General features: G+C 53.9%; 51 protein-coding genes and 1 pseudogene (1 of these 52 only partly in view). 18 read left to right on the forward strand and 34 right to left on the reverse strand.

Going from position 1 to position 57,671, the window contains the following annotated elements; all coding sequences use genetic code 11:
• Window positions 1-7: 7 nt before the first annotated feature.
• Genes ptsN through npr form a run of 3 tightly spaced genes read left to right on the forward strand, consistent with a single transcriptional unit; the run spans window position 8 to window position 1,668 of the window.
• Window positions 8-499, forward strand: coding sequence for a PTS IIA-like nitrogen regulatory protein PtsN (gene ptsN / locus L2097_RS21215; RefSeq protein ID WP_039077448.1), 492 nt, complete (start codon window positions 8-10; stop codon window positions 497-499).
• A gap of 45 nt (window positions 500-544) precedes the next feature.
• Window positions 545-1,399: an RNase adapter RapZ gene (gene rapZ / locus L2097_RS21220; RefSeq protein WP_039077447.1), complete on the forward strand. Its 855-nt coding sequence runs from the start codon at window positions 545-547 to the stop codon at window positions 1,397-1,399.
• Window positions 1,396-1,668, forward strand: coding sequence for a PTS phosphocarrier protein NPr (gene npr, locus L2097_RS21225; RefSeq protein ID WP_039077446.1), 273 nt, complete (start codon window positions 1,396-1,398; stop codon window positions 1,666-1,668). Before rapZ ends, npr begins: the two co-directional genes overlap by 4 nt.
• Window positions 1,669-1,706: 38 nt before the next feature.
• Here the strand turns inward: npr and mtgA are convergent, their stop codons facing one another.
• The 4 genes from mtgA to mnmL all read right to left on the reverse strand — a co-directional run bounded on the left by mtgA (window position 1,707) and on the right by mnmL (window position 6,668).
• A complete protein-coding gene (mtgA, locus tag L2097_RS21230; RefSeq protein ID WP_223883569.1) occupies window positions 1,707-2,411 on the reverse strand; it encodes a monofunctional biosynthetic peptidoglycan transglycosylase in 705 nt (234 codons plus the stop codon).
• Window positions 2,412-2,431: 20 nt separating this feature from the next.
• The gene (elbB, locus tag L2097_RS21235; protein WP_047372936.1) at window positions 2,432-3,085 is read right to left on the reverse strand and encodes an isoprenoid biosynthesis glyoxalase ElbB; all 654 of its coding nucleotides are present in this window, start codon (window positions 3,083-3,085) and stop codon (window positions 2,432-2,434) included.
• A 230-nt stretch (window positions 3,086-3,315) separates the two neighbouring features.
• Window positions 3,316-5,655 (reverse strand): aerobic respiration two-component sensor histidine kinase ArcB, encoded by a 2,340-nt coding sequence (gene arcB / locus L2097_RS21240; protein ID WP_047372935.1) that lies wholly within the window; start codon window positions 5,653-5,655, stop codon window positions 3,316-3,318.
• A gap of 89 nt (window positions 5,656-5,744) precedes the next feature.
• Window positions 5,745-6,668, reverse strand: a complete 924-nt coding sequence (mnmL, locus tag L2097_RS21245) for a tRNA modification radical SAM protein MnmL/YtqA (protein ID WP_250353621.1) — start codon at window positions 6,666-6,668, stop codon at window positions 5,745-5,747.
• 677 nt (window positions 6,669-7,345) lie between these two features.
• Between mnmL and gltB the strand changes: the two genes are divergently transcribed.
• On the forward strand, window positions 7,346-11,806 hold the full coding sequence (gene gltB / locus L2097_RS21250; RefSeq protein WP_139153738.1) for a glutamate synthase large subunit: 4,461 nt from the start codon (window positions 7,346-7,348) through the stop codon (window positions 11,804-11,806).
• Window positions 11,807-11,815: 9 nt separating this feature from the next.
• Entirely contained in the window at window positions 11,816-13,234 is a 1,419-nt protein-coding gene (gene gltD, locus L2097_RS21255; RefSeq protein WP_047372933.1) for a glutamate synthase subunit GltD, read from the forward strand.
• Window positions 13,235-13,285: 51 nt separating this feature from the next.
• Here gltD and nanQ read toward each other — a convergent pair whose 3' ends face one another.
• The 11 genes from nanQ to L2097_RS21310 all read right to left on the reverse strand — a co-directional run bounded on the left by nanQ (window position 13,286) and on the right by L2097_RS21310 (window position 25,067).
• Window positions 13,286-13,753, reverse strand: coding sequence for an N-acetylneuraminate anomerase (nanQ, locus tag L2097_RS21260; RefSeq protein WP_250353622.1), 468 nt, complete (start codon window positions 13,751-13,753; stop codon window positions 13,286-13,288).
• Entirely contained in the window at window positions 13,740-14,624 is an 885-nt protein-coding gene (gene nanK / locus L2097_RS21265) for an N-acetylmannosamine kinase (RefSeq protein WP_250353623.1), read from the reverse strand. The genes nanQ and nanK overlap by 14 nt, the downstream gene beginning before the upstream one ends.
• Window positions 14,605-15,309: an N-acetylmannosamine-6-phosphate 2-epimerase gene (locus L2097_RS21270; RefSeq protein WP_047372929.1), complete on the reverse strand. Its 705-nt coding sequence runs from the start codon at window positions 15,307-15,309 to the stop codon at window positions 14,605-14,607. Before L2097_RS21270 ends, nanK begins: the two co-directional genes overlap by 20 nt.
• A 7-nt stretch (window positions 15,310-15,316) precedes the next feature.
• The gene (locus tag L2097_RS21275) at window positions 15,317-16,807 is read right to left on the reverse strand and encodes an MFS transporter (protein WP_250353624.1); all 1,491 of its coding nucleotides are present in this window, start codon (window positions 16,805-16,807) and stop codon (window positions 15,317-15,319) included.
• Between the two features lie 107 nt (window positions 16,808-16,914).
• The gene (gene nanA / locus L2097_RS21280; protein ID WP_250353625.1) at window positions 16,915-17,814 is read right to left on the reverse strand and encodes an N-acetylneuraminate lyase; all 900 of its coding nucleotides are present in this window, start codon (window positions 17,812-17,814) and stop codon (window positions 16,915-16,917) included.
• 145 nt (window positions 17,815-17,959) lie between these two features.
• A complete protein-coding gene (nanR, locus tag L2097_RS21285; protein ID WP_380081265.1) occupies window positions 17,960-18,742 on the reverse strand; it encodes a transcriptional regulator NanR in 783 nt (260 codons plus the stop codon).
• A gap of 167 nt (window positions 18,743-18,909) precedes the next feature.
• Window positions 18,910-20,976, reverse strand: a complete 2,067-nt coding sequence (locus tag L2097_RS21290) for an FAD-binding protein (protein ID WP_250353626.1) — start codon at window positions 20,974-20,976, stop codon at window positions 18,910-18,912.
• 11 nt (window positions 20,977-20,987) lie between these two features.
• Window positions 20,988-22,211: an MFS transporter gene (locus L2097_RS21295; protein WP_250353627.1), complete on the reverse strand. Its 1,224-nt coding sequence runs from the start codon at window positions 22,209-22,211 to the stop codon at window positions 20,988-20,990.
• A 57-nt stretch (window positions 22,212-22,268) separates the two neighbouring features.
• Window positions 22,269-23,102, reverse strand: a complete 834-nt coding sequence (locus L2097_RS21300) for a sugar phosphate isomerase/epimerase family protein (protein WP_250353628.1) — start codon at window positions 23,100-23,102, stop codon at window positions 22,269-22,271.
• 9 nt (window positions 23,103-23,111) lie between these two features.
• Window positions 23,112-24,263 (reverse strand): Gfo/Idh/MocA family protein, encoded by a 1,152-nt coding sequence (locus L2097_RS21305; protein ID WP_047372922.1) that lies wholly within the window; start codon window positions 24,261-24,263, stop codon window positions 23,112-23,114.
• 15 nt (window positions 24,264-24,278) lie between these two features.
• Entirely contained in the window at window positions 24,279-25,067 is a 789-nt protein-coding gene (locus L2097_RS21310) for a 3-ketoacyl-ACP reductase (protein WP_250353629.1), read from the reverse strand.
• Window positions 25,068-25,232: 165 nt separating this feature from the next.
• Between L2097_RS21310 and L2097_RS21315 the strand changes: the two genes are divergently transcribed.
• Complete coding sequence (locus tag L2097_RS21315) at window positions 25,233-25,883, forward strand: TetR/AcrR family transcriptional regulator (protein WP_047372920.1); 651 nt, start codon at window positions 25,233-25,235, stop codon at window positions 25,881-25,883.
• Between the two features lie 33 nt (window positions 25,884-25,916).
• On the opposite strand, the gene sspB is transcribed toward L2097_RS21315, so the two are convergent.
• The 5 genes from sspB to zapE form a co-directional block, all read right to left on the reverse strand.
• Window positions 25,917-26,414, reverse strand: coding sequence for a ClpXP protease specificity-enhancing factor (gene sspB, locus L2097_RS21320; RefSeq protein WP_085005570.1), 498 nt, complete (start codon window positions 26,412-26,414; stop codon window positions 25,917-25,919).
• 4 nt (window positions 26,415-26,418) lie between these two features.
• A complete protein-coding gene (gene sspA, locus L2097_RS21325) occupies window positions 26,419-27,057 on the reverse strand; it encodes a stringent starvation protein SspA (RefSeq protein WP_039077427.1) in 639 nt (212 codons plus the stop codon).
• A 313-nt stretch (window positions 27,058-27,370) separates the two neighbouring features.
• On the reverse strand, window positions 27,371-27,763 hold the full coding sequence (gene rpsI / locus L2097_RS21330) for a 30S ribosomal protein S9 (RefSeq protein WP_002437466.1): 393 nt from the start codon (window positions 27,761-27,763) through the stop codon (window positions 27,371-27,373).
• A gap of 15 nt (window positions 27,764-27,778) precedes the next feature.
• Complete coding sequence (rplM, locus tag L2097_RS21335; protein ID WP_013364512.1) at window positions 27,779-28,207, reverse strand: 50S ribosomal protein L13; 429 nt, start codon at window positions 28,205-28,207, stop codon at window positions 27,779-27,781.
• Window positions 28,208-28,493: 286 nt separating this feature from the next.
• The gene (gene zapE, locus L2097_RS21340) at window positions 28,494-29,618 is read right to left on the reverse strand and encodes a cell division protein ZapE (RefSeq protein WP_047372918.1); all 1,125 of its coding nucleotides are present in this window, start codon (window positions 29,616-29,618) and stop codon (window positions 28,494-28,496) included.
• A 189-nt stretch (window positions 29,619-29,807) separates the two neighbouring features.
• Between zapE and zapG the strand changes: the two genes are divergently transcribed.
• The 3 genes from zapG (at window position 29,808) to degS (ending at window position 32,905) form a co-directional block, all read left to right on the forward strand.
• Entirely contained in the window at window positions 29,808-30,206 is a 399-nt protein-coding gene (gene zapG, locus L2097_RS21345) for a Z-ring associated protein ZapG (protein WP_047372917.1), read from the forward strand.
• A gap of 170 nt (window positions 30,207-30,376) precedes the next feature.
• Entirely contained in the window at window positions 30,377-31,747 is a 1,371-nt protein-coding gene (degQ, locus tag L2097_RS21350) for a serine endoprotease DegQ (protein WP_047372916.1), read from the forward strand.
• A 90-nt stretch (window positions 31,748-31,837) separates the two neighbouring features.
• Window positions 31,838-32,905 (forward strand): outer membrane-stress sensor serine endopeptidase DegS, encoded by a 1,068-nt coding sequence (gene degS, locus L2097_RS21355; protein ID WP_047373467.1) that lies wholly within the window; start codon window positions 31,838-31,840, stop codon window positions 32,903-32,905.
• An 86-nt stretch (window positions 32,906-32,991) separates the two neighbouring features.
• Here degS and mdh read toward each other — a convergent pair whose 3' ends face one another.
• Complete coding sequence (mdh, locus tag L2097_RS21360; protein ID WP_047372915.1) at window positions 32,992-33,930, reverse strand: malate dehydrogenase; 939 nt, start codon at window positions 33,928-33,930, stop codon at window positions 32,992-32,994.
• Window positions 33,931-34,334: 404 nt separating this feature from the next.
• On the opposite strand from mdh, the gene argR reads away from it, so the two are divergent.
• From argR to yhcN (L2097_RS21375), 3 genes are all read left to right on the forward strand, one after another.
• Entirely contained in the window at window positions 34,335-34,805 is a 471-nt protein-coding gene (gene argR / locus L2097_RS21365; protein ID WP_047372914.1) for a transcriptional regulator ArgR, read from the forward strand.
• A 360-nt stretch (window positions 34,806-35,165) separates the two neighbouring features.
• Entirely contained in the window at window positions 35,166-35,429 is a 264-nt protein-coding gene (gene yhcN / locus L2097_RS21370) for a peroxide/acid stress response protein YhcN (RefSeq protein ID WP_250353630.1), read from the forward strand.
• A 95-nt stretch (window positions 35,430-35,524) separates the two neighbouring features.
• Complete coding sequence (yhcN, locus tag L2097_RS21375) at window positions 35,525-35,788, forward strand: peroxide/acid stress response protein YhcN (protein WP_103278289.1); 264 nt, start codon at window positions 35,525-35,527, stop codon at window positions 35,786-35,788.
• A 60-nt stretch (window positions 35,789-35,848) separates the two neighbouring features.
• Here yhcN (L2097_RS21375) and L2097_RS21380 read toward each other — a convergent pair whose 3' ends face one another.
• The 5 genes from L2097_RS21380 to aaeX all read right to left on the reverse strand — a co-directional run bounded on the left by L2097_RS21380 (window position 35,849) and on the right by aaeX (window position 40,815).
• Entirely contained in the window at window positions 35,849-36,115 is a 267-nt protein-coding gene (locus L2097_RS21380) for a barstar family protein (RefSeq protein ID WP_047372911.1), read from the reverse strand.
• Between the two features lie 45 nt (window positions 36,116-36,160).
• A complete protein-coding gene (locus L2097_RS21385) occupies window positions 36,161-37,615 on the reverse strand; it encodes an NAD-dependent succinate-semialdehyde dehydrogenase (protein WP_047372910.1) in 1,455 nt (484 codons plus the stop codon).
• An 83-nt stretch (window positions 37,616-37,698) separates the two neighbouring features.
• The gene (gene aaeB / locus L2097_RS21390; RefSeq protein WP_047372909.1) at window positions 37,699-39,666 is read right to left on the reverse strand and encodes a p-hydroxybenzoic acid efflux pump subunit AaeB; all 1,968 of its coding nucleotides are present in this window, start codon (window positions 39,664-39,666) and stop codon (window positions 37,699-37,701) included.
• Between the two features lie 5 nt (window positions 39,667-39,671).
• Window positions 39,672-40,604 (reverse strand): p-hydroxybenzoic acid efflux pump subunit AaeA, encoded by a 933-nt coding sequence (gene aaeA, locus L2097_RS21395; protein ID WP_047373466.1) that lies wholly within the window; start codon window positions 40,602-40,604, stop codon window positions 39,672-39,674.
• Between the two features lie 7 nt (window positions 40,605-40,611).
• Complete coding sequence (gene aaeX / locus L2097_RS21400) at window positions 40,612-40,815, reverse strand: p-hydroxybenzoic acid efflux pump operon protein AaeX (protein WP_039077415.1); 204 nt, start codon at window positions 40,813-40,815, stop codon at window positions 40,612-40,614.
• 173 nt (window positions 40,816-40,988) lie between these two features.
• Between aaeX and aaeR the strand changes: the two genes are divergently transcribed.
• A complete protein-coding gene (gene aaeR / locus L2097_RS21405; RefSeq protein ID WP_047372908.1) occupies window positions 40,989-41,912 on the forward strand; it encodes an HTH-type transcriptional activator AaeR in 924 nt (307 codons plus the stop codon).
• Window positions 41,913-41,995: 83 nt separating this feature from the next.
• Here the strand turns inward: aaeR and tldD are convergent, their stop codons facing one another.
• The 8 genes from tldD to csrD all read right to left on the reverse strand — a co-directional run bounded on the left by tldD (window position 41,996) and on the right by csrD (window position 54,290).
• Complete coding sequence (tldD, locus tag L2097_RS21410; protein ID WP_142517375.1) at window positions 41,996-43,441, reverse strand: metalloprotease TldD; 1,446 nt, start codon at window positions 43,439-43,441, stop codon at window positions 41,996-41,998.
• A gap of 86 nt (window positions 43,442-43,527) precedes the next feature.
• Complete coding sequence (yhdP, locus tag L2097_RS21415) at window positions 43,528-47,337, reverse strand: AsmA2 domain-containing protein YhdP (protein WP_250353631.1); 3,810 nt, start codon at window positions 47,335-47,337, stop codon at window positions 43,528-43,530.
• Between the two features lie 41 nt (window positions 47,338-47,378).
• Window positions 47,379-48,848, reverse strand: a complete 1,470-nt coding sequence (rng, locus tag L2097_RS21420) for a ribonuclease G (RefSeq protein WP_047372905.1) — start codon at window positions 48,846-48,848, stop codon at window positions 47,379-47,381.
• Window positions 48,838-49,431: a Maf family protein gene (locus L2097_RS21425; RefSeq protein ID WP_047372904.1), complete on the reverse strand. Its 594-nt coding sequence runs from the start codon at window positions 49,429-49,431 to the stop codon at window positions 48,838-48,840. Before L2097_RS21425 ends, rng begins: the two co-directional genes overlap by 11 nt.
• Window positions 49,432-49,439: 8 nt before the next feature.
• Window positions 49,440-49,928 (reverse strand): rod shape-determining protein MreD, encoded by a 489-nt coding sequence (mreD, locus tag L2097_RS21430; RefSeq protein ID WP_039077409.1) that lies wholly within the window; start codon window positions 49,926-49,928, stop codon window positions 49,440-49,442.
• Window positions 49,928-50,932: a rod shape-determining protein MreC gene (mreC, locus tag L2097_RS21435; protein ID WP_047372903.1), complete on the reverse strand. Its 1,005-nt coding sequence runs from the start codon at window positions 50,930-50,932 to the stop codon at window positions 49,928-49,930. Before mreC ends, mreD begins: the two co-directional genes overlap by 1 nt.
• A 64-nt stretch (window positions 50,933-50,996) precedes the next feature.
• A complete protein-coding gene (mreB, locus tag L2097_RS21440; protein WP_006818047.1) occupies window positions 50,997-52,040 on the reverse strand; it encodes a rod shape-determining protein MreB in 1,044 nt (347 codons plus the stop codon).
• A gap of 309 nt (window positions 52,041-52,349) precedes the next feature.
• Window positions 52,350-54,290, reverse strand: a complete 1,941-nt coding sequence (gene csrD, locus L2097_RS21445; RefSeq protein ID WP_085005565.1) for an RNase E specificity factor CsrD — start codon at window positions 54,288-54,290, stop codon at window positions 52,350-52,352.
• Between the two features lie 280 nt (window positions 54,291-54,570).
• Here csrD and msrP point away from each other — a divergent pair, with 280 nt between their 5' ends.
• The 5 genes and pseudogenes from msrP to accC all read left to right on the forward strand — a co-directional run.
• Entirely contained in the window at window positions 54,571-55,572 is a 1,002-nt protein-coding gene (gene msrP / locus L2097_RS21450) for a protein-methionine-sulfoxide reductase catalytic subunit MsrP (protein WP_047372902.1), read from the forward strand.
• Window positions 55,573-56,172, forward strand: a complete 600-nt coding sequence (gene msrQ / locus L2097_RS21455; protein WP_047372901.1) for a protein-methionine-sulfoxide reductase heme-binding subunit MsrQ — start codon at window positions 55,573-55,575, stop codon at window positions 56,170-56,172.
• A 234-nt stretch (window positions 56,173-56,406) separates the two neighbouring features.
• Window positions 56,407-56,656, forward strand: a pseudogene (locus L2097_RS21460) (type II 3-dehydroquinate dehydratase).
• A gap of 21 nt (window positions 56,657-56,677) precedes the next feature.
• Window positions 56,678-57,154, forward strand: a complete 477-nt coding sequence (gene accB / locus L2097_RS21465) for an acetyl-CoA carboxylase biotin carboxyl carrier protein (protein ID WP_039077404.1) — start codon at window positions 56,678-56,680, stop codon at window positions 57,152-57,154.
• 10 nt (window positions 57,155-57,164) lie between these two features.
• Window positions 57,165-57,671: the beginning of an acetyl-CoA carboxylase biotin carboxylase subunit gene (gene accC, locus L2097_RS21470; RefSeq protein ID WP_039077403.1), read on the forward strand. The gene runs 843 nt beyond the window's last position; 507 of the gene's 1,350 nt are visible here — the first part of the coding sequence; its start codon is at window positions 57,165-57,167; the stop codon falls past the right edge of the window.

A 57,671-nucleotide genomic window follows, 5' to 3' on the forward strand; every position in this document is an offset into this window, starting at 1 on the left:
TGAAATTATGATGAATAACGATTCCGCTCTTCAATTGAGCAATGTCCTTAACCAGGAATGTACCCGTAGTGGTGTTCACTGCCAGAGCAAGAAACGTGCGCTGGAAATTATCAGTGAACTGGCAGCAAAGCAGTTGAGCCTGCCACCACAAGTGGTCTTCGAAGCGATCCTGACGCGTGAGAAAATGGGCAGTACCGGTATTGGTAACGGTATCGCCATCCCTCACGGAAAACTCGAAGAAGATACTCTTCGTGCCGTTGGTGTTTTTGTGCAACTGGAAACACCCATCGCCTTCGATGCTATTGATAACCAGCCAGTCGATCTGCTCTTCGCGCTTCTGGTTCCCGCCGATCAGACCAAAACCCACCTGCATACGCTTTCGTTGGTGGCCAAGCGTCTGGCGGATAAAACCATCTGTCGCCGTCTGCGCTCAGCGCAAAGCGATGAAGAGTTGTACCAGATCATCACGCTGACAGAAGGCGAAAATGACGATGCGTAACGCAACAGCTTCCCTTGTGTCGCTGGTTCTGAGGAGAATTGGCCCATGGTCCTGATGATCGTGAGTGGTCGTTCGGGCTCAGGTAAGTCAGTGGCCCTGCGCGCCCTGGAAGATATGGGATTTTACTGCGTCGATAACCTGCCGGTCGTTCTTTTGCCGGAGCTGGCAAGAACGCTGGCTGACCGTCAGACGTCTGCCGCCGTCAGCATCGATGTGCGTAATATGCCGGAATCGCCGGAAATTTTTGAGCAGGCAATGAGCAGCCTGCCGGATTATTTTTCTCCGCAACTGCTGTTCCTGGATGCCGATCGCAACACGTTGATCCGCCGCTACAGCGACACACGTCGTCTGCACCCTCTTTCCAGCAAAAACCTGTCGCTGGAAAGCGCCATCGATGAAGAGAGTAATCTGCTGGAGCCACTGCGCTCACGCGCCGATCTCATCGTCGACACATCGGAAATGTCCGTTCATGAACTCGCCGAGATGCTCCGTACCCGACTGTTGGGTAAACGCGAGCGCGAACTGACTATGGTGTTCGAGTCCTTTGGCTTTAAGCATGGTATCCCTATTGATGCCGATTACGTGTTTGACGTTCGCTTCTTGCCTAACCCGCACTGGGACCCGAAATTACGCCCGATGACCGGGCTGGATAAACCGGTTGCAGCCTTCCTTGACAGACATACGGAAGTGCACAATTTTATTTACCAGACCCGCAGTTATCTCGAACTGTGGCTACCAATGCTGGAAACCAATAATCGCAGCTATTTAACGGTAGCGATTGGATGTACCGGCGGTAAGCACCGTTCCGTCTATGTTGCTGAACAGCTTGCAGACTATTTCCGCTCACGCGGTAAAAACGTTCAGTCTCGTCATCGTACGCTGGAAAAACGGAAAACATGACCGTAAAACAAACTGTTGAAATCACCAATAAGCTGGGTATGCACGCGCGCCCGGCGATGAAACTGTTTGAACTGGTTCAGGGCTTTGATGCTGAGGTACTGTTGCGTAACGACGAGGGAACCGAAGCCGAGGCTAATAGTGTGATTGCGCTTCTCATGCTGGACTCCGCGAAGGGCCGACAAATTGAGATAGAAGCGACGGGCCCTCAGGAAGAAGAAGCGCTGGCGGCTGTCATTGCGCTCTTTATCGCCGGGTTTGACGAAGACTGACAACGCGCGTTTTCCCTCTCCAGGCGGAGAGGGAATCATCAATGCAGTTTATTGCGCGCCAGGAAATCCTCTCCTCCAAGCTGACGCATCTGGCGCATAATCCACGCCTGTCGGCTGCGCACATACCCTGAAGGCGCATCAGCGCGAAAGCGTACCGGATTCGGCAATACTGCTGCCAGCAATGCCGCCTCAGCCATCGTCAACTTGCTGGCAGGTTTATGAAAATAACGCTGCGAAGCCGCCTCCACGCCAAAGATACCATCGCCAAATTCAGCAATGTTCAAATAGACGGTCAGAATACGCCGCTTTGTCCAGACAGCCTCGGTGACCAGGGTTAAACCCGCTTCAAAGCCTTTTCGCACCCAGCTTTTGCCGTCCCAGAGCAGCAGATTTTTAATGGTCTGCTGGGAAATGGTTGATGCACCGCGAATCCGATTTTCATGCTGCTCATTGTGCGATAAGGCCTTTTCAATCGCGCCAAAATCAAGCCCCCAATGGTCCGGGAAACGCTGATCTTCAGCGGCAATCACTGCCAGCGCCACCCAGGGTGAAATCTCGTCCATACCCACCCAGTCCGAATGAGCAACATAACCGAAATCCCCCGTCAGCCAGGCCCCCACTTGCCGTTCGACCATGACGGCTGAAAACGGTACCGGCATAAAACTGAACAGCAAAATACCACCGCCCCAGAAGATTCCCAGCGCCAGGACCACACGGAGTAATAGCTTTTTGATTTTCGCCATGAGTGGGCCACGCAACCCTCTCATTCAGCGAGCACCAGAACGCGGGAGACCAGTTTTTCGATCCCTGTAGCCGCCTCCGCAATATTCTGCGCCAGCATGTACGCCGGTGTGGTCACCACTTTGTTATCCTCATCGACCACAATATCGTCGACAGGGCAAGGCACGTGTTCAGCACCCATATCTTCAAGCACCTCCGCCGTATCGATATCCGTTCCAATCGTCAGGCGCAACGGAAAATCAAAGATTTTCGGCAGCATCGCAGGCGCAATACAGATAAAACCGAGTGGTTTTCCCGCCTGGTGCATCTCCAGAACCAACCGTTTCAGATCCGGGTCAACCACACATTCACTACCGAGACTGGCAAAGCTGCTCAGATTTTTCGCTGCGCCAAATCCGCCGGGCACAATCAGCGCATCCAGATCGTTTATTGATGCCTGCGCGATCGGAAGGATCGCACCACGAGCAATGCGGGCCGCCTCGATCAGCACGTTTCTACTTTCACTCATCGGTTCACCCGTGAGATGATTAATGACATCGGTCTGACGCTTGTCAGGCGCAAAGCATACTGCCTCAGCGCCTTCACGAGCGATCGCCAGCAGGGTAATGACAGCTTCGTGGATTTCCGATCCGTCATAAACGCCTGATCCGCTGAGAACAACACCGATTTTTTTCATTTTGCTCGTCCTTTATGCAACGTACTCGGGATAATTAAATATTTTGATAAGGGCGCTATGCTTCACACATTTCACTGATTGATGTAACAAATACTTTAAGATTTGCTATCTTATGTGCGTGCAGTTCAAATTTTCCCGACTGCGCCCTTGATAAAAAAATATAACTTTACGGCGCAGCCACGATTTCCCTGGTGTTGGCGCAGTATTCGCGCACCCCGGTTAATCCGGGGTCATTTTTTTCCAGCGGTTGCTACCCACGCTTTCAATACATCCACATCGTGCTGCCACTCTTGCTTCATCTCTTCAACCCATTCACCGACGTTATCCCACCAGGCTGGCAGATCGGGTGACTGAATTTGCTGACCCAGCTGTTGCAGGTGACGAAGGCCGACCGATCCAGCGGCACCCTTGATCTTGTGCCCCTCTTCGACGATCCCTTTTTGATCCCGCGCAGTGAGATTTGACTCCAGAACGCTCAGATAGCCCGGCATCATTTTCTCAAATACCGCCAGCCCATCGGTAATCAGCTTCGGCCCAACCAGATCGATATACTGCTCAAGCATCGGGATATCCAGCAGGTTTTGTGATTTTTGACCATCGGTATGAGACATTGCGCCTTGCTCCTCTTCTTCGTCCGCATCCCAGAATTTCTTAATCATGGCAGTTAATGCCGGGACCGCCAGCGGCTTGCTTAAGACATCGTCCATCCCTGCATCCAGATATTCTTTTTTATCTTTCAGCACGTTGGCGGTAAGCGCCACCAGCGGTGGTAAATCGTCGCGGGCAAACTGGCTGGTGAGAATGCGCGAGATGTCCAACCCGGTCATATCCGGCAACTGAATATCGAGCAGTACCAGATCGTATTCGCCGGGTTTAAACATCTCCAGCGCGGCCTTGCCGGTCATCGCAACGTCCACGCTACTGCCCAGTTTTTCCAGAACGGAACGGGCAACGATCACGTTAAGTTCAATGTCTTCCACCAAAAGCACATGCAGCGCTGGCAGCGGCATATCATCGTCTTCAAAGGCATCTTCCACCTCCTCCGCTACCGCAGGCGCGTGAACGGTCAGCGTGAAGATAGAGCCTTTGCCCGGCTGGCTGGCAACAACAATGTCACCGCCCATGTTTTTCGCCAGACGACGTGATACGGCGAGGCCAATCCCTGTGCCGGTAGCAGGCTTGCCGCCATGGCTGTCTTTCACCTGGTAATACATGGCGAAAATTTTATCCAGCTCATCGCGAGGAATGCCAATCCCGGAATCTTCGACCTCGAAGTGCAGCATATCGCCTTCGTCATAGCGCACACGTACGGTGACTTGTCCCTCACGGGTAAATTTGACGGCGTTGCTGATAAGGTTCCACAGGATCTGTCGCAACCGCGTACCGTCAGTGACCACCTTATGCGGTAACGGCAGCGTAGGCTCCATGACAAAGCGCAGACCTTTCTGGTGTGCCTGCAGGCCGGAAAGGTTCTCCAGGTCGGCAAGGAAGCTGGTGAAATCCACCGGCTGATTATCGAGCTGGACTTTACGGCGTTCCATTTTATCCATGTCGATAATATCGTTGAAGATATTGCCCAGAGTGACGGCAGAAACATGGATAGTTTTCAGGTATTTTTCCTGCTCAGCCGTTAAATCAGTATCCAGAAGAATTCGGCTCAGACCGACGATGCCATTAAGCGGCGTACGCAGTTCGTGGCTGATAGTGGAAATAAAGGTGGTTTTATCGCGGCTGGCACGTTCCAGGGCGTCCTGATAGCGTTTACGCTCGGTAATATCACGCCCGAAACCCATCAAGCCGTGGCGCTTACCTACGCGGTCATAGTAGGGCACCTTACGGATTTCAAAGCAGGCTTTTCGCCCATCCGGATAATCCAGCCACTGTTCATAGGTCAGCGAAACATTGTGGCGAAACACCTTCTCATCGGTCTCGATAACCTTTTCCGCCGCTTCCGGCGCATAGACATCCTGCGGTTTCAGGTTAATCAGTTGCTTCTCGCTTTTGCCCGTCAGCAGTTCCATCGCCCGGTTACAGCCGGAAAACTCTTTGTCTTCGTTGCGATAGAAAACCAGGTCCGGGGAGGCATCGAGGAAAGAGCGTAAAAATGTGGATTGCTGTTCAAGCTGAATCTGCGTCTGCTCGCGCTCCTGCATCTCTACTTTAAGCTGCTCAAATGTCGACTGACGTTCAGCTTCGGCTTTCTCGCGATCGGCCATCTCCTGGTTAAGCCGGGTGATGTTGTCCTTAAGTTGAATATTGAGTTTGAGGTCGCGATCGCGCATTTCTTCCAGTTTGTCCACCAGCCGCGAAAGGCGCTGACGTGACTCTTCAAGTTGCTCAACGACAACCGATAAGAAATAGACCGCCCAGGGGGTAATCAACAAGCCAAAAAATATAGAACGAATGACGTCGATGCTCGCCACCTGCCCCTGCAATACCATCGTCACCGCCATTTGCACGACGATAGCCAGCACCACCAGCGCCAGGGCAAGTAACAGGGAGAAACGAACCAGCCCGAGCTTCATCATCAGGTCGACGTAATACTGCGCCAGTAAACGGATTTGCTTCATAGCGATTTCCTTAAACAATTCCGCTCAATAATACCCAATTCTGAGCAACGCGTTGAAGGTTGTGCGAAAAATGCGGTGTCAGGCAACCGTCACGGCTGGATCCATGGGCGGCCCAATGCGGAACCCTGCACACCATGTTCAGTAAGATAACGATCCAGCTCCACCATTCCCGTCCAGCGATTTTCACACCACAACGGCGCCAGCAGCGTCGGACGGCGAGCGCTGGCGGAGACGCGATGGTAAATCACCTCCGGTGGCGTTGCGCGGATCATCTCCCCGGCAGTGACAGTATAGTCTTCCAGTTCAATGCCCTGCAGACGGCCCGCCTCCCAGGCTTTTGCCATGATGCTGCCCTTCACAATATGCAGGGGATGCAGCTTGATACCGTCTACGCCTGTCTCTACCACACGATGGAGGGTTTGCAGGCATTCCGACTGCCCTTCACCTGGCAAACCAACAATAAGATGACTACATACTTTCAACCCGCGCTCGCGAGCCAGACGGGTGGTCTGCTGATAACAGGCGAAATCATGCCCACGGTTAATACGGTGCAGTGTTTTATCGTGTGCGGTTTGCAATCCCAGTTCGAGCCAGACCTCATAGCCTTGATCGTTATACTCACTCAGTAAATCCAGCACCGCCTCGGGTACGCAATCCGGGCGCGTGCCGACGCACAGGCCAACAATGCTGGCCTGGCTTATCGCCTGTTGATACATAGAACGCAGCACCTGTACTTCGGCCCAGGTACTGGTGTAAGCCTGAAAATAGGCGAGATAACGTTTAGCACGATTCACCAGGTTCGCCTGATGTGCCAGCTGTTCGGCAATGGAGTGATGCTGCTGCGCCTCATCGGCGAAGGAGGCCACATTACAGAACGTGCAACCGCCCCGACCGATAGTGCCATCACGATTCGGGCAGCTAAAACCGCCGTGAAGCGTCAATTTATGAACCTTTTGCCCATAACGACGGGCAAGATCCCCACCAAACATATTGACTAATTTTTGTAACTGCATAATCTGACAGGCCGTGCCTTTGAAAAGGGCCAAGCCTGCCATTTTTAGCTTTCGACGGCGATGATGTGGATCAATCGCCCGGCAAGGCTTTTATTCATTGCATAAACAGTCAAGATTACCGCCATTTCATTCACCTCTCCGGCAATTACTTTTCCTTATGTTCAGGCGATATTTTGCAGAAATACTGTCGCAAGTGAAAAACAGTGTGTTCCTGCGCCTGTAAGAACATTCTCAGAATAATATTCTGAAATCTATATTAGCCTTAGTAGGGTAGCGCATTAACAACGCTTCCCGATAGTGAGTCAGATCACATTACTCTGCCGCTCAGCGTTGGGCTTATTGATTGTAAATAAGGTTAAATTCAATTATATATCAATACATTAAATAAGCTTTAGCACATTATTAGATAAATAAGCCTGGCATTTGACCTGTGTACGGATTCCCGATAAGTTGGGAATCCGCTGGAAGCTTTCTGGATGAGTGGTCTGCTCATCATATTTATGCAGTTATTGAGATTCCCTCTTAAGCAAGTCCTCAACACTTGTGTACCGATGCGAAAAGGAAATTAAAGAGGGCGACATGCGAGGCTTTATTAGCCCCGTCGCCATGCTCTTGCTGTGCCCGTGCGCAATCGGTATCGGATGGGAATCCCGCAGAGCCTGGGGAGGTTCACTGATATGTTGTACGATAAATCCCTTGAGAGGGATAACTGTGGTTTCGGCCTGATCGCCCACATAGAAGGCGAACCTAGCCACAAGGTAGTGCGTACCGCTATTCACGCACTGGCCCGTATGCAGCACCGTGGCGCGATCCTCGCTGATGGTAAAACCGGCGACGGTTGCGGCTTGCTGCTGCAAAAACCCGATCGTTTCTTCCGTATCGTTGCGGAAGAGCGCGGCTGGCGTTTAGCCAAAAACTATGCCGTTGGTATGCTGTTCCTGAATAAGGATCCTGAGAAAGCCAGCGCATCACGCCGTATTGTAGAAGAAGAACTTCAACGTGAAACCCTGTCTATTGTCGGCTGGCGCGACGTGCCAACCAACGAAGGGGTACTCGGTGAAATCGCCCTCTCCTCGCTGCCCCGTATTGAGCAAATTTTTGTTAACGCCCCGGCTGGCTGGCGCCCGCGTGATATGGAGCGCCGTCTGTTTATCGCCCGTCGTCGCATTGAAAAACGTCTGCAGGAAGATAAAGAGTTCTACGTTTGTAGCCTCTCGAACCTGGTAAATATCTATAAAGGTCTGTGTATGCCGGCTGACCTGCCGCGCTTCTACCTGGACCTGGCGGATCTGCGTCTGGAATCGGCCATTTGCCTGTTCCACCAGCGCTTCTCCACCAACACTGTACCGCGCTGGCCGCTGGCACAGCCGTTCCGCTATCTGGCGCATAACGGTGAAATCAACACCATCACCGGTAACCGTCAGTGGGCACGCGCGCGTACCTACAAATTCCAGACCCCGCTGATCCCGGATCTGCATGATGCGGCGCCGTTCGTCAACGAAACCGGTTCTGACTCCAGCTCCATGGATAACATGCTCGAACTGCTGCTGGCAGGCGGGATGGATATCGTGCGCGCCATGCGCCTGCTGGTACCGCCAGCCTGGCAGAACAACCCGGATATGGACCCGGATCTGCGCGCATTCTTCGACTTCAACTCCATGCATATGGAACCGTGGGATGGCCCGGCGGGCATCGTGATGTCCGATGGCCGTTTCGCGGCCTGTAACCTCGACCGTAACGGCCTGCGTCCGGCACGCTATGTCATTACCAAAGACAAGCTGATTACCTGCGCTTCCGAAGTGGGTATCTGGGATTATCAGCCTGACGAAGTGGTCGAAAAAGGTCGCGTCGGTCCGGGTGAATTGATGGTTATCGATACCCGTGGCGGTCGCATTCTGCACTCCGCAGAGACCGATGACGATCTGAAAAGCCGCCACCCTTATAAAGAGTGGATGGAGAAAAACGTCCGCCGTCTGGTGCCGTTTGAAGATCTGTCAGATGATCAGGTTGGCATCCGTGAAATGGACGACGATCTGCTGACAAGCTATCAGAAGCAGTTTAACTACAGCTTCGAAGAGCTGGATTCGGTTATTCGCGTACTCGGTGAAAACGGTCAGGAAGCGGTGGGTTCAATGGGTGACGATACCCCGTTCGCCGTGCTCTCCAGCCAGCCACGTATCATTTACGACTACTTCCGTCAGCAATTTGCGCAGGTGACCAACCCGCCAATCGACCCGCTGCGTGAAGCGCATGTCATGTCGCTGGCCACCAGCATCGGTCGCGAGATGAACGTCTTCTGTGAAGCAGAAGGCCAGGCGCATCGTCTGAGCTTCAAATCGCCGATCCTGCTGTACTCCGATTTCACGCAGCTCACCACCATGAAAGAGGAGCACTATCGCGCAGATGTACTGGACATCACCTTCGATGTGACCGAAACCTCGCTGGAAGAGACGGTGAGAGCGCTGTGCGACAAAGCAGAACAGATGGTGCGTAACGGCACCGTGCTGCTGGTGCTGTCTGACCGTAACATCGCCAAAAACCGTCTGCCGGTACCGGCACCGATGGCTGTTGGCGCGGTGCAGACCCGTCTGGTTGAGAAAAGCCTGCGCTGCGATGCCAACATCATCGTAGAAACCGCAAGCGCCCGCGACCCGCACCACTTCGCTGTGCTGCTGGGCTTCGGCGCCACCGCGATTTATCCGTACCTGGCCTATGAAACACTGGCGAAACTGGTCGACACCAAAGCCATTGAGAAGAATTACCGCACGGTGATGCTGAACTACCGCAACGGCATCAACAAAGGGCTGTACAAGATCATGTCCAAAATGGGCATCTCGACGATTGCCTCTTACCGTTGCTCAAAGCTGTTCGAAGCCGTCGGTCTGCATGAAGAGGTGTCCGAGCTCTGCTTCCAGGGTGTGGTCAGCCGCATCAGTGGCGCAGGTTTTGCGGACTTCCAGCAGGATCTGCTGAACCTCTCCAAACGCGCCTGGCTGGCACGTAAACCGCTCGAAGCGGGTGGTCTGCTGAAGTACGTGCATGGCGGTGAATATCACGCCTATAACCCGGACGTGGTGCGCACGCTGCAACAAGCCGTTCAGAGCGGGGAATACAAAGACTACCAGGAATACGCGAAGCTGGTGAATGAGCGCCCGGCGGCCACCCTGCGTGACCTGCTGGCCATCACGCCGAACGGCGAAACCGTCAGCATCAACGACGTTGAACCGGCAAGCGAACTGTTTAAACGCTTTGATACCGCGGCAATGTCCATCGGCGCATTGAGCCCGGAAGCGCATGAAGCGCTGGCAGAAGCCATGAACAGCCTCGGCGGCTTCTCCAACTCCGGTGAAGGCGGCGAAGACCCGGCACGCTATGGCACCAACAAAGTGTCACGCATCAAACAGGTCGCTTCCGGTCGCTTCGGTGTGACCCCGGCATATCTGGTCAATGCTGACGTGATTCAGATTAAAGTCGCTCAGGGTGCGAAACCGGGTGAAGGCGGTCAGTTACCGGGGGATAAAGTGACCCCGTATATCGCTAAACTGCGCTATTCCGTACCGGGCGTGACGCTGATTTCCCCGCCGCCGCACCACGATATCTACTCTATCGAGGATCTGGCGCAACTGATTTTCGACCTGAAACAGGTCAACCCGAAAGCGATGATCTCCGTGAAGCTGGTTTCCGAACCGGGCGTCGGCACCATTGCGACCGGCGTGGCAAAAGCTTATGCGGATCTCATCACCATCGCTGGTTACGATGGCGGTACCGGCGCAAGCCCGCTGTCATCGGTGAAATACGCGGGTTGTCCGTGGGAACTGGGCCTGGTGGAAACCCAACAGGCGCTGGTGGCCAACGGTCTGCGCCATAAAATTCGTTTACAAACGGATGGCGGTCTGAAAACTGGCCAGGACATCATCAAAGCGGCAATCCTCGGCGCCGAAAGCTTCGGCTTTGGTACTGGCCCGATGGTGGCGCTGGGCTGTAAATACCTGCGTATTTGCCACCTGAACAACTGCGCAACCGGCGTAGCAACTCAGGATGAAAAACTGCGTAAAAACCACTACCACGGTCTGCCGTTCAAAGTGACCAACTACTTTGAATTTATCGCCCGTGAAGTGCGTGAGTTAATGGCGCAACTGGGCGTTAAACGCCTGGTGGATTTGATTGGTCGTACCGACCTGCTCAAAGAGCTGGACGGATTTACCGCCAAACAACAGAAGCTGGATCTGTCGAAACTGCTGGAAACCGCCGAGCCGCATCCAGGCAAAGCGCTGTACTGCACGGAAAACAACCCGCCCTTTGACAACGGCGTACTGAACGCGCAGTTACTGCAGCAGGCCAAACCGTTTGTTGATGAGCGCCAGAGCAAAACTTTCTGGTTTGATATCCGCAACACGGACCGTTCTGTCGGCGCGTCGCTGTCTGGCTACATCGCGCAGACGCATGGCGATCAAGGGCTGGCGGCGGATCCGATTACCGTTCACTTTAGCGGCACAGCAGGCCAGAGCTTTGGCGTCTGGAATGCCGGTGGCGTTGAGCTGTACCTGACTGGCGATGCCAACGACTATGTCGGCAAGGGTATGGCAGGCGGTTTAGTCGCAGTACGTCCACCGGTAGGCTCTGCTTATCGTAGCCACGAGGCCAGCATAATCGGTAACACCTGCCTGTATGGCGCAACGGGTGGTCGTCTGTATGCCGCAGGTCGTGCGGGTGAACGTTTCGGCGTGCGTAACTCCGGCGCGATTACTGTTGTGGAAGGCATTGGCGATAACGGTTGTGAATACATGACCGGTGGTATTGTCTGTATCCTCGGTAAAACAGGCGTGAACTTTGGCGCAGGGATGACCGGCGGCTTCGCCTATGTGCTGGATGAAGACGGCGAGTTCCGCAAACGTGTGAACCCGGAACTGGTGGAAGTGCTGAGCGTCGATGACCTCGCCATCCACGAAGAGCATCTGCGCGGGCTGATTACCGAGCATGTGCACCATACCGGTTCTTCTCGCGGCGAAGAGATTCTGGCGAACTGGCCAGCCTTCGCAGAGAAATTCGCACTGGTTAAACCGAAGTCCAGTGATGTGAAAGCACTGTTGGGTCATCGTAGTCGTAGCGCAGCAGAGCTGCGTGTGCAGGCGCAGTAAGGGGCAGCAATGAGTCAGAACGTATACCAGTTTATCGACTTACAGCGCGTGGATCCGCCAAAGAAACCGCTGAAGATCCGTAAGATTGAATTTATTGAAATCTACGAGCCATTTTCGGAAGGCCAGGCCAAGGCGCAGGCAGATCGCTGCCTCTCCTGTGGTAACCCGTACTGCGAATGGAAATGTCCGGTCCATAACTACATCCCAAACTGGCTGAAACTGGCCAACGAAGGGCGTATTTTTGAGGCCGCAGAGCTGTCTCATCAGACTAACACCTTGCCGGAAGTCTGCGGACGCGTTTGCCCGCAGGACCGCCTGTGTGAAGGTTCCTGTACGCTGAACGATGAGTTCGGCGCGGTCACCATCGGCAACATTGAGCGCTACATCAACGATAAAGCGTTCGAGATGGGCTGGCGTCCGGATATGACCGGCGTGAAGCAGACTGACAAACGTGTGGCAATTATCGGTGCAGGTCCGGCCGGTCTGGCATGCGCCGACGTGCTGACCCGTAATGGCGTCAAAGCCGTGGTGTTTGACCGTCACCCGGAAATCGGCGGTCTGCTGACCTTTGGCATCCCGGCCTTCAAGCTGGAAAAAGAGGTGATGACCCGCCGTCGCGAAATCTTCACCGGCATGGGTATTGAGTTCAGGCTGAATACCGAAGTCGGTCGCGACGTACAACTTGATGACCTGCTCAAAGATTATGACGCTGTGTTCCTTGGCGTGGGGACCTATCAATCCATGCGCGGCGGTCTGGAAAACGAAGATGCAAATGGCGTGTTCGATGCCCTGCCGTTCCTTATCGCGAATACCAAACAACTGATGGGCTTTGGTGAATCGGCTGATGAACCTTTCATCAGCATGGAAGGCAAACGCGTTGTTGTGCTGGGCGGTGGCGATACCGCGATGGACTGTGTACGTACCTCTGTACGTCAGGGTGCCACCAACGTGATTTGTGCTTACCGCCGTGATGAAGAAAACATGCCGGGTTCAAAACGCGAAGTGAAAAACGCGCGTGAAGAGGGTGTGGAATTCCAGTTCAACGTGCAGCCGCTGGGCGTCGAAGTAAACGCCAACGGTAAAGTCTGCGGCGTGAAAATGGCGCGTACCGAAATGGGTGCGCCAGATGCCAAAGGCCGCCGTCGTGCGGAAATCGTTGCGGGTTCCGAACATGTGGTGCCGGCCGATGCGGTCGTGATGGCGTTTGGTTTCCGTCCGCATAGCATGGAATGGCTGGCGAAACACAGCGTCGAGCTGGATTCACAGGGTCGCATTATCGCGCCGGAAGGTAGCGAGAATGCTTTCCAGACCAGCAACCCGAAAATCTTTGCGGGCGGCGATATCGTTCGTGGTTCCGACCTGGTGGTCACCGCCATCGCCGAAGGCCGTAAAGCGGCAGACGGCATTCTGAACTGGCTTGAAGTGTAAGTTTCTTTTGCGTTGACAATAAAAGCCGGATAACTGTTTATCCGGCTTTTTTTATGCCGTCAGGAGGCGGGCGCGCACCTTCACGACGACTTTTTTAATGTCCCTTGATACGGTAACGTTGCAACCCGGCTTATGTGGCTCACCCGGCATAAAAACGATGAACATCCCCGGTAATAACGTCGCTGTCTGCTCATTCGCTATCGCAGAACATAGCTGATAATCGTCCTCCCTATGCCATTCATCGCACTCCCGCGCGGAGCCTGCAACGCCATAGAAAATGCGTTCCTCCCCGGCGAGCAGAAGCTGAATATCAATAAACGCCTCATGCAGTTCAGCCCGTTTTTGCTCTGGCAACCCGGTGGGAAACTGCATGACATTCATATAGATGTCTTCACGCAACAGCGCGTAACGTCCCGGAGCCTTTTCCTGCGGACAGGCGGCCAGGGCCAGCATCAGCGCCTCCGCCAGCACCGGATGCAACTCCGCATGCGCAAGTGATGTCAGTTCACTGATAAACAAAGTGACCTCCCTGCGCCAGCAGAGCTGCGCCCAGCAGCCCAGCATCATGCCGGTAATGTGCTGCGTTCATCGCCACCTGATACACCGCTGGCAATTGCGCCAGAGACGCCTGAACCTGCGCCAGATACCCCGATGCCAGGCCAACACTGCCTCCCAGCACGACACGCTGGCAGTCAGTTGTGGCTTTCACATCGGCAATCAGCCGCGCCAGGGTGTGCGCAGAATGGGTAATCAATGCCTGCGCTTGCGCATGCCCTTCGGCTGCACGGGTAAAAATGCTTTTTGCATCACACCCGGCCAGATCATCTTTCGCGGCAGCGGCTATCCCACGACCGGACGCAATAGCTTCCACACACCCAATTCGTCCGCAGCCGCATCGCGGGCCATGGGGATCGGCCAGCGTGTGGCCGAAATGACCAGCCAGCCCGCCACGCCCGGTGAGTAACGTACCGCCGCTCACCACGCCGCCGCCCACCCCAGTAGAGACGGTGATAAACACCATGTCGCTGGTCTCGTCCTGGCAGGCATGATATTCCGCCCAGGTCGCCGCCTGCGCGTCGTTTACCGCCAGCACAGGCAGACCAGAGAACATTTCAAGTGTTGATACCAGCGGAAAATGCAGCAGGCCGCCCAGGTTTTGCGGGTTAATCGCCAGTAAAGTCCCATCGTGGATAATCCCGGTTGAGGCAATCGCCACCTGCCGCGCGTGAGGAATAAGCGGTGCGACGAGTGTCTGGAGTGCGGATCGTAAAGCATCCGGCGTTTTGCTTGCGGGCGTCGGCAGTTCACGACGTTGATGCATATGCCGTTCGCTGTCAATCAACGCAGCAGCCAGCTTGGTGCCGCCGATATCAATTGCCAGCGTGGTCATTCGCCGCCTCCTGAAGTGCGCTGCAATACCACTGGCATATATGCTCCAGCCGGGTAATGGCAGAGCCAACCGTCACCGCCCATGCGCCGTGGCGTCTCGCCTGCGCGGCCAGCTCAGGCGTGTTATAACGCCCTTCCGCCATTACCCGGCATCCTGCCTGGCTAAGCGTCGTCACCAACGCCAGGTCCGGCGCCAAAGGCGTATGCTCATGGGTGTAGCCAGACAGCGTCGTACCAATCAACTCTGCGCCCGCTTGCTGGCACATCAGACCGTCCTGTTCACAGGAACAGTCCGCCATTGCCACCAGTCCGTGCTCATGGATCCTTGCAAGCAACTCACGGACCGGAACCGGACGAGTGCGTTCCGTACCGTCAATGGCAATAATATCCGCCCCCGCCTGTGCCAGCTTATCGACATCATCCAGATAGGGCGTAATGCGTACCGGAGAGTCCGTTAAGTCGCGTTTAATAATACCGATGACAGGCAGCGTAACAACCTGACGCACGGCGCGCAGATTGTTAATGCCTTCGATACGCAGCGCCACCGCCCCGGCCTGCTGCGCCGCCAGCGCCATCGCAGCCACGATCTCCGGTTTGTCCAGCGGACTGCCCGGAACAGGCTGACAGGAGACCACCAGCCCGCCCAGACGAGCAATGTGTGCATCCATTTTCGCTATCAGAGACATGTCTCAGTTATCCTTTCGTTTTTAATAACCCGTTCTTCGCGCCGTCATGACCCAGCGCGCCGCTGAATGGTTTGCCATCGATCGCATCATGCGTACGCAGCGCTTCCGGACGCAGCCAGCGCTGCACGCGCGAGGGCATATCCAGACCAATCAGCACGATCACCACAAAGGTCAGGCTAAAGGAGAGTGCGCCTAACGCGGTGCCCAGATGCAGACGCTGGGCGATCAGCGCTCCCAGGATTGGAGCCAGCGCGCCGCCCAGCGCCCCGACGTTGTAGGTAAATCCCAGCCCTGCCGCACGCTGATCGGTATCGAAATAGCCCCCGATAAGCTTAGGCAGAATACCGGAGATCCCCTGCCCCAACATTTGCTGAAAGAAGAGTAAAAACCCCAGTACCCAGACGCTGGTACCACCAATGGCAAACACCGGGATGATCAGGATTTGCGAGGCGAGCAGGCTGTAAACGTAGGCTTTGCGCGTCCCCAGCCAGTCACCCAGAAAACCGCCGACACAGCAGCCCACCGCCGCACCAAACCCACTAAAAAAGAGCACCCGGGCGACCGTAGAAGGAGAGTAAGCCAGTTCGGTTTTGAGATACGTTGGCAGCAGCGCCTGGATAGGCCAGGAGTAGAGAAAAGCAAAGAGCACGACCACCATTAACATCACGCCGGTCGGCCAGCGCTTGCCGCTGCTTTGCACCATAAAACTGATAAAAATAAAGGCGCACGCCAAACCCAAAAGCGCCACCAGCGCCGCGTTTTTCATTTCACCGGCAAAGCAGTACCAGAGAGAGAGCGCCGCAATCACCGTCATCGCCACGTTTATCAGGCGAAATTTGCCACGGTAGAGAATATCGACCATCGTACGTACCGGCGCTTTACCCGCATGCCTCTCTTTCCAGTCTTCGGCTTCCGGAATGTTTTTCCTCAGCCACAGGGCAAAGACGATAGGCAAAATGCCAATAAAGAACAGAGCCCGCCAGCCCCAGACCGGCACCACCAGGCTATAAACCTGCGCCGCGATAACCGCCCCGACAGAGAAACCGGAAATCAAAAAACCGCTGGCCTTGTTACGCAGATGCCTGGGCCAGCTTTCAATCACATAGGTCGCGCTGGAGCCATACTCGCCGGCCATCCCCATACCGATCACCAGACGGGCGATAAACATGGTGGTATAACCTGGAGCCAGCCCACAGGCCAGCGTACCGCAAGAAAACAGAAGAATACTGGTAACCATCGCCAGCCGTCGGCCGTAGCGATCGCCCATTGCGCCCAGCATTAGCCCGCCAAACCAACGGGAAATAAAAGCAGCGGAGATGAGGCTTGCCGCCTGCACCGTCGTTAACCCAAACTCGCTTTGAATTTCTGTTAACACCAGCGCGATAAGGACAAAATCAAAACCATCAAGCAGATAGCCCAGCCAGGCGGCGAAGAAAGCCCGCCATTGCGCCCGATTGAGGTGGCGATACCACGGGAAATTTTGCATAGCAGTACTCATGTGATACTCCCGCGACGGGCATTACCCATCACTTTTGTAGACCGACAGAGTTAAGCACGGCTCTGCCTGCCCGGTCAGCGTGGGGCCTCCGGGCAGACAGCCCGGGATCACTGTTGTTCTTGCTCTTGTTGCAGCGCAGCTGCCAGCGCTTTGAGTTCTGGCAAGTATTTTTCCGCAACCGGGGCAAACGGCTTACGGCACAGCGGTACCGCCAGCACATCCATATAGTGCAGCACCGTTTTCAGGCCGCGGAAAACACCGACTTTGATTAGCAGATCGATAACCTCATTGCATTGCTCTTGCAGGCGCTGCGCAGTCGCTATGTCCCCTTTTTGCAACGCGCGGACGATCCCCTGATAACGCCAACCCATAATGTTGTAAGTACTGCCGATACCGCCATCCGCGCCCGCCATCAGCCCGGAAGCAAAAATCTCGTCATAACCGTTATAGAGCACCAGATCGGGATGCGCCCGGCGGATCTGCTCCATCTGGAAGAGATCGCCCGATGTTTGTTTCAACGCCCCCACGCCTGGCAGGGTGACCAGCGTGTCAATTTGATCCAGCGTGAGTTTCACGCCACTCAAAGCCGGAATGTTATAGACCACCATCGGCAGCCCATCGGCAGCGTCGATTACCGCACGATAGTGGTCGCAGTGTTCCTGAAAGCTGAACGGATAGTAGAACGGAGTAACGGCAGATACCGCGTCAAAGCCATAACGACTGGCGGCACGGGCAAGTTGCTGGCTTTCATGGGTACTGACAGTACCGACATGGGCAATAAGCGTTAGCTTTCCTTTCGCCTCTTCGGCGACGATCTCCAGCACCTGTTCGCGTTCAGCGATGCTTTGTACAAACGCTTCCCCGGTAGATCCCCCCACATACAGCCCATCGATCCCCTGATCGATATTAAACCGCACCAGACGGTGCAGGCTTTCGGTATCCAGCTTTTCGCTGGCATCAAACGGAGTCAGCAGCGCGGCCATTACCCCTCTTAACTGAGCACTCATCCTCTTCTCCTGTTGCATAACTGTGGCTTGACTATATACCTTTATACCTTTTATACCAGTACAAATGATCGCCATCGGGATGAGAAAACGCTAAATGGGATCTAACGCACTAAACGATCGTTAGCATGAAAAAGGGATCGGGCGATCAGTTGCGAGATTTTTGCTGTTTATCGAAGGCGTGCCAGGTGGCGAAAACGCTGTTGAGATGGGTATGCAACGCGCGATCGGCGGCATCAGGGTCGCGCTGGCGGATCGCGTTGACGATCTCAATATGCTGCTGGTAGCTCACATTATTGTGCTGATGCAGATCTTTTTCCGGCACCGCAGGGCGCGCGGCTATCAGCCAATCCAGTAGCGCAACATGAATGGTCAGGAAAATCGGATTACCGGGGATTTCGGCTAAAACACGGTGGAATTCTACATCGGAGCGAATAAATAGCGCGTTGTCATCCAGCGCCTGGCTGTTCAGCTCCAGCGCCTTACCGAGACGTTCAATCTGCGCATCCGTGGCGTGTTCCGCCGCATGACGCACAAGGCTGGATTCGAAAAACAGACGAAGCTGCTCAAAATGGGCGATACCACCAGGCCGCGAGAGGAAATCCTTCGCCATACCAGAGAGTTCGCCAATGATGGTATCGGCAGACGGACGGGAAACGCGGGCACGTTCGCCGTTATTGATTTGCACTAACCCTTTACGTTTGAGCGCAGCCAGCGCTTCACGCACCGAAGGGCGCCCCACGTTGAAAAACTCCATTAGCTCACGCTCTGAGGGCAGCGCATCGCCTTCGGCAAACTCCCGACGGCGGATCATCTGCTCAAGTTCTTCTTCTACCATCTCGGACAATTTTTTACGCGCCAGCGGACGGCGACGCAACGTGCGCCCGACATTTTCAGTAGTGTTTTCAGCGTGCGAATCCGATGATTTCATAGCGCTCATGGCAGTGGAGTGTGACGAATGTGACAGCAACTTCATCATATCACAGGAATATCTGACTGGCGAAGTGAGCGCCAGAGGGGGAAGTCGGTGAGCAGGGCTATTTCGGGTGGCGCTTCGCTTACCCAGGCTACGCGCTCTCACGTAGCCTGGGTAAGGTATTAACGCCGGTAGATCTCCTCCGTCAGATAATCCGGCCAGTTCTTCTCAAAGAAGATCGTCGAAAGATCGTCAAGTGCGCGTAATGGCCGCCGATCGACAATAAACTCGCCGTTGCGCCATGTCACCTGTATTTGCTCCTGCCGGTGCTCCGCTTTTTCAGAGATGAAACGAAACTCAGACATTACGCCTTCGCGCGTTTGCGGCGCGACATCTCCCTGCGCCGAGCACAACATCCTCGCGCCGCGACTGCCACCGCCGCGGGCAATATAGTTTTCCAGCGCCACCAGTAAGGCTTCCGATGCCAGCGCCATCTGCCGCCACTGGAGGCTAAACGCCGCCTGGTTTGGATGGGTTATTGCCACCCCGTTTCGCGCAATACGTTGATTGAGTCGACGTGCCGCCTCAACGGCGTCAGGTACCTGCGCGGCATCGCAGACAAACCCGGCACGCTCACTCATGCGCTGCTGGATTTCGTCGCGAATATCATCAATCCGCAGCGCCTGAGGATGGCTGCTGTCATGCAGGATCTGCTGCAGGAGTTCGGCCGTTTCGCGGGCAAAAAGGGAGTCCGATGCGACGCGCGGCGTCGCCGCGATATGCTTCGCACAGCGCAGCCCGAAAACCTGCCCGGCATTCAGCGCCGCGCCGCCGGGGCGTGTCACCCCGTGGGTGCCCGCCGCTTCGCCAATCGCATAGCAGCCGCTTAACGACGAGTGACCCCATATATCCACCGCAATCCCGCCATTCATATGCTGGTGGTTCACATTAAACGGCAGCGGCTTGGTGGTCAGGTCATGCCCGTGATGCTTGTAGAGTTCTATGGCCAGTGGATTCATCCGTTGCAGGCGCGCGATGGGCAGCTCCAGACAGGCATCGTTATTGCGCAGATAGTGGTACACATCCTCATCCAGATTGCCGAGGGCGAACGGTTCATCACCCGGCACCGGCAGCGGATTGCGGTTAAAATCCATGTAGATAGTACGCCCGGCCTGCGACTCATTGTAGATTGCCAAATCCACCAGGCTGGAGCCAAAATCCAGCATCCGCGTGGCATGAATCGGCCATTGATATCCCTTACGGAAGATATTCGAGGCCAGTTCACGCGTGGTGCGGTAGTAGCGGGCAAGGAAGTTATGCTCCTCGCCCTGCTCGTCTACCGAGTAGATATAAGGCATGCTCTGCACATAGGTGCCGGAAAGATTCCAGGGAAACTCATCCCGCCGCGTGCCAATACCAAACTGATGTTCCGTCAGGTTGACCGTCGCAATCCCCGCCTCCAGCGCCAGCCCCAGCGAGCCAAAACACCGTTTCGGGTAGACGCTATCGCGGAACAGTTCACCCGGCCCACCGGCCGCCAGGACCACCGTCGCGCTGCGCATCAGGCACAGCCCCCACGGGTTATCCTCCTGCCGCGCGCCTTTCACAATGGCCAGTACCCCGGCAACCCGGCGCTGCTCCCCTTCCCCTTCGGTGAGCAGACGCACCGCCGTCGCGTGATCGACAAACGGCACACCCAGCAGCGCCGCCTCTTCCGCCAGCACTTTGACCATCAGGCGGGAAGTACGTGGCCCACAGCTGGTTGCGCGACCCACTTCATCGTGATCGGTCTGATAGCGCAACACGGCGCCGTAACGATCCTCCGGCAAGGGAAGCCCCATGCTTTTCAGGCCGATAAAGGCTTCCACCGAACCGACCGCCTCAACGTACGCCGTGTCGGCGTCCATCGCGCCACCGGCGCCAATGGCGTTGGCAAGCGCCGTAAAATTATCACCGCGAAAGCTGGTAGAGGCGGTATGCAGGGTCTGTTTATCAGAACCGGAACAGGCCGACGTCCCCCAGAACAAGGTTTGTGTCGCCACCAGCACGTCCACTTTGCGCCGCCGCAGCTCTACTGCGGCGCGCAGCCCGGCGGCACCGCTGCCGACCACTAACGCCTCGCTGTGGTAAACCGGAATGCGGTACCCCTCCACCTCCAGCGTCTGTTGCGGTTGCGCCATCTTGACGTGACGCGGCATGGAGACATTCGTAAGCGCTTCCAGGATCGATTGCGGGATCGCTGTGCTCATGTATTACCTCGTTAAACGCGTGATGACAGGCCGGATATTTCCATCTCTGTCACTGGCCTGGGCGCTTTACGCACTCCCAGCAGCAGTACCGAACTGACAACCATCACGCAGGCCGCGACGAACCAGACGGCAGACATGGAATATTTATCCGCGAAATAGCCCGCCAGGACGGGTGAAATCCCACCGGCCGTCATGCCGACATTCATCACAAAACCAATGGCTGAGCCGCGAAGCTGTGGCGGCACCAGTTCGGCGGTAAAGGAGAGGACCAGCGGTGTTATCGGATAACCAAGCAGTCCCAGGAACAGCACCAGAATCACCACCGCAAAGACCGGCAGTTGCAGCACCATCGCCGCCATCAGCAGGCTGCTGGCCAGAGTAATACCAATCAGCACCGCACGTTTACGCGAGAAGTCACCACGGTCACACAAACGCCCAAGCAGGAAGCCTCCCAGTGCGCCGGTCAGACCCAGCAGGCTGGCAATCGTCCCTGCGGTACTGATTGGCAACTGTTTCACATTCATCAGGAAGGTCGGCGCCCACAGCAGCACAATCCACCAGCCGCTCAGCAGCAGGAAGTAATAGAACGCCATCAGCATCACGGACTGGTTACGGAACAGCTGTTTTAACGGCACTTTCTCTTTTGTCGTAGCGACAACCACTTTTTTCGGCGCGTTTTTCACCATCACGGCGTACGCCAGCGCCACCAGCAAGCCAAGCGCCCCGGCCACATAAAACACGACACGCCAGCCGTATACCGGGCCGAGCATCGCGCCGAGCCAGGTACCGAAGAAGCCGCCAATCGGGTATCCCATCCAGTAAAGTGACATCACCGTCGTGCGTTGTTTTTCGGTGGTAACGTTGGCCACTTCCAGCGATGCGGCGGGCCAGAAGACCCCTTCGCCGATACCGGTCATTACGCGGTAAAAGATAAGCGACGTCAGGCTACCCGCCACCCCGGTCAGGATCGTCGCAAGCGAGAACATCACTAAGCCAAGAATGAGTACCGGCTTGCCGCTGAGTTTGTCGGCAATGATCCCGGAGATAAACAAGAAGCCAATAAAGCCATAGAAGAATGAACTCATCAGGATACCGGACTGGGCTCTACCGAGCCCAAAATCCGTCGCGATAAGTCCAATGGCGGAGGAGACAGTCATACGGTCGACGGAGTACATCATGTAGCCCAGGCCACACAGCACCGACACCAGTATCATCTTTTTTGTATCTGTATTCATAATTCCCTCGACTAACCTGGTAAGACTGACGAGACATCAGATACAGCCAAAATCTGATTAACAATGCGTTAAATGACGCGCTTTGCAGGTAGCGAGCACCGAATCCGGGTCACGTTGCCACCAGTTATGTTCGGAGAAAATCTCCACTTCATGCGCCCCCTGATACCCCAGCGCCTCCACCGCCTGACGGGCTGCGCGAATGTCGATCACCCCATCGCCCATCATGCCGCGATCGAGCAGCAGATGCTGTGTCGGCACCAGCCAGTCGCAGATATGGAAACCCAGGATACGTTTCCGTCCGGCACGTTCGATCTGCTGGAAAAACTTCGGATCCCACCAGGTGTGATAAAGATCGACGGCCATCCCTAACCCGTCGTCACCCAGTTCATCGCACACGTCGTTGGCCTGCTCCAGGGTGTTTATGCAGGCGCGGTCCGCTGCATACATGGGGTGCAGCGGCTCAATCGCCAGCGGCATTCCCACCTTGCGCGAATACTCCAGCAGGCGGCCCAGACCATCCCGTACCTGGCTACGTGCGCCGGCAATATCTTTCGAATCACCCGGCAAGCCGCCCACCACCAGCACCAGACAGGCGGCATTCACTGCCAGCGCTTCATCTACCGCCCGGCGGTTATCGTCATCCGCCGCACGGCGTGCCGCCTCATCAATACCGGGGAACATCCCGCCGCGGCAATAGCCGCTGACGGTCAGTTCGTTACTGCGAATCATCTGCGCGGTACGTTCCAGACCCAGTGCCTGAACCTGATCGCGCCACGGCGAGATGCCGCGAATTTCATGACGGGCGCAGCCGTCGATGATCTTATCCAGTGACCACTGCTTACGGACGGTGGCGGTATTCAGCGATAAACGACGTGGATCGGGCTGTTGCATATGGCCTCCTTAGCGCACCAGTGACGGAACATCGACCCAGCGGCGTTCTTTCCAGCTTTGCAGCGCCAGTTCAACCAGTTGTACCCCTTTTGCCCCTTCCAGCAGGTTCCAGCGGAAGTCGATTTCACCGTGAACATGGCGCAGGAAGAGTTCCCATTGCACTTTGAAAGCGTTGTCATAAGTCGTGGTATCAGGTACTGGAGCCCAGTCTTCGAAGAAGTCATGTGTCTGGCGAACATCCGGGTTCCAGACCGGTTTCGGGGTGTTCACACGTGATTGCGTCAGACAGTCGGTCAGCCCCGCGACCGCAGAACCGTTCACGCCATCCACCTGGAAAGTCACCAAATCATCGCGGCGCACCCGGACACACCAGGAGCTGTTGATCTGCACGATGGTGCCATTATGCAGCTCGAAGGTGGCGTAGGCGGCGTCATCAGCGGTGGCTTTGTAGGCGTTCCCCTGCTCATCAAAACGTTGCGGAATATGGGTCGCACCCAGGCAACTGATGCTTTTGATTTCGCCAAACAGGTTGTCGACGACATAACGCCAGTGGCAGATCATATCGAGAATAATGCCGCCGCCATCTTCCTGTCGGTAGTTCCATGATGGGCGCTGGGTCGGCTGCAAGTCGCCCTCAAACACCCAGTAGCCAAACTCACCGCGCACCGACAACACCTGACCAAAGAAGCCCGCCTGATTGAGCATCTGCAGTTTACGCAGCCCCGGCAACCACAGTTTGTCCTGTACCACGCCGTGGCAAACGCCCTGCTGCTCTGCATAATGATAAAGCTCGACGGCCTCTGACAGGCTGACCGCTACCGGTTTCTCGCAATAGATGTGCTTACCGGCAGCGATGGCTTTTTTCAGCAAGCCGGGGCGCGCCTGCGTCGTGGCGGCATCAAAGAAGATAGTATCGTTTGGGTTAGCCAGCGCCGCATCCAGATCCGTGCCCCAACGGCTGATACCGGTTTGTTTCGCCAGTGCGGCAATTTTTTCTTCATTACGACCAATCAGGATCGGGTCCGGCATGAGTCTGTCGCCGTTCGCCAGCTCAACACCGCCCTGCTCACGAATTGCCACGATGGAGCGGATCAGATGCTGATTTTTGCCCATCCGCCCGGTTACGCCATGCATAATGATGCCAACGGATATTATCGCCATTGCTGTGCCTCGCAATTAAAAGTGGGATTTGTTCAGGCCGCCGTCGACATCAATAATTTGACCGACAGTGAAAGGTAAGTTGCCGTTTGCCAGCGCATCGACGACCACGGCAATGTCCGTCGGCTGGCCCCAGCGTTTCATCGGCACCAGACCGCCGCCGATCAACTGGTCATACTTCGGTTTCACACCGCTGGTCATGTCAGTTTCGATGATACCAGGGCGAATTTCATAAACACCGATGCCTTCTTCCGCCAGGCGCAGCGCAAAAAGTTGCGTCACCATGCTGGCGGCTGCTTTCGATACGCAATATTCCCCGCGAGAAATCGATAAGCTGTGGGCGCTACAGGAAGTGATGTTGATAATAGAGCGGTGCTGATTATTAAGCTCACCCTGCGAAAGCATGGCGCGCGCCGCTTTTTGGCAAAAGAAGAACATTGCCCTGGTGTTGACGTCCTGACAGTACTGGTAATTATCCGGCGTGACCTCAAGCAGATCGCCACGCTGCTTTGCCGCCGTCCCGGCGTTGTTGACAAGGCAGTCCAGTCGCCCCCAGCGTTGCAAAACGGTGTCCAGCATCCCTTGCTGAATAATTAAATCTGAAACATCACCCGGTAACGCCAGAGCTTCGATGCCAAATTGTTCTAATTCCGCTACCATGGCTTGTTGTCGGGCGCGACCTTCTTCGTTATCGCGTCCGTTGATTGCGACGTGAAACCCGGCTCTGGCAAGCGCCAACGCGCACGCTTTACCAATTCCCCGTGTCGAGCCTGTCACTAATGCTACCGGACGTTGCGAATGGATCATGAGCATACTCCCTGATGAGTGCCAAACATTTCAACTAAACAGTTGAAATGGTAAAAGCAGTATAGAAAGAGAGAAAAATTAAATTCATGATCGACTTCTCAAAATCAACCAACTGGTTGATTTATTTAAAACTACAATTAAAACAATAAATTGAATGGAGGATCTATGAAAGGGGAAGCCAGAACAAAGCGTAGGCATGATCCAGATCTCACAAAAAGCCTGATCCTTGATGCGGCCAAAAAGGAGTTCGCTGAGAAGGGTTTTGACGGGGCAAGGATTGATCAGATCGCCGCGACGGCAAATGTGAACAAGCAGCTGATTTATTATTATTTTGAGAACAAGGATACGCTGTTTACCCATGTCTTACAGGTCGCGTACCAGGATATCCGCACCAAAGAGGCCGCGCTGGAGCTGGATCATCTGCCTGCCCGCGACGCGGTACTTGAACTGATGGATTTCACCTGGCACTACTATCTTGAGAACCCGGAGTTTATCCAGTTGCTTAACAGTGAGAACCAGCTCAAAGCTCGCCATCTCAAGGAAGTGGATACGATTGTCCCCATCAACAGCAGTTGGCTTTCAATAACCCAACGCATTCTGGACCGCGGCCAGCAGGATGGAACGATCCGCCCCGGTATCGATGCGATGCAGCTCAACATCACCATGTCAGCGCTGGGATTTTTCTATCTGATTAACCAGTCGACGCTGTCGATCATCTATCAGCAGGATCTTAAGCGTCCGGAAGCACTGGCCACAAGGCGGAAGGTCATGCGCGAAACGATCGCCTGTTGGCTGGCACCGGGGTTGCTGACGTAAAAAAAAGCAGGGTCGATTGACCCTGCTTTTATGTTACTTCACGACACGCAGCGATGGACGCCCGCCACGTGGTGGAGGATCATCATCCGGATCGTTATCGTCCGCATGATCGGGTTTGTCGCCATCAATAACCGACATCACCGTCTCACTGTCCGGCTGAGCGGTTTCGTCGTCGTCATTCACCGTGGCCACATCTTCATCGTAAGCCGTTTCAGGCTCAAACATCGTGCCCGCACCGTTTTCACGGGCGTAGATGGCAAGCACAGCGGCCAGCGGCACAGCAACCTGACGCGGGACGCCGCCAAAGCGCGCGTTAAAACGCACTTCATCATTCGCCAGTTCAAGATTACCCACGGCTCGCGGCGCGATATTCAACACGATTTGTCCGTCGCGCGCATACTCCATGGGCACACGCACACCCGGCAACGTTACGTCAACGACCAGATGCGGGGTGAGCTGGTTATCGAGCAACCACTCATAAAAGGCCCGCAACAGGTAAGGACGGCGCGGTGTCAGTTGCGACAAGTCCATTCGCTTAGCCCCGGCCCAGGCGCATTTCGCGCTCGGCTTCTGTCAGAGACGCGAGGAATGAATCGCGTTCGAAAACACGTGTCATGTAGCCTTTCAGCTCTTTCGAGCCTGCGCCGCTGAGTTCAATACCCAGAATCGGCAAACGCCACAGCAACGGCGCCAGGTAGCAATCCACCAGGCTGAATTCATCACTCAGGAAGTACGGCTTCTGGCCGAACACCGGAGCAATCTGCATCAGTTCTTCACGCAGTTGACGGCGGGCGTTATCGGCCTGCGCGCCGCTGCTGGACATGATCACTTCCATCAGCGAATACCAGTCTTTCTCAATGCGATGCATGTAAAGACGGCTTTCACCACGCGCAACCGGATAAACCGGCATCAGCGGCGGATGAGGAAAACGCTCATCCAGGTATTCCATGATAATGCGTGATTCCCACAGAGTGAGTTCACGATCGACAAGAGTCGGTACGCTTTGATTCGGGTTGAGGTCAATCAGATCCTGAGGAGGATTATCCTTTTCCACGTGCTCAATTTCGAAGCTGACACCTTTTTCTGCCAGCACGATACGGACCTGATGGCTATAGATGTCAACAGGACCAGAAAACAGCGTCATTACCGAACGTTTGTTGGCAGCGACAGCCATGAAAACCTCCAGGTATATTCAGTATTTTTACTGCAACCAGTCTTACTTTGACCGGCGAGATGTTGGTAACCCACCCACGCGCACAGTCACTCTCGTTTAAAAATCAAACAAAAAATGAACAATCCCAGGCATTTGGGCAGAAAATTGGATGATAGTTTACCAGATTTTGCGGGCTTTGTGGTGAGGGGATTCTGGAAATGCTGAAAAAGAAGCGCGAATCAACTCGTTACTGTGGATAACGTGATTTTTATCCATAAAAAAACCCGGTATAAACCGGGTTTTTCGCCAATCGTTCTGCTTTCGCAGAAAGCAATTAACGTTTGGAGTACTGCGGACGGCGACGTGCTTTACGCAGGCCGACTTTCTTACGTTCAACCTGACGAGCGTCACGAGTGACGAAGCCAGCTTTACGCAGTTCAGAACGCAGGGACTCGTCGTACTCCATCAGAGCGCGGGTGATACCGTGACGGATCGCACCAGCCTGACCAGAGATACCACCACCTTTAACAGTGATGTACAGATCCAGTTTCTCAACCATGTCGACCAGTTCCAGCGGCTGACGAACTACCATGCGGGCAGTTTCACGACCGAAGTACTGTTCCAGAGAACGCTGGTTGATTACGATTTTACCGTTGCCCGGTTTGATGAACACGCGAGCGGCGGAGCTTTTGCGGCGACCAGTGCCGTAGTATTGATTTTCAGCCATTGCCTATAATCCCGATTAGATGTCAAGAACTTGCGGTTGCTGTGCCGCGTGGTTGTGCTCGTTGCCAGCGTAAACTTTCAGTTTACGGTACATAGCACGACCCAGCGGGCCTTTTGGCAGCATGCCTTTAACCGCGATTTCAATCACACGCTCAGGACGGCGGGCAATCATCTCTTCAAAGGTCGCTTCTTTGATACCACCGATGTGGCCGGTGTGGTGGTAGTACATTTTGTCTTCGCGCTTGTTGCCGGTTACAGCAACTTTTTCTGCGTTCAGAACGATGATGTAGTCACCTGTATCAACGTGCGGAGTGTATTCCGCTTTATGCTTACCGCGCAGGCGACGTGCCAGTTCAGTAGCCAGACGGCCCAGAGTTTTACCTGTCGCGTCAACAACATACCAGTCGCGTTGTACGGTTTCTGGTTTAGCTGTAAAAGTTTTCATTAAAAGCTTACCCAAATAATAAGTTACACGTTGGTGAACACCCAAACGTTTAGTCAGTTGAGGTTCACACGACATTGTCCAGCAAACCTACCCCTTCGAATAGCCTATGCCGGCGCAGAGAAAGTTTTGGGAAAAAAACCTTCTTGTAACGTGGGGTCGCAGGATTATAGAGAAGTCGGGGTCAAAGATCGACCCCTATTTGTGATTTGAAGAGGGTTTTTCGGTAGGGGGTTATGCCATTTAGCGTCTTCCCACCAGCCCATCGCCCACAGTGAGAGGGTATCATTTATGGCATATGCTGCCGCTTGAGGTACTCTTCGCTCTGCATCTCCTGTAGACGTGACAGGCAACGCTGGAATTCGAATTTCAGTCGCTCGCCCTGGTAAATCTCGTACAGCGGAACCGCCGCGCTCACCACCAGTTTCACATGGCGCTCATAGAATTCATCCACCAGCGCGATAAAACGCCGCGCCTCATTCTCCATCAGCGACGTCATGACGGGAACATCAAACAGCATGACGGTGTGATACAGACGAGAGAGCGCAATATAGTCATGTTGACTGCGGGCATCCACACACAGCGTGGCGAACGATACGGCCAGCGTCTGATTTTCCACGCCCAGCGTCGCCAGCGGGCGATGATTGACTTCTAATTCCGGGGAATGAGTACGTTTTGCCCCTGCCAGCGCTTGCCAGAGTTTATCCATCTGCTGCTGCGTCTCTTCGGTTAAGGGCGAAAGCCACAGATGGGCCTGGGTCAGTGTACGCAGACGATAATCCACACCGGCATCGACATTCATCACATCACAGTGCTGTTTGATGGCATCAATGGCCGGTAAAAAACGCGCCCGTTGCAACCCGTTACGATAAAGTTCGTCCGGTGGAATATTCGAGGTGGCGACCAGGGTAATCCCTCTGGCGAAGAGTGCCTTCATTAATCCGCCGAGCAACATGGCGTCGGTGATATCCGACACGAAAAATTCATCAAAGCAGAGCACATCAGTTTCGGCTTTGAAATGGTCGGCGACAATCTCCAGGGGGTCACTATGCCCCTGTAGTTGCGTTAATTCCTCATGCACACGCAGCATAAAACGGTGGAAGTGCAGACGCTGTTTCCGCTCCCCTGGCAGGCTTTGATAAAAGAGGTCCATCAGCCAGGTTTTACCCCGCCCGACGCCCCCCCACATATAAAGGCCGCGTACGGGGGTCTGCGTGGTGGGCTCACGCTTACCCAACAATTTGCCAAATTTCGCCATCAACCCGCCGCTTTGCGGGGCCGATTGTTCTTTAGTCACAATCTGCTGGTAAATGAGATCAAGACGGCTAACAGCTTCTTTTTGCACATCATCCGGCTGATGGCTACCCTCGTTGAGGGCATTGAGGTAACGCGATGTCGGGGTAAGGCTCTGCATGGTGTTATCGTTATTCCTTGAAAATCGATCCTGCCCACAGGGTTGGCGAAAAAAAGGTCGTTCTACCCTACGCGATGCCGCGTCGGGATTCCACTTCTGCGCGAATAGCGGTTATAGTGGCATAATCAGGCGCAGGCAAGGAGCTTGCAGCTATTACCCTACGGAACCATAAGACAATGGGAGAAGTACATGACCTGGGAATACGCGCTAATTGGGTTAGTCGTCGGCGTCATCATTGGTGCTGTGGCCATGCGTTTTGGAAACCGGAAATTACGCCAGCAACAGGCAATGCAGTACGAGCTGGAAAAAAATAAAGCAGAACTTGAAGAGTACCGTGAAGAGCTGGTCAATCACTTCGCTCGCAGCGCAGAGCTTCTCGACAATATGGCGCATGATTACCGCCAGCTTTATCAGCACATGGCGAAAAGCTCCAGCAGCTTACTGCCGGAAATGTCTGCTGAGGATAACCCTTTCCGTAACCGTCTGGCGGAGTCCGAAGCGGGCAACGATCAGGCGCCGGTGCAGATTCCTCGCGATTATTCCGAAGGTGCATCCGGCTTGCTGCGCGGCAACGCAAACCGCAAATAATCACTTAATTTCTGCATTTTTAACGGGCGCACAAGTTGCGCCCGTCCTGTCTTTATAATCACAGCTATCATTTAGTCATTAACCTCATTGTTACTCGATTGAAATTTCAATAACATCAAACTGTTTTGCATCGTTTTCCCTTTCACTTTAGGTTGCGAGAGCCAGCATCAATGAAGAAACAAACCCAGCTGTTGAGTGCGTTAGCGTTAAGTGTCGGGTTATCTCTCTCGGCACCCATCCAGACTATGGCAGCGATGCCATCGCAGGTTCCAGGCCAGGGAGCGCTTCCCAGCCTCGCGCCAGTACTGGAAAAAGTTTTACCTGCCGTGGTTAGCGTGCAGGTGGAAGGTACGGCGGTACAAGGACAAAAAGTCCCTGATGAACTGAAAAAATATTTTGGCGACGAGATGCCCGAACAGCAGCAGGCTCAGCCTTTTGAAGGGTTGGGTTCCGGTGTCATTATCGATGCAGCAAAAGGTTACGTATTGACGAATAACCACGTCATTAACCAGGCGCAAAAAATCAATGTCCAGCTCAACGATGGTCGCGAGTTCGAGGCCAAACTGATTGGCGGCGACGATCAAAGCGACATTGCGCTGTTGCAGCTCCAAAATCCCAGCAACCTGACGCAAATCGCTATCGCCGATTCCGATAAATTAAGAGTGGGCGACTTTGTCGTTGCTGTCGGGAACCCGTTCGGACTGGGGCAAACAGCGACATCCGGGATTGTTTCTGCGCTGGGTCGAAGCGGACTTAATCTCGAAGGGCTGGAAAACTTTATCCAGACAGATGCCTCGATTAACCGCGGTAACTCTGGCGGCGCATTGCTGAACCTGAACGGTGAGCTTATTGGTATCAACACTGCGATCCTTGCGCCGAGCGGCGGCAGCGTCGGTATCGGTTTTGCAATTCCCAGTAATATGGCACAAACACTTTCTCGCCAGTTGATCCAGTTCGGCGAAATCAAACGTGGCCTGCTGGGTATTAAAGGCACGGAGATGAGTGCTGATATCGCCAAAGCCTTTAACCTGAATGTGCAGCGCGGTGCCTTTGTCAGTGAAGTATTACCGAACTCCGGTTCGGCGAAAGCAGGCATTAAATCGGGCGACGTGATTGTCAGCCTTAATGACAAGCCGCTGAATAGCTTTGCCGAGCTGCGTTCGCGCATTGCAACGACGGAACCGGGCGCAAAAGTGAAATTGGGCATCCTGCGCGATGGCAAACCGCAGGATGTTGAAGTGACCCTGGATAAGAGCACTTCGTCTTCCGCCAGCGCTGAACTGATCTCCCCGGCGCTGCAGGGCGCCTCGTTGAGTGACGGTCAACTCAAAGATGGTACGAAAGGTATCAATATTGAGAACGTCGAAAAAGGCAGCGCGGCCGCTCAGGCAGGCCTGCGTAAAGATGATGTCATCATTGGCATTAACCGTACGCAGGTACAGTCTATTGCCGAGCTACGCAAGATCCTTGAAACTAAACCATCGGTCATTGCCCTGCAAATCATCCGCGGCAATGAAACCCTCTATTTATTGCTACGTTAAGCAAATGCGATCCCGGACATCACCGCTGCATGTGATGTCCGGATAACTCGTGTTATGCTGCTGCGACTCCCTAATGACGACGCCCGCATCATGTTTTTGAAGCTCTTACGCTCGGTAGCAATTGGTTTGATGGTTGGTGGCATTATCCTCGCCGCCCTGCCTTCGCTACGCCAGCATAACCCGCTAACCGCAACGCAATTTGACAGTACCGATGAAACGCCCGCCAGCTATAACCCGGCGGTTCGCCGCGCTGCGCCCGCGGTCGTGTATGTCTACAACCGCAGTATGAATACGTCATCGCATAATCGTCTGGAAATCCGTACCCTGGGTTCCGGGGTGATCATGGATCAACGCGGCTATATCGTGACGAATAAACATGTCATTAACGATGCGGACCAGATTATCGTTGCCTTGCAGGATGGCCGCGTTTTTGAAGCGCTTCTGGTAGGTTCGGATTCTCTTACCGACCTTGCGGTGTTGAAAATCAACGCCACAGGCGGTCTGCCGGTGATTCCGATCAATCCGCATCGTGTACCGCATATTGGTGATGTGGTACTGGCGATTGGTAACCCCTATAACCTGGGGCAAACCATTACCCAGGGGATCATCAGCGCCACCGGGCGAATTGGCCTGAACCCTACCGGTCGACAGAATTTCCTACAAACGGATGCCTCCATCAACCATGGCAACTCCGGCGGCGCGCTGGTGAACTCGCTGGGGGAGTTAATGGGCATCAATACGCTCTCTTTCGACAAAAGCAACGATGGCGAGACGCCGGAAGGTATTGGCTTCGCTATCCCCTTCCAGCTCGCGACGAAAATCATGGATAAGTTGATTCGTGATGGTCGGGTGATCCGTGGCTATATCGGTATCGGCGGGAGAGAAATCGCCCCTATGCATTCCCAGAGCGGCGGCATCGATCAGATACAAGGAATTGTGGTCAATGAAGTCTCGCCAGATGGTCCTGCAGCCCGGGCCGGTATTCAGGTGAATGATGTGATTGTCAGCGTAAATGGTAAGCCGGCCGTCTCTGCTCTGGAAACCATGGACCAGGTCGCGGAAATCCGTCCCGGGTCAGAAATCCCGGTTGAAGTAATGCGTGATGATAAGAAGCTGAAACTGCAGGTCACGATCCAGGAATATCCGGCGACCAACTAGCCGCGATAAAAAAACCGGAGCCCAATGAACTCCGGTTTTTTTGCGCATCTCTGGAGGCAAACGGCACACCAGACGACGGCAGCTATTTACTTGTTAACAAAATCTTCGCCGAGCTGAATATCTTTTTTCAGGGTGTCCAGCATCCCTTCCAGCGCCTGCTGTTCAAATGCGCTTAATTTGCCAATCGCCTGGCGTTCTTCAATACCATTTTTACCTAACAGCAACGGCTGAGAGAAGAAGCGGGCATACTGACCATCGCCTTCAACATAAGCGCATTCAACAACGCCTTTTTCGCCCTGCAACGCACGCACCAGCGACAGGCCAAAGCGCGCGGCAGCCTGACCCATGGAGAGTGTTGCTGACCCGCCACCCGCTTTCGCTTCGACCACCTCTGTGCCCGCGTTCTGAATACGTTTTGTCAGATCGGCAATTTCCTGTTCAGAGAAGCTGACACCCGGGATTTGCGACAGCAACGGCAGAATGGTGACGCCCGAATGTCCACCCACGACCGGCACTTCGACTTCGCCCGGCTGCTTACCTTTCAGCTCTGCCACGAAGGTGTTAGAACGGATAATATCCAGCGTCGTTACGCCGAACAGTTTGTTTTTGTCATACACACCGGCTTTTTTCAGCACTTCTGCCGCAATCGCCACCGTCGTGTTAACCGGGTTAGTGATTACGCCGATACAGGCTTTAGGGCAGGTTTTTGCGATTTGCGCGACCAGGTTTTTCACAATGCCGGCATTCACATTAAAGAGATCGGAGCGATCCATACCTGGTTTACGCGCGACGCCAGCGGAAATCAGCACCACATCCGCACCGTGCAGAGCAGGCGTTGCGTCTTCGCCAGAAAAGCCTTTAATTTTTACAGCAGTGGGAATATGGCTGAGGTCAACAGCAACCCCAGGGGTTACAGGAGCAATATCGTAGAGAGAGAGTTCTGAACCTGAAGGCAGTTGTGTTTTAAGTAGTAGAGCTAACGCCTGGCCGATGCCGCCAGCTGCGCCGAGGACTGCAACTTTCATCATAAACTCCTTATTATGGTTAGCTAAATATTTTGTTACTCCATTGCGGCGACCTTAATTCACCCTGATAATTATGGCAACGAACCAGCCAAAATTCTGCGGCATGGCACGCTTTTAAAATATTATAATGGGCTTTCATGACCGTCGGACCGGCAAACCAAGCAACTAACATTGAGAGTTTACAATATAGCGCTGATATCCATCTAAACAATATCATTCTAGTAACATTTATTTTACTTTTGCTTGAATTTGCGACACATGACACAGTGGGTTCCATAACGTAATTTGATAAAATTCACGTGAACCATAAGAAGATTTGAGTTATTTCCCCAGCAGATTATTTGCATAAAAATTCATCCATGTGCATAATAATGTAGTTTTCACGGCCTTAATACGGGTGACTTATGCGAAGCTCGGCAAAACAAGAAGAATTAGTTAAAGCGTTTAAAGCGCTACTTAAAGAAGAGAAATTTAGTTCTCAGGGAGAGATTGTTCTGGCGTTACAGGAACAGGGCTTTGACAATATCAATCAGTCTAAAGTCTCCCGCATGCTGACTAAATTCGGTGCGGTGCGCACGCGCAACGCCAAAATGGAGATGGTCTACTGTTTGCCCGTCGAAATGGGCGTTCCCACCACCTCCAGCCCGCTCAAAAATCTGGTGCTTGATATCGACTACAACGACGCTATTGTCGTTATCCATACCAGCCCGGGTGCTGCGCAGTTAATTGCGCGCTTGCTGGACTCACTGGGCAAAGCGGAAGGTATTCTGGGCACTATTGCCGGTGACGATACCATTTTCATCACCCCGGCAAGCGGCTTTACGGTCAAAGAACTTTGCGAGGCCATCCTCGTACTGTTCGAACAAGAGCTTTAATTCGCTCCCCGGTTTCACGCCGGGGATACGCCCCGCCAACGGTCTTTTTCTTTCTACCGCCCCTTTGTTTTAACACAATGTGCGAATTTCTGTCGCATTTCATTCACGTGATGAATGTTTTCGCACAAAAAATCAAAGCCACTCATCACACTGATTTTCAACAATAAAAAAATGCACACAGGGCAAGAACAGCCGTTTTTTATATCTTTTTGACTATAAAAAAAGGTTTCTTTACCACTTACTTACAATAGCAATAATTAGCTCAGTATTAATTTTACGCGTTATTAGTGTATACTTGATTTTGTGATGAGGGTCACGAAACAAAGCCCTCAGGAATTACGATTCGACGAGGTAAGCATTATGAAAATCAAATCAACTGTAGCAACACTCAGCATTCTTTCTGTTCTGTCATTCGGCGCCTTTGCGGCGAGCTCTATTGATACTGGCCAGGCGCAAAACCGCCAGTCATTAGGTACCGTCTCTGTCGGCGGCGTTGCATCGTCCCCCATGGATATGCGTGCAGAACTGAACAAAAAAGCTGAAGAGCAAGGTGCGTCTTCTTATCGCATCATCGAAGCACGTACGGGCGATAGCTGGCACGCCACTGCAGAACTGTATAAATAATTAACCGAAAACCCTATGTCATCATCACTCAGCGGCACCAGGCATAAAAATAGCGGTATAAACCTTCTCGCCGTTGAGTATTGAGGAGAAAGACAATGAAACGTAACGTCATCATCGCAGCCCTTGGTTTAGCTTCACTGATCTCATTTGGCGCCAGCGCAGCTACCCAACTTTCCGATAATCAAACGCAAAACATGCAGGCCATGGGCTCTATTTCTGTTTCCCAGACCGCAAGTTCTCCAATGAGCATTCGTGATGAACTGTCTGCCAAAGCGGACGCGGCGGGTGCGAAAGCCTACCACGTGACCGAACTCCAGGAAGGTGATACCTGGCACGCAACGGCGGAACTCTACAAATAAACCCTCGTCGTCTACTCCGACGACTTGCCCCCGCCTGTCGGGGGCTTTTTTTTTGCTGCATTAACGGATGTTAAAACGCAACTGACCTTCCAGCTCTTCCTCTGCTTCATCAAACAAGAGAATTAACGCGCCAAAACGACGCCGCAGCGTTTCGCTAAGATGAATGAACTCAATTTCAACCGGCAACGGCAACTTTTCCGTCACCGCTATCCATAATGAATCCAGATCGGTAATGCTGGCTCCAGCGAGCGCAAACCGGCGGGAAAATTCTCGATAGAACATGTGTTGAGTGTCTATCTCAGCAAAATCGAAGGTATAGATATTCATTGTCCGCCATCCAGCCCTGTCGGGCGGCTTACGCCGCCCGTTTCATTACAAGCCCCCGAGATGCAGGGTTTTGACTTCCATAAACTCTTCCAGCCCCAGAACGGAGCCTTCCCGCCCCAGGCCAGACTCTTTTACGCCGCCAAACGGCCCCAGTTCAGTGGAGACCGCACATTCATTAATACCAATCATCCCACTTTCAATCGCCTGGGAGACGCGAAATACGCGGGATAAGTTTTGGGTGTAGAAATAGGCTGCCAGGCCAAACGGCGTTGCGTTAGCGCGCTGGATAACTTCATCCTCGGTCGTAAAACGAAAACAGGCAGCAACCGGACCAAAAGTCTCTTCGTTCGCCAGCTTCATGCCATCGCTGCAATCACCCAGCACGGTGGGTTGCCAGAAATTCCCCCCCAGCGCATGGGCTTTCCCACCTGCCAGAATTTTCGCCCCTTTCGCGACCGCATCTTCCACGTGTTCACGCACTTTATCCACGGCAGAAGTTTCAATAAGCGGACCGACGATAACACCGTCATCAAGACCGTTCCCGACCTTGAGGGCACTAACCGCCTCTGCCAGTTTTTGCGTGAAAGCGTTATACACCGACTCATGGATGTAGAAACGGTTTACGCTCACGCACACTTGCCCGGCATTACGGAATTTGTTGGCAATCGCCCCTTTGACTGCCGCATCAATATCGGCATCTTCAAAGACGATATAAGGCGCGTTGCCCCCCAGTTCCATCGACACTTTCTTCATGGTTTCGGCCGCGTTACGCATCAATGTTTTGCCCACGGCGGTAGATCCGGTAAAGGAAATTTTGCGTACCTCATGACTCGCCATGATCGCGTCGCTGATTTCGGATGTATTCCCGGCAACCGCATTCAGCACACCGTCCGGCACACCCGCTTTTTTTGCCAGCGCCAGGAGCGCAAAGGCGCTCAGTGGAGTGTTATTGGCAGGTTTAATCACCCCCGTACATCCTGCGGCTAACGCGGGTCCCAGCTTACGGGTCAGCATGGCCATCGGGAAATTCCAGGGGGTTATCGCTGCCACCACCCCTATCGGTTCACGAGTCGCCAAAATACGCGAACCGGGTTTTATCGGCGGAATAATTTCGCCATTAGCCCGCTTCGCTTGCTCGGCGAACCATTGAATAAAGCTTGCAGCATATTCCACCTCGCCTTCGGCTTCTTTTAACGGCTTGCCCTGTTCGGTGGTCATCAGCCTTCCCAACCAGCTTTTGTTTTCAATAATCAATTCGTACCAGCGGTAGAGGATGGCGGAACGCTCTTTTGCGGTTTTCGCACGCCAGGCGGGAAAAGCCCTTGAGGCTGCGGCGATAGCGGCTTCAGTCTCTTTTTTCCCGGCTTTCGCGACTTTTACGATAACCTCACCCGTTGCCGGGTTCAGTACGTCAAATGTCGTGTCCAACGATTTCCAGACACCATCGACAAGATAACCCGTCTGGAACAGTTCGCTGTCCTGCAATGCCTGCGTTGTCATTTGTCCTCCCGATCTGTGATTTCCAAAAGCTCCCGTAAAGTATAGCCATAAAAAAACCGACGCTTCTGGCGTCGGTTTCGGCTCTAGCTGCTGGTTAGCGCATGCTGGTATTTGTGTAACATCCCGGCAAGTCGTTTTACCGGTTCTGTCACCTGCGGCGGCGCATCCCAGCGATGCAATTTCTCCTGATAGACACCCAGTTCCTCCAGCAACTGCGAGAAATAACGCCGTCGTTTACTGTCCGACCTGGCAGAGATGACACTGTCTGCCGTACGGCGAAGCTGTCGATGGAATGCCGAGAGCTCATCATTCACCGGTACAGGCGCATCACGTAAACGCTGATGAGCGATAATCAACGTCAGCGCCAGGCGGAATTTCGCCACATCACCAGGGAACTTATTCAACAATAAAAATAGCTGCTGATAGAGCGCAGGCAGATGGTTCTCTTTCCGTCGCGCGCTGTTGGTTGTCATCGCCGAGACGGCCGCCGAGACAAACTGGTTGAGCAGCATACGTCCGGTCCGTGCCTGCGAATTATCCCGCACCAGTAAAATGACGATCAGCGCCAATCCACAGCCGATAATTTGCCCAAGCGCATTATCAAGAAACTGACTGAATTTAAAGGTCATCGGGTTATCGAGCACGATAATATTAATGGTACTCGCCAGCGCGCCCAGCGATCCCAGCCGCCGTTTCTGCACCTCGATACCGGCAAAAAAAGCCAGCACAGCCAGGCTGATACAGAGCAACAGCATGCTCTGCTGCGTCGAGGGAATAATAAACAGAAAATAGAGCGCCCCGACCGGCAGGGCGACCAACGTACCTATCAGAAAATCGATGGCCACCATTTTCGGATTTGGCAGACGCATTGCCAGCGACGTCACCACCGCGATCATCACCATGGTCCCACTGCCTGAAGTCCAGCCGCTCCACAACCAGAACAACGTTCCTAACCCGCAGGATAAAGTGGTACGCCAGAAGTTGACCATCGCATGATGGCGTTCCGCCGATGCCGGTTTGATAACCACTTCGCCACGCAGAACCTCTTCTTCCGTCGCACTGATTTTGGTATTGCTCACCACGCCGCGCTTGAGCAGTAAATACCGCGTTGCCGCACCGACCCAGCTATAAATGGTGACGGGCGTTTCGCGTTCACCGGTCCAGGCAATCACCCGGCGCATCCGCTTCATTTGTCTGTGCACATCCTGAACGGTTTCTACAGGTGCGTCGAACAGCTCACGGAATGTGTCGGTCATCAGCTCGGGTCGCGTATTCTGGATCAGATACGTTTCACAAGCCTGGGTAATCAGCGTAAGCGACAAGGTATTGATCGCGGTCAGGCGACGGTTCGCGCGCCCCCAGCGGGAGGATTCAATTTTAAGGTTGCTGCGCATCCCTTCCAGGGCAGTCGTGCGACGCACCAGTGCTCCCCAGGCTTTATCCACTTCTTCAGGGTCGCCATGTTTAATGCACATCTGCATGAGCTGGTATTGGGCCACCAGCAGGCTGTCCACCTCGCGGTCAATTTCGCGTTTGATCGAACGGGGAGAGAACAGCAAATCTGCCGCAATGGCGCAGACAATACCGATGACGATTTCACTGCAACGCTCAACGGCAAACTGAGGCGCCAGCAGCGGTTCGCTCTGGATTGTCACAACAATGATCAGCGCCGTATAGCCCGCCAGTCCCCAGGCATAAGAGTTCTCCACCCGGACGAGCGAAGAAAGCCAGGTACAAAACCCCGCCCAGATACAACACACCGTCAACATTAAGAATGGAGCACGGATCATGGCGATGATAATGGTCAGAGCGGCGATACAGCCAATAAAGGTACCGATAATACGCAACATACCGCGATAACGAATCGCACCCGACCAGGGTTCGCCCCCGGCAGCAAAAGCCGGACCTGCCGCCACAATCGCCGCCGTCAATACCGCCCAGCGCGGCGTTTCCAGTTGAAAATGAAAGCCGACGAACAGCGCCAGTACGATAGCGCACGCCAGTTTTAGCGCGAAGCGAACGTGGTAACTGGCGATGGAAAACATAGCCATAGTAATTAACCAAACTCACGCAGGCGATGAGCCAGTTTGCGGAAGAAAGAGTCGTGGCTCTCATCGCGATCGGTTTGACCCGTTACCACAACCGTGGCCGTCGTACCTGCCGGCCAAAGGTTCCCCTGCTGCTCATCCAGGCGAATACGTACCGGCACGCGTTGCGCCAGACGTACCCACTCAAGATTTGAGTCAATGGTCGCCATCCCTTTGCTGTCGTTGCTGCTGCTGGCATTGGTCACCCCGGCGGCCACGCTTTCCACGGTACCTTTCAGAACGCGGTTGCTGCCCAGCGGGGTAATTTCAGCCCGGAAGCCCGGATGGACGCCTTCGAGCTTGGTCTCTTCCATATAAGCCTGAACATAAAAGGAATTCTGCTTAACCAGCGCAACAGCAGTAGAACCACGGGTAATGAACTCACCGGCGTAGACATTCAGGTTGGTAATCCAGCCGTCTGCCGGCGCGCGAATAACCGTACGTTCCAGATCCAGTTTGGCCAGGTCACGCGTGGCCTGCGCTTTAGCCAGTTGATGTAATACTGTCTGCAAGACGTTGTTGGCCTGATCGATTTCTTCGCGGGACATCGCCTGAACGCCAAGCTGGTTACGGCGGCCGGCCTCACGGCGCTTTTCACTTTCCAGCGCCTGGTAGTAAGCGACATCGGCTTCGGCCTCTTCCAGCGCTTTCTGGTAACGCGGCCGATCGATGGTAAACAGCACCTGGTCTTTTTTAACCAGTTGGTTATCGTGAACACTGACGTCGGTAATTAACCCGGCAACGTCAGGCGCGATAGCGACCACGTCAGCGCTAAAGCGCGCATCGCGGGTCCAGGGGGATTCTGTGTAGTACACCCATGCGCGGAAAATAGCGATGAAAGCAAGGATAACCAGCGCCAGGGTGATGGCGGTACGAAAGAGATTTCTTGTTAGTGTTTTCACTTCAACCTCAAACAAACAGACGCGACAGCAGGTAAAACAAGCAGCAGTAAAGCGCAGTGTTGAACAACGCCGGATGCCAGACAAAATCATAGATCCCGGTTGGGATCAGCATGCGGCGCACCAGCCAGAAGATCGCCAGTGACAAAAGCAATTCAAAAAAAATCGGTGGGAACGACAGACCGAACACCACGATAACGGGAAACAGACTCATGTTGACCTTGATTAGAGAGAATGCAGGCGACAATATTTCTTATACGCACCGCAGCGGAGCAGGAAGCAAGGCGAGATCGGCACGTTAATTATTCAGCAAATAGTATATTAACGTAACTGTTATGCTGTTATCTATATTATGTGATCTAAATCACTTTTAAGCCAGAGTGAATAATGGAACGACTGAAACGCATGTCGGTATTCGCCAAAGTGGTGGAACAAGGCTCGTTTACTGCCGCGGCGCGGCAGTTACAAATGAGCGTGTCATCCATCAGTCAAACGGTGGCGAAGCTGGAAGATGAACTACAGGTAAAGCTGCTAAACCGCAGCACACGTAGCCTTGGGCTCACCGAAGCCGGGAAAATTTACTACCAGGGGTGCCGACGCATGCTGCACGAAGTGCAGGATGTGCATGAGCAGCTATACGCTTTTAATAACACGCCTATCGGTACGCTGCGCATTGGTTGTTCTTCAACCATGGCGCACAATGTCCTCGCGCAGATGACCGCCGCGATGCTGAAAGAATATCCTGGTTTATCGGTCAATCTGGTGACAGGTATTCCGGCGCCGGACCTGATTGCCGACGGGCTGGATGTGGTCATCCGGGTGGGCGCGTTGCAGGATTCGAGCCTGTTTTCACGCCGCCTGGGCGCGATGCCGATGGTCGTCTGCGCGGCCAAAAGCTATCTGGCGCAATATGGCATTCCGGAAAAACCCACGGATCTGGTGAACCATTCATGGCTGGAATACAGCGTGAGGCCGGATAATGAATTTGAGCTGATAGCACCAGAGGGCATTTCCACTCGCCTGATCCCCCAGGGTCGCTTTGTCACCAACGATCCAATGACCATGACGCGCTGGCTTACCGCCGGGGCCGGGATCGCCTATGTACCCTTGATGTGGGCGATCAATGAGATCAATAACGGGACGCTGGAGATCTTGTTTAGCCGCTATCAGTCCGATCCGCGTCCGGTCTGGGCGCTGTATACCGAAAAAGACAAATTGCCGTTAAAGGTGCAGGTATGTATTAACTATCTGACAGAGTATTTTACCGAGGTCGCAAAGCTGTATCAGGGCGTACAGGGACGGGGGTTGTGAACCCGGTTGCGGCATAACGCTTTAACCGGGCTATATGGTGGTGACCCGGTTAAGCGCTGGCGCCGCCGGGACACTCACCGCGATTACGCCGTGCCGCCGACGGTCAGGTTGTCCACTTTGAGCGTCGGTTGACCAACGCCCACTGGCAGGCTCTGGCCTTCTTTACCGCAGACCCCCACGCCGTTATCCAGTTTCAGGTCATTACCCACCATGGAAATCTGCTGCATGGCTTCAATGCCTGAGCCAATCAGGGTTGCCCCTTTCACCGGCTTTGTCACTTTACCTTTCTCAATCAGGTAGGCCTCAGAGGTAGAGAACACGAACTTACCGGAGGTGATATCAACCTGACCGCCGCCAAAGTTCGGCGCATAAATACCAAACTCGACCGACTCAATGATCTCCTGCGGCGTCGATTTCCCTGCCAGCATGTAGGTGTTTGTCATACGCGGCATCGGCAGATGCGCGTAAGATTCGCGACGACCGTTACCGGTTGGCGCAACGCCCATCAGACGGGCATTCAACTTATCCTGCATGTAGCCTTTCAGCACACCGTTTTCAATCAGCACATTGTACTGACCCGGCGTACCTTCATCATCGATAGAGACGGAGCCACGACGATCGGCGAGGGTACCATCATCCACAACGGTACAAAGTTCCGATGCTACCAGTTCGCCCATGTGGCCACTGAATACTGACGTGCCACGGCGGTTAAAGTCGCCTTCCAGGCCATGTCCGACCGCTTCGTGCAGCAATACGCCCGGCCAGCCGGCTCCCAGTACAACAGGCAGTGTTCCGGCAGGCGCCGCCACGGCAGAAAGATTCACCAGCGCCATCCGCACGGCTTCTTTTGCCCAGGCATCGGCACGTACATCGCCGTCGACATCGTTGAGGAACCAGTCATAGCCAAAACGACCGCCGCCGCCGCTGGAACCGCGCTCGCGTTTGCCGTCGTCTTCTACCTGCACACTCACAGAAAGACGCACCAGCGGGCGAACATCCGCCGCCAGCGTACCGTCCGTCGCGGCAACCAGAATCAATTCATACACGCCCGTCAGACTGGCGGACACTTCCTGCACACGCTTATCCGCCGCGCGGGCGACTTTGTCCACACGGCGCAAAATATCCAGCTTCTCTTCGCGGCTCATACTTTGCAATGGATCAATGCTGGCATAGAGCCCCTGATGCTCAACGGCGCCAAGCGTTTGCACACGGCCATCGCCTGCCTCACGCACGATGGTGCGCGCCGCCTGCGCACTCTGTTCCAGTGCCAGCAGACTGATTTGGTCGGCGTAGGCAAAACCGGTTTTCTCGCCGCTCACCGCACGTACACCAACGCCCTGGTCGATGTTGTATGACCCGTCTTTGATGATACTGTCTTCCAGCACCCAGGATTCGTGATAGCTCGACTGAAAATAGAGGTCACCGTAGTCGAGTCGGCGCTCGGTCAATTGACCAAGGATGGAAAACAGATCCTGATGATTCAGGCCATTTGCTGCCAGCAATTGTTCACTTACCAGGTTCAGACTCATCGTTTGCTACTCGTCGTTGCCGCCACATCGGGCAATAAAAAAAGTGTGATATAAGGAGCTTGAGGCAATTCGCCGACGCCGTCAAATCATTGCTTTTTATCTGTACGCGGCTGGCGTAAGACTTCATTGATTTGTGGTTTGTCTACCGGACCGGTAATGCGATAACGCAAAATGGAGACTTTATTCCACAGCGGCCCCAAAACTTTACTGGCGGCGAACACCGCCGCACCAACAATAGGGTTGACGGCAAAGGCGGCCGCAACACCTACCGTTGCTGAGATTTCCGGGGCGACAACTGCCTCAACATCTAATTGGCGCTGTACCAGATCCACCGACCCTTTCATCGCAATATCGGCTTCCAGGCCGTCCACCAGCGTATCATCAGTATGCAGAACACCATCTTTGATCCATGCCGCACTGCGGATAGAGTCAAAGTAGAACCCTTCACTACTGAACGTGTCGCTGAAATCGAAACGAAGCTTGCGCAGCAACGCATCGACGCTAAACAGGCGCAGCAGCTGCCCGGCGTGCCCGGTACTGATATCGGTAATATCGCCTTTGCCAAGGCGAGTGCGCAGAATACCGTTAAGCGACTCTTCCTGCGGCTGCCATGGCGCGCTACGCCAGTGTAAATCATAGTTCACATCAAACGGCGCATTGCGCACAGGCGTTGAAATGCCAAAGAAATTCATCGCCGAATCGATTTTGTCGCCGTGCAAGGTGCCTTTCAGTGAAGTCCGTTCACCACCGATTTTATTGACCCACTCGCCATCGGCAGTCAGGCGGACAAAACCACTGTCTATCAGGCCATTCGCCAGCGACAGGGTATCTCCTTTAATCGCAAAATCGCCCTCAATGCGGCCATACTTTTGTCCCCATAGCCAGCACTCCGCACAGCGCAGTTGCAGATCCGGCCAGCCGGTGAAATCCACCTGCATCTTGCCGCGCAGCAACGTCGACGGCGAAGAGATGTCGTTGTCATCCGATGCCGTTGCAGACGGGTTGTAATAAAGATAGCGAATCGCAGCCTGCCACGGTGCGTTATCCTGCAGCGTAAACGTCCCGTTGATTTCACGACCTTGCACTTCAACAACTGACCCAGAGGCCTGGGGCTGCGAGACAATACTCAGATTGTTCCATTGCTGGCCAGCCAACGTGAGAGCAGGCGTACGCAGCGTAACACTGGCCGGGAACGCGGTCGCATTGCTGACATTGTTGGCGACCCCCTGATGCAGCAGGCCCAGCCACTGCGCGCCATTCATTGGCGGCAGATTCAACTCAAGACCGGCCTGCTCAGGCAGTGGCGGCATCGTGCGGCTATCTGAGGTCCAGATTGCCCTGTCGAGGGTGAGTTTCTGGTTGAGTAACCAGCGACTGTTGAAGTGGTTGTTATTGCCTGCGCTGCCGGTCAGATCGAAACTGCGCAGATTGCCTTCAACATTTACCTTCACCGGCAACGCCTTCCCTGCAGGCTTATCAAGCGGCGGTGGCAGGCGACTGGCGATACCCGTCAAGTCACCGTCGATACTAACGTTATATTTCGCCCCGGCGCTATGCGGCAATTCGATGTCTACTTTGCCTTTCCAGCCCATACTGCCGCTCACCGCATCACTGACTTGTTGCGGCATTACGCCCGTTTTCGCCGGCTGCCAGTTGCCATTGAGATTCACCGCTACCTGATAGGCTTTCGCCCCTTCGGTAGTCGTGAAATCAATGTTCACAGGCTGGTTAAACCACATCGCCTGCAGTGGTTCGCTTTTCAAATTGCCGTTCACAAAGCTGAACGCACCCCGTAGATCCTTCACCGTGCTGTTAAGCGGTTTAATGAACAGGTTATTGTGATTGAGAACGACATCGCCTTTCGCCGTCGTCATTTCGCCGTCGAGCGGAATATCAAGATGTAAGCGAGCACTCACATCACCATCCAACTGGAGTTCATCAAGGGCTGTAGAAAGCGTATCTTTCAGCGGCGTATCTTTAAAATAGGGTCCAACCGCTTTCCCCGGCCCGTTGATATCGGCATCAATGAGCAATTTCTCTTTGAGGTAATCCGGAATGACAGCCGTCAGGTTTGTGGCTTTGACACCGCCTAATGCCACGTCATCCGTCTTCATCCACAGGCCATCATTGATGAAATCGAGCTGAATATCGAAATTTTTCAGCGCCGGCCAGTCTGGCTGGAAGGCAAAGGTGGCATTACGTAACGGCACCAGCACCTCAAACTGCCCTTCATTGTGCTTATAGGGAAACAGCCGCGGGTTACCGCCATAGACCAGCGTCGCGTTGTCCGCCTGCCCGCCCTGAATGGCCGCACTAAGGTAATCTACCAGCGCTTTACCCATCAGGTTTTCCGGGAAATAACGCCATGCCTGGCCGCCATCGGTCACATTAATGCCTGCCAGAATACCCAGCCACGGCTCGTCGCCTTCCGGCTGGAGATAGCGGAAATCGCCCCTGGCATGAATTGCATTCGCCTGCACGTCGATATCATGCCCATCAATCTGCAGACCACGTTCATCGTTTTGCCAGGCAAGGGTCGCCACCCCTTTATCTATTTCCAGCGGCGCACGGAAAACGGTGGCATAAGGCATTTTCGCCTTTGCCATGTCGATCGTTACACGCCCATTTTCAACGCTGCCGGATAACGTACCGGAAAGGTTCTCAACGCCTGGCAGCAGTTCCCACTGTTTCCAGGAAATGTTTTTCCATCTAGCCTGGAAGCGCGTTTTTTCCGTCGCCTGTAGCGGAATATCCAGCGCCAGGTTTTCCAGCAACCCTGCTGGCGCCATCGTCCGCCACACTTTCCCCAGCTCTGGAGAAATTTTTTCGGCAATCGGCAGCATACCGTCAAGCGCATTCAGCTCGAGACGACTGGCCCTGACGCGTAATTCATCACTGCGCTGGTCGTTTGCGCCCCCCGTTTCCTGGGCAGGCACCCACGCAAAGGCCAGCGAGCCTTGCGGCCACGGGTTGCCATCCATTGTGATGCGCGTTGTAGGAATATCAAATTGCCAGCCCTGTTGCTGACGCGAGACGTGTGCCGTCAGGTTATCGACCAGGAGATGGTGTGTGTCGTTGTCGCCCTGCCAACTGGCGCCGCCCTTTTTAAGCCAGACATCGCCACTTTCCACCACACCTTTGTTAAGGGTCATCCAGCCTTCAAGGCTAAAACGGGCGCTATCCAGCGCAACGTTGTCCTGCATCCATTTATTAAGCCAGGGCTTAACGTCAATGTCGTCTGCCTGTAGCCACAGCCGGCCATTATTGAGAATGCCCCGGTCATCGCGCAAATCCATTCTTACCTGCATAACGCCGTGTTGTCCGGTCAGACTGGACAGGCTCACCTGGCCCTCTGCGCGGTGTCGATCATCGCTGTTAAGCCAGGTCAATTGCGGGATCGCGAGTTCGGCGCGCTGGCCGGAGAGCGTCAAAAAGCTAAGTCGACTGTCGCGCAGATCGAAGTGATCGAACTGGCGAAGGAACAGATCCCGGATGCGGTCAGTTTCGATCGCATTACCATCGTCATTGCGCTGCAAGGGGGTATTTGTGCGTACAGCTAACTGATAAAACGTGAGGTCGCGGAACTGCCAGCGCATTTGTAGCAGACTTTGCCAGACGTCCAGCGCCAGGGTAACACGTTTAACGGACAGATCGCCGCCATCTTTGAGGGTGGCTTTAACATCACGAACGTCGAGGATAGGGCCGAAATTTTCCCAACTGGCGTTCAGATGACTCGCATCGACCACAATGCCGGTTTGCGCCTGAATTTTCGCCAGGATTTCAGGGCGCCAGCTATCCAGATGGGGCAGGACAAGGCGCAGGCCACTTACCAGCAGCGCCACTATCACCACCAGTGTCGCCCCTGTAAGCAGCAATATCCCCGGCAATCGCCTCACGCACCTCTCCTTGTCAACAAACGTCTGGACGTAATCGTCTTTTACATCATCACCACATCAAACTGCTCCTGATTATAGAGCGGCTCAATTTGCACTTTAACTTGCTTACCGACGAAGATTTCTACCTCAGCCAGCGCATGGGACTCTTCCCCTTTCAGGGTTTCCGCCACAGCAGGAGAAGCATAGACCAGGAAACGATCCGAGTCGTAAGCATGGTGTACGCGAACAATCTCGCGCATGATTTCGTAGCAGACGGTTTCCACCGTTTTTACTGTGCCTCGTCCATGGCAGGTTGGGCATTCATTACAGAGAACATGTTCCACGCTTTCACGGGTACGTTTACGGGTCATCTCGACCAGGCCGAGCTGGGAGAAGCCGTTGATGCTGGTCTTCACCCGGTCTTTGCTCAGCGCTTGTTCCAGTGAGTGCAGAACACGGCGACGATGGTCGTCATTATTCATGTCAATGAAATCAATGATGATAATGCCGCCAAGATTACGTAAACGCAGTTGGCGAGCGATGGCCTGCGTGGCTTCAATATTGGTATTGAAAATGGTGTCATCGAGATTACGGTGGCCGACAAACGCCCCGGTGTTGATATCCACCGTCGTCATCGCTTCGGTCTGGTCAATAACCAGATAGCCGCCGGATTTCAGTTCCACTTTTCTTTCCAGCGCGCGCTGAATTTCATTCTCAACATCGTAGAGATCGAATATCGGCTGGCGACCGCTGTAATGTTCAATCATGCTGGTCATTTCCGGCATGTATTCCGCGGTGAACTCCAGCAACATCTCATAAGTCAACCGTGAGTCAACGCGGATCCGGTCGAGTTGCGCATCGGCAAAATCTCGCAGCACACGCTGCGCCAGCGCCAGTTCGCCGTAGAGCTTACACCGGGTCTGCTGACGCTTTTTACGCTCCATTACCTTCGTCCATACCCGCTTGAGGTAGGCTGCATCTGCGGCGAGATCTTCATTGCACACCCCTTCTGCCGCCGTACGAATAATGAAGCCGCCCTGCTCATCACAATACTCAGAAACAACCTGCTTGAGTCGCTCGCGTTCAGCCTCGCTTTCGATTCGCTGAGAAACTCCGACATGTGATGCGCCTGGCATGAAGACCAGATAACGTGAAGGTAAGGTGATGTCTGTGGTCAGGCGAGCGCCTTTGGTACCCAGCGGATCTTTCACCACCTGTACCATCAGGTCCTGCCCCTGGCGCACCAGCTCAGAAATATCACGAACGGTGAAGTTCTTCTGCTCTTCCCCCGCCACACATTCGGTGTGAGGCATAATGTCCGAGGCATGAAGAAACGCGGCCTTATCCAGACCAATATCTACAAAAGCCGCCTGCATACCAGGCAGTACGCGACTGACCCGACCCTTGTAGATATTGCCTACAATCCCGCGTCGCGCTTCACGTTCGATGTGAATCTCTTGCAGGATACCGCCATCGATATAGGCCACGCGTGTTTCCGATGGCGTAATGTTAACTAACAATTCAGCCGTCATGATTGTCTCTTCCCTCGCGCAATGCGTTAAAGTTGCTCAACAGTTCCCAGGTCTCTACCAGCGGTAAACCCACCACAGCGTGATAACTCCCGTTTATTTTTCTGACAAAACAGCCGCCCAGCCCCTGAATGCCATACGCGCCTGCTTTGTCCATCGGCTCACCGCTGGCAACATAGGCAGCAATATCATCATCAGAAAGGGCTCGGAACGTCACCTCGGTTGTCACCAGACAATCCAGCAGGTGTTGGTTGTCCGCCAGTGCGACGGCCGTCATCACCTGATGGGTCTGACCAGAGAGCTGTCGCAGCATTTTAGCAGCATGCGAGGAGTCTTTCGGTTTTTCAAGCACTTCACCATTAAATATGACAATGGTGTCTGCGCCCAGCACCGGTAAATCGCGGGAAACCATCGCCACACCTGCACGCGCCTTTTCCCTTGCCAGCCGTACAACATAATGTTGGGCGCTTTCTTGCGCCCGACGTTGCTCTTCAATACCGGGAATAATTCGCTCGAAGGTGACGCCCAATTGAGTGAGCAGTTCCTGACGACGCGGGGAACCAGAGGCAAGCCAAATCGATGTCATAGAAACCTTTATTGCACGGCAAACTGTTGGCGAATTTTACGCATAAGCAGGAAAAGCCACGGCCAAAGCACGCCATTAACGAAGCTACTCCAGAAAATCTCTGGTTTGAAGGAGACATTAATGACCAAAAACTCTGCCCAGAAGACGATGACTTCGGTTGCCAGCGACAAAACCATCACCACCAGCGCCTGTTGCCACAGCGCCAGGTTACGGAACAGTTGAAATTTAAGCGCGACCAGGTAGGCGATAATGCTCAGAGACAACGCACGAACGCCAAGTGTGGATCCGCTAATGAGATCCAGTATGGCACCCATAACGAAACCTGTGCCGACATTTACGCGGTGCGGTAGCGCCAGAATCCAGTAAAGCAGGATAAGCAACACCCAGTTTGGCCGGTAGACAAGAATGTCATCCGGCCAGGGCATAATTTGAAGCAACAATGCGATAAGAAACGAGAGCCAGATAACCCAGCGCCCCTGGCTACGGTAACTTGCCACTATTGGCCTCCCCGGGTACCTTGAGAAGGTGACGGTGGCCCGGCAATACCAGTTGCAGGTGCAGGAATCGGCGCAGGCGGCCCCATGGCATCTGGCGCAGGCAATACTTGCGGCATCATCTGCATCAGGCGTTCATTAGCCACACGGTGTACTTCTTCCGGCGTCATCGGATTTGTGCCGTTACGATCGGCCCCCCACAGCAAGAGTAAGTAGCGTAGACGCTGCAAACCTGCGGTAGGACGCGCCTGGATAACGGTATACGCCCGCTGCGTGTCGAGTTTTACCGAGGAGACCACCCCAACAGGATAACCTTCCGGGAAACGTCCACCCAGACCGGATGTCACCAGCACATCGCCTACCCGAATATCGGTATTTGCCGGCAAATGTTCCAGTTGCAGATCGTCAGTACAGCCATTGCCTGCGGCAATAACGCGAATATCATTACGCAGCACCTGAATCGGTAGCGCATGGGTCGCATCACAAATCAACAACACCCGACTGGTCAGTTTAGCCACCGCGACAACCTGGCCTACCACGCCTTTATCGCTGATGACCGGCTGGCCTTCATAGACACCGTTTACGCTGCCTTTGTCGATAACAACCTGATCGCTATAGGGATCGTTGACCGTCGAGATAACCTGAGTGACCATTTTCTGTTCGTCCTGACGCAGCGGCGAACCCAGCAGCTCGCGCAGTCGCGCGTTCTCCTGTTTATATTGCCCTAACATCAGCAGCTCGCTGTTTTTCAACAGCAGTTCCTGACGCAATGCCCGATTTTCAAGCTCAAGTTGATCGCGCGACGAGATCGTTTGTGAAACGCTATCTAATAATTCGCGAGGACCGTTGGAAATAAAGTAGAAAGGACTGACGGCAGTATCCATGTACGTTCGAATTTGACTGAACGTACCGAGGCGGCTGTCGGCAATAATGACTCCGAGCGCCACTACCACCGCCAGGAAAAGGCGAATCTGTAGCGACGGGCCACGGCTAAAAATTGGCTTCATAGGCTTTGCGTATTCTCAGGACTGACAAATCGGGGCGACATCTTCGCCCCGAATCTGAATCAGACTATTCTTCGCTGAACAAATCGCCGCCGTGCATATCGATCATTTCCAGCGCCTTGCCGCCGCCACGCGCTACGCAAGTCAGTGGATCTTCTGCAACTACGACAGGAATACCTGTCTCTTCCATTAACAGGCGGTCAAGGTTGCGCAGTAACGCGCCACCACCGGTCAGAACCATACCGCGCTCAGAAATATCGGACGCCAGTTCTGGCGGGCACTGTTCCAGTGCAACCATCACCGCGCTTACAATACCGGTCAGCGGTTCCTGCAGAGCTTCCAGAATTTCGTTAGAGTTCAGGGTGAAGCCGCGCGGAACGCCTTCTGCCAGGTTACGACCACGAACTTCGATTTCGCGGACTTCATCACCCGGGTAGGCAGAACCGATCTCATGCTTAATACGTTCAGCGGTCGCTTCACCGATCAGAGAGCCGTAGTTACGACGCACATAATTAATGATCGCTTCATCGAAACGGTCGCCACCGATACGCACGGAGGAGGAGTACACCACGCCGTTCAGAGAGATAACGGCCACTTCTGTGGTACCACCACCGATATCGACAACCATCGAACCGGTTGCCTCAGAAACCGGGAGGCCTGCGCCAATTGCCGCAGCCATCGGTTCTTCAATCAGAAAGACTTCCCGAGCACCCGCACCCTGAGCAGATTCACGGATCGCACGACGTTCTACCTGGGTCGCGCCAACCGGTACACAAACCAGCACGCGCGGGCTCGGACGCATGAAACTGTTGCTGTGCACCTGTTTGATAAAGTGCTGGAGCATTTTTTCTGTCACGAAGAAGTCGGCGATGACACCGTCTTTCATCGGGCGGATAGCTGCGATGTTGCCCGGTGTACGGCCCAGCATCTGCTTAGCTTCATGACCTACCGCGGCCACACTTTTCGGTGAACCGGCACGATCCTGGCGAATGGCTACCACGGAAGGCTCATTCAATACGATGCCTTGTCCTTTTACATAAATCAGGGTATTCGCGGTACCCAGGTCAATGGACAGGTCATTGGAAAACATGCCACGAAATTTTTTCAACATACTAAGGGATAATCCTGAAAGCTGGGGCGGAAAACAAAATCCGCTTACTTTACCAACCACACGCAGCAGCGACAAGGCGCAAAAATCATCTGCTACGGTGAAAATTAGTGCAGTTTGTTTCCTTTGTTACAAACAACCTGACTCCTTCAGGAGTGAACCATGGCGGGAGTAATCCTTACCCTGCGTTTGCAACCTGTCAAAGGTTAAAACTAGCGTTCGCGCTGTGGCAATCTGGCGGGCAGACAAGCACACCCCCATACGTGCGATACAGCGCGCGTTATTCTACGTGAAAACGGCTTAAACGGCAGTTCAAACCGAATATCTTTGCGAATATTTTTTCACATTGGTGTCAAGCGGCTGGGAGGAGGCAAAAAAATCGCCCTGACCACCTGAAACGCCACATTCAATCAGCGTCTGCCATTCGCCACGCGAACGAACGCCAGTGGCGAAAACGCGCGTATGCGTACCTTTGCAGGCCTCCACGAGGCTTTGCACCAGTAACTGATTTTCCGTGCGTTTCTCAATGTTCCGGACAATCCCAGGATGAAGTTTGAGCAATTCAACGTCCAGCGCTTTAATCCAGCTGGTACTGACCAGGGTGAGACCCGCCTGCGTGACAGCAACGCGCGAGCCTAACGCATTAATTAACCGCACCACCGGTTGTAACCGGCTGATATGTTGACAAACATCAGCCTCGGCAAGTTCAAAAATAATCCGTCGACGCTGTGATTTTTCACATTGCATCAAGGTATCGCGTAGCCAGCGCTGAAAACGTGGCCGAATCAGAGACTCTACCGTCACCTGCATGGCGAGGGTTTCTTCCGGCCAGTAACGTAAATAGGGAATGAGGCGTCCGATTTGCAGCCGGTCATACTCCTCAGACAGCCCAAACTGCAGCACCATGGGCATATATTCCGCAGAAATAACTTCCAGGTCGCCATCGTAGATGCGGCACATCAGTTCGCGATGGTGAACAATCCCTTCGCGATTCACTGCTGGCTTCTGGTAGACCCGCGGACCGCCACGACTCAGCATTTGCTCAATGAGCGTGCGCCAGCGAACATTACCGCGCCCCTGCTCCGGTAGCGTATCGTCGTAAACCGACCAGCTATTTCCCCCTTGCAGTACCGCATTACGGGTCGCCGCTTCGGCATGTTCCATCACCTGTTGTGTCGACTGACCGCTACGCCAGGCGCAAATACCAATGTGCATCATATCTTCGCGATCGAGCATTTTGCTGGGCTGCAGACCGTCCACCGCTTTGAGAATCTGCCCGGCAATACTTTCCGCTTCTTTTAATGTCCGGTGCGGTAACAGCACGGTAAAATCACTGCGGTGATAGCGCGCCAGCAGCGCGCCGGGATAACGCATAATAAATGTCGATAACAGGTTAATGAGCATAAACAGATGCTCTTCAACGGCGGGACGCCCCCAGCTATCGCGCAATAATTCAAAATCGGGTAGCCGGATCATCATGACAACGCCATGTGCGCCGACTTTCTCCTGATCCTCAAGCAGCGTGGCCAGTTGATTATCAAAGAACAGACGGTTATTGAGACCGGTTTTAGTATCCTGCGCGGCGTAGGAGCGAATCAGCGTGTCAATATGGCTGCGTTGGTCGCTGGCAAACTGGATTTCTGAAAGCAGAACATCCAGCGCGCTGCTGGCGCGGGATGGCCATTCATAAACAGAACCGCGCGCCTGCGCTCCTCGCTCCCCATTAAGAATACGGGTAGAACGAAGTTCGAGTAACTCCTGCCCCGAGAGCTGTCGGCGCAACCAGCGTACGGAGAGGAAAATAATCAGGACCATGAAGCCGATAGCCAGCGTCAACGGCACGGTAGTCATCAGCGAACGGAAATAGTTAGCCATCGGGTCCTGGTAAACCAGCGTGATGGTCATGCCCGGATTTTTAAGGGAATTAATCTCTAATTCACGGTACTGGTAATTACTGCCGGCCGGACGATAGCTGCTTTTGCGGGTGTGCTGCAGAACGGTTTTCTTTCCCTGACGGACCTCAATACCCACAATGTCCACTGGCACCATCAATTCATCAAGATGAGATGAGATGGCAGACGGAGACATAAAAATCAAACGGGTATCGACCACCGCCGCAACCGATTCTACGCGGTTCGTTACCTTAGACTGGATGGCATTATAAAAGCTTAATGAGCAGCCAAGCAGGGTAACAAATATTGCCAGCCCCGTTAGTAGCGTCACAAAAGCTGAGAATTTCGTCGTTAATCGCATCCTTGTGTTAACTCCGTAGTGTAAAAGAACGAGACGCGGCAAACCCGGGAAAACTAAGTAAGCGCTAACTAGAAAATGAGCCCGGCATACTAGCAGGCCTGACGCCGCTGGCAATCAGTATTGCATACAACTATGCGAGTATAGCCCTCAGAATTTTTTTGCCAATCATCCTGGGGAGTAAAGGCCGCCAGCGGGAAGTAAACAGTCAGATTTCAATTTTTCGTGATAATCCCCCGACGGCATATTCGCCGTGCTACAAGTATTGAAAAGGGGGAAGATTATGCAAAAGAAAAAACTTACCGAAGCCGATGTCACCGCCGAATCCGTATTTATGCTGCGACGTCGCCAGATCCTGAAAACGCTGGGCATCAGTGCCGCTGCACTGAGTCTGTCTCCTGCTGCACGCGCCGATCTGCTTGACTGGTTTAAAGGAAACGATCGCCCTAAAGCCTTGCCAGGCAAACCCCTGCAGTTCAGCAAACCTGCCCAGTGGCAAAACACGCTGACGCTGACTCCGGAAGATAAAGTAACGGGCTATAACAATTTCTATGAGTTTGGTCTGGATAAAGCCGATCCCGCAGCCAACGCAGGCAGCATGAAAACCAATCCATGGACGCTCAAAATTGACGGTGAAGTAGCCAAACCCCTTACGCTCGATTATGACGCGCTTACCACGCGTTTCCCGCTGGAAGAACGAATCTATCGCATGCGCTGCGTTGAGGCCTGGTCGATGGTGATCCCATGGACGGGTTTCCCGCTGCATAAACTGCTCTCCCTGGTCGAACCCACCAGCAACGCAAAATATGTGGCATTTCAAACCCTCTACGCACCCGACGAGATGCCAGGTCAGAAGGATCGCTTCATTGGCGGCGGCCTGGAATATCCTTACGTAGAAGGGTTACGTATAGATGAAGCCATGCATCCCCTCACGTTGTTGTCTGTTGGCGTTTATGGGAAAGCGTTGCCGCCGCAGAATGGGGCACCGATCCGCCTGACCGTCCCGTGGAAATACGGCTTTAAAGGGATCAAATCGATAGTCAGCATCAAGCTAACGAAAGAACGTCCCCCGACGACCTGGAACCTTGCGGCGCCAGATGAGTATGGTTTTTTTGCCAACGTGAATCCGCATGTCGACCATCCTCGCTGGTCACAAGCAACCGAACGCTTTATCGGATCCGGTGGCGTGCTGGATGTAAAACGCCAGCCTACGCTTCTCTTTAATGGTTATGCGGATGAAGTGGCGTCCCTTTATCGTGGTTTGGATCTGCGGGAGAACTTTTGAGTGCGTTTAACAGCGAAACAGATTGTCTGGCTTAAAGTATTGCTGCACCTGGCCGGTTTTTTGCCGTTTGTCTGGTTGTTTTGGGCATCGTCGCAGGGGTATTTTAGCGCCGACCCGGCAAAAGATATTCAACATTTTACCGGCAGAATGGCGTTGAAATTTTTACTGGCAGGCTTGCTGGTTGCGCCACTGGCGCGCTACGCTAAACAACCGTTGCTTATTCGCACCCGTCGTTTACTGGGACTATGGTGTTTTGCATGGGCAACATTGCATCTGACCAGTTACGCATTGCTGGAGCTGGGCATCAACAATCTGGCGCTACTTGGTCGGGAACTGACAACGCGCCCTTATTTAATGTTAGGAATTGTTAGCTGGTTTATCCTGTTGGCACTGGCAGCGACATCTACCCAGTGGGCGCAGCGAAAATTGGGCAAACGATGGCAACAATTGCATAACTTCGTCTATCTGGTCGCGATCCTGGCACCCATCCATTATCTGTGGTCCGTGAAGATTTTATCGCCATTGCCCCTCCTTTATGCAGCCGCTGCATTCGCGCTATTAGCGTGGCGATACAAGAAGTTCCGCCAGTGGTGGCGCTAAAGTTCCGATATGTGCAGTCCTCCGCAGTTCCATTATCAATCGCAGGGTTAAAACCAAATGCGGTTGATAATCTTCCCTGATAAGACCAGTATTTAGCTGCTAAATGCTACGAAATAGTTATAATGTGCGACTTTGGTTTTGCCCGGAGGGCTTTTTAAGGCCCAAAAAGGTGACAACCACGCAATGACGGTATATTTTGTTTTTTACCGGAAAATTGCAGGAGATAGCAGCACGATGGCTGGCAAGTTGCGCATTTTGCTTTTAAACGGCCCCAATCTTAACATGCCGGGAGCACGCAAGTCGGAAACCTATGGCACCCTTCGACTTTACTGAGTTCACTCAAAGCAATATGCATGCGCACGAACCATCTCGCCATCATTCCTGGCTCTCCGAAATCGCTTCCGGCGTGGTCTTCGGACCTGATGCTGGCAGTTGTACATACGCTTTACAGACGGCGGTAAAACGCCTGTCACAATCAAACTAAACAAGAGTACGGAACCCACTCATGGATATTCGTAAGATTAAAAAACTGATCGAACTGGTTGAAGAATCAGGCATCGCTGAACTGGAAATTTCTGAAGGCGAAGAGTCTGTACGCATCAGCCGCGCACCGGTGAACACGGGCTTCCCGGTGATGCAGCAAGCTTATGCGGCTCCGGTTATGCAGCAGCCAGCCCCTGCGCTTTCTGGCGCAGTCGCTCCCGCAGCTCCGGCTACGGCAGCAGAACCTGCGGCAGCGCAAATCAGTGGTCACATCGTACGTTCCCCGATGGTCGGGACCTTCTACCGCACGCCGAGCCCGGACGCAAAAGCGTTCTGTGAAGTCGGCCAGAAAGTCAATGTAGGCGATACCCTGTGCATCGTTGAAGCCATGAAAATGATGAACCAGATCGAAGCCGACAAAGCGGGCGTAGTGAAAGCCATTCTGGTTGAAAGTGGCCAGCCGGTAGAGTTTGACGAGCCGCTGGTCGTCATCGAATAACGAGGCGCACATGCTGGATAAAATTGTCATCGCCAACCGCGGCGAGATTGCACTGCGTATTCTTCGTGCCTGTAAAGAACTGGGCATCAAGACCGTCGCTGTGCACTCCACTGCGGATCGCGATTTAAAACACGTACTCCTGGCGGATGAGACGGTCTGTATCGGACCGGCGCCATCCGTAAAAAGCTATCTGAACATCCCGGCTATCATCAGCGCGGCGGAGATCACCGGCGCGGTGGCGATTCACCCCGGTTATGGTTTCCTCTCAGAGAACGCCAACTTTGCCGAGCAGGTTGAGCAGTCCGGCTTTATCTTCATCGGCCCGAAAGCCGACACCATCCGCCTGATGGGTGACAAAGTGTCGGCCATTACCGCTATGAAGAAAGCGGGCGTACCGACCGTACCGGGCTCCGACGGCCCGCTGGGCGACGATATGGATGTCAACCGCGCGCATGCCAAACGCATTGGCTACCCGGTCATCATCAAGGCGTCCGGCGGCGGCGGCGGTCGCGGTATG

It is taken from the genome of Citrobacter sp. MNAZ 1397 (genome assembly GCF_023613995.1).
Taxonomy (GTDB): domain Bacteria; phylum Pseudomonadota; class Gammaproteobacteria; order Enterobacterales; family Enterobacteriaceae; genus Phytobacter; species Phytobacter ursingii.

Bases quoted from the DNA above. Each gene is read 5' to 3' on its own strand.
- ptsN (WP_039077448.1), top strand. From the start codon at position 8: ATGATGAATAACGATTCCGCTCTTCAATTGAGCAATGTCCTTAACCAG.
- rapZ (WP_039077447.1), top strand. From the start codon at position 545: ATGGTCCTGATGATCGTGAGTGGTCGTTCGGGCTCAGGTAAGTCAGTG.
- npr (WP_039077446.1), top strand. From the start codon at position 1,396: ATGACCGTAAAACAAACTGTTGAAATCACCAATAAGCTGGGTATGCAC.
- mtgA (WP_223883569.1), bottom strand. From the start codon at position 2,411: ATGGCGAAAATCAAAAAGCTATTACTCCGTGTGGTCCTGGCGCTGGGA.
- elbB (WP_047372936.1), bottom strand. From the start codon at position 3,085: ATGAAAAAAATCGGTGTTGTTCTCAGCGGATCAGGCGTTTATGACGGA.
- arcB (WP_047372935.1), bottom strand. From the start codon at position 5,655: ATGAAGCAAATCCGTTTACTGGCGCAGTATTACGTCGACCTGATGATG.
- mnmL (WP_250353621.1), bottom strand. From the start codon at position 6,668: ATGCAGTTACAAAAATTAGTCAATATGTTTGGTGGGGATCTTGCCCGT.
- gltB (WP_139153738.1), top strand. From the start codon at position 7,346: ATGTTGTACGATAAATCCCTTGAGAGGGATAACTGTGGTTTCGGCCTG.
- gltD (WP_047372933.1), top strand. From the start codon at position 11,816: ATGAGTCAGAACGTATACCAGTTTATCGACTTACAGCGCGTGGATCCG.
- nanK (WP_250353623.1), bottom strand. From the start codon at position 14,624: ATGACCACGCTGGCAATTGATATCGGCGGCACCAAGCTGGCTGCTGCG.
- L2097_RS21270 (WP_047372929.1), bottom strand. From the start codon at position 15,309: ATGTCTCTGATAGCGAAAATGGATGCACACATTGCTCGTCTGGGCGGG.
- L2097_RS21275 (WP_250353624.1), bottom strand. From the start codon at position 16,807: ATGAGTACTGCTATGCAAAATTTCCCGTGGTATCGCCACCTCAATCGG.
- nanA (WP_250353625.1), bottom strand. From the start codon at position 17,814: ATGAGTGCTCAGTTAAGAGGGGTAATGGCCGCGCTGCTGACTCCGTTT.
- nanR (WP_380081265.1), bottom strand. From the start codon at position 18,742: ATGAAATCATCGGATTCGCACGCTGAAAACACTACTGAAAATGTCGGG.
- L2097_RS21290 (WP_250353626.1), bottom strand. From the start codon at position 20,976: ATGAGCACAGCGATCCCGCAATCGATCCTGGAAGCGCTTACGAATGTC.
- L2097_RS21295 (WP_250353627.1), bottom strand. From the start codon at position 22,211: ATGAATACAGATACAAAAAAGATGATACTGGTGTCGGTGCTGTGTGGC.
- L2097_RS21300 (WP_250353628.1), bottom strand. From the start codon at position 23,102: ATGCAACAGCCCGATCCACGTCGTTTATCGCTGAATACCGCCACCGTC.
- L2097_RS21305 (WP_047372922.1), bottom strand. From the start codon at position 24,263: ATGGCGATAATATCCGTTGGCATCATTATGCATGGCGTAACCGGGCGG.
- L2097_RS21310 (WP_250353629.1), bottom strand. From the start codon at position 25,067: ATGATCCATTCGCAACGTCCGGTAGCATTAGTGACAGGCTCGACACGG.
- L2097_RS21315 (WP_047372920.1), top strand. From the start codon at position 25,233: ATGAAAGGGGAAGCCAGAACAAAGCGTAGGCATGATCCAGATCTCACA.
- sspB (WP_085005570.1), bottom strand. From the start codon at position 26,414: ATGGACTTGTCGCAACTGACACCGCGCCGTCCTTACCTGTTGCGGGCC.
- sspA (WP_039077427.1), bottom strand. From the start codon at position 27,057: ATGGCTGTCGCTGCCAACAAACGTTCGGTAATGACGCTGTTTTCTGGT.
- rpsI (WP_002437466.1), bottom strand. From the start codon at position 27,763: ATGGCTGAAAATCAATACTACGGCACTGGTCGCCGCAAAAGCTCCGCC.
- rplM (WP_013364512.1), bottom strand. From the start codon at position 28,207: ATGAAAACTTTTACAGCTAAACCAGAAACCGTACAACGCGACTGGTAT.
- zapE (WP_047372918.1), bottom strand. From the start codon at position 29,618: ATGCAGAGCCTTACCCCGACATCGCGTTACCTCAATGCCCTCAACGAG.
- zapG (WP_047372917.1), top strand. From the start codon at position 29,808: ATGACCTGGGAATACGCGCTAATTGGGTTAGTCGTCGGCGTCATCATT.
- degQ (WP_047372916.1), top strand. From the start codon at position 30,377: ATGAAGAAACAAACCCAGCTGTTGAGTGCGTTAGCGTTAAGTGTCGGG.
- degS (WP_047373467.1), top strand. From the start codon at position 31,838: ATGTTTTTGAAGCTCTTACGCTCGGTAGCAATTGGTTTGATGGTTGGT.
- mdh (WP_047372915.1), bottom strand. From the start codon at position 33,930: ATGAAAGTTGCAGTCCTCGGCGCAGCTGGCGGCATCGGCCAGGCGTTA.
- argR (WP_047372914.1), top strand. From the start codon at position 34,335: ATGCGAAGCTCGGCAAAACAAGAAGAATTAGTTAAAGCGTTTAAAGCG.
- yhcN (WP_250353630.1), top strand. From the start codon at position 35,166: ATGAAAATCAAATCAACTGTAGCAACACTCAGCATTCTTTCTGTTCTG.
- yhcN (WP_103278289.1), top strand. From the start codon at position 35,525: ATGAAACGTAACGTCATCATCGCAGCCCTTGGTTTAGCTTCACTGATC.
- L2097_RS21380 (WP_047372911.1), bottom strand. From the start codon at position 36,115: ATGAATATCTATACCTTCGATTTTGCTGAGATAGACACTCAACACATG.
- L2097_RS21385 (WP_047372910.1), bottom strand. From the start codon at position 37,615: ATGACAACGCAGGCATTGCAGGACAGCGAACTGTTCCAGACGGGTTAT.
- aaeB (WP_047372909.1), bottom strand. From the start codon at position 39,666: ATGGCTATGTTTTCCATCGCCAGTTACCACGTTCGCTTCGCGCTAAAA.
- aaeX (WP_039077415.1), bottom strand. From the start codon at position 40,815: ATGAGTCTGTTTCCCGTTATCGTGGTGTTCGGTCTGTCGTTCCCACCG.
- aaeR (WP_047372908.1), top strand. From the start codon at position 40,989: ATGGAACGACTGAAACGCATGTCGGTATTCGCCAAAGTGGTGGAACAA.
- tldD (WP_142517375.1), bottom strand. From the start codon at position 43,441: ATGAGTCTGAACCTGGTAAGTGAACAATTGCTGGCAGCAAATGGCCTG.
- rng (WP_047372905.1), bottom strand. From the start codon at position 48,848: ATGACGGCTGAATTGTTAGTTAACATTACGCCATCGGAAACACGCGTG.
- L2097_RS21425 (WP_047372904.1), bottom strand. From the start codon at position 49,431: ATGACATCGATTTGGCTTGCCTCTGGTTCCCCGCGTCGTCAGGAACTG.
- mreC (WP_047372903.1), bottom strand. From the start codon at position 50,932: ATGAAGCCAATTTTTAGCCGTGGCCCGTCGCTACAGATTCGCCTTTTC.
- mreB (WP_006818047.1), bottom strand. From the start codon at position 52,040: ATGTTGAAAAAATTTCGTGGCATGTTTTCCAATGACCTGTCCATTGAC.
- csrD (WP_085005565.1), bottom strand. From the start codon at position 54,290: ATGCGATTAACGACGAAATTCTCAGCTTTTGTGACGCTACTAACGGGG.
- msrP (WP_047372902.1), top strand. From the start codon at position 54,571: ATGCAAAAGAAAAAACTTACCGAAGCCGATGTCACCGCCGAATCCGTA.
- accB (WP_039077404.1), top strand. From the start codon at position 56,678: ATGGATATTCGTAAGATTAAAAAACTGATCGAACTGGTTGAAGAATCA.